Below are 57671 nucleotides of genomic sequence, written 5' to 3'. Positions count from 1 at the left end.
GTGTGATTCATGGAAGTATGCAGTGTGATCTCCGGCAACTCATCAGCCCTTTTAGAACTAAAAAATAAAACCACTCAAAAAGAGTGGTTTTTATAATGAACCAAAGGTTGTGAGTTGGTTCATAATAGTCCGCTGTAGGGTGTGAGCTACAGCAGATCTATTTCCGTTTTATGTTTCAGTCTTATTTACAGCTTTACGATTCTAGCAGGAATACCTTGTCGAACCGCAGCGCCTGTTGTCCAATCGAGCCATGGCGCAGGAATCGGTCTTGAAGGGTCAGCAATTGCTAGATCATTCAAGTTGAGTCCACTTCCCACATGTTGACTAAATTGCATCGGAACACCATCGATCATATGTGCTCTTGCCCCAACATCACGACGACCATAACCATGCTCTATCGCTAAAACACCCGGTTTTACGCCATCGAGAACCATAATTTGCGATTCTTGAGCCCCATTAGGAGATTCTATTCGCACTCGATCCCCATTTTGGACATTGAAGCGAAGTGCATCTTCCTCACTAATCGCGACAAAGTTAGTCGGCTTAATCATCCGTAAACGCAGTGTTGAACCGGAGGTACTACTCACAATATTCGATTTAAATGAGGTTAATGCTAATGGCCACTCCTCTTTTGAGAAGCGCTCATAAACCGAGCTACCATCTGAGAAACGGGGTGGATAGTAGGTCGGCGTTCCACTATAACGCTCCCCATTCGCAAAGTGACGATGAACCCCTACCGTCTCATTCCAGAGCTGTAGCGTCGGCGTCCATTTTTTCGTCATCTCATCCCCTTTCCAACCGGTATCGAAGTCGGCAAAGCGTCCACCACGCGCATAAACATAGGCAACGCGCATCTGCTCTTCTGGCTTCAAGACACGCTCAATCTCACCTTTGATGCGTTTAACACCGGTTAACTCCATCTCTTCACGATTTGACTCCGGTACGGCAGATCCATCAAATGCCATATTTGCCGCCGCACGCAGATAGAAATCTTCCGCATTATGGACGGGGTGACTATTTCCCTCATAATCTTTAATCGCATTCTCACCAAAGCCTGGTAATCCCATCTTTTTCGCCACTTCAATAAAGAAGAGTTCCATCGAAATTGGACGACCCTTTGCATCTTTCTCGACACGTGGCTCCACGATAGGCCATCTTGCAGTAGAGGTCTTAAAGGGAACGCCTGCCCATGCACTACCGAAGCCCCAGCTCTCAAAGTTATGAGTATCGGGAACGATATAATCTGCCATCGCTGTAGTTTCATTGATAAAGGCATCAATCGCCACAAAGAGTGGTAAGACTTTGGGATCTTTTAACTTATCGAGCAGTAATTGTCTAAAACCTGTAATACCATAGACCGGATTAGTCATATTACTGATCCACGCTTTGAGTGGATAAGGATCAGCATTGAGCGCGGAGATCAACATCTCTGTCGCCTGCCCTCCGGCAAAAGGATACCAAGGACGACTCGCCGGGTAAGGATTCTCACCACGCGCTACCTTCTCTTTATACTCAGTTGATGACTCATAAGGGCGCTTCGCGCGACCAATCATAATGCCTTTCGGCTGCACCATACCATCAAATTTTGTAAAATCGTAACGCGGACCCGGAGCATAATCGGCATATTTCCCACCATTAACATGCATTCCGCCCTTATAGTTCATATTGCCGATTAAAACATTGAGCGTTAAGAGTGACCAAGCATTATAGAAACCATTACCACTCATCATGCCACCATGAGTAATAATCGCGGCTTTATGTCCATGACTGGTAAATTTACGCGCCAATCCCTCAATCGTTGAGACCGGCACACCACAAACCTCACTATACTCCGCTAATGTCATCTTATCTGCAGAGCGTTTTAACATCGTAAAGCTTGTTGCAACCTCAACCTCTTCCCCATTTGCAAGTGCTACTTTGCCCGCATAATAGAGTTTACCGCGAAGCGCTTCATCGACATCCTTCAACTCACCCGTTACCGCATCAACCGCTAAGATCGGGCTCGATGCTCGATCGCCCCCCTCAATATCCGCAAGACGTAACATCTGACCATAAAGAGGACTCTTCTCATCAACAATCACAAGATGGGTTGCATTCGAATGACTCACAGCTTTCGCCGCTTCCATTCCTGCAGCTCCTGGCACGGTGAGATAATCTTCGTTATAACGCTTCTGATCGATAATGTAACGAATCATCGCCATCGCCATCGCCGAATCGGTCCCTGGAAGAATAGAGATCCAGGTATTATTCTGCGTTGCGAGCGTATTTGTCATCGGCAAGTTTGGCGCAACAACGGCATAACTAAACTCAGAAGCCTCTTTCGTTCTCGCACCTGCTAAGAGGCGACCTTGACGTTTAAAAGGATTCCCCGATTGTGCCGGCGATGTTCCCATAAAGATTGCAAATTCAACATTCTCAAGATCTGGCTTAGCATGGGCATTTTTTGCCATATCATTCATCAACGCACCTGATCCTAAACGATACGCTAGACCACAATAGGCTCCATGTGCAGTGAAGTTACGCGTACCGAACGATTCATTCGTAAAGCGCTTAACAAAGAATTCACGCCCTTCATTTCCGGCATTTGAGACTAAAAGTTGATTCGCCTTAACTCCAAATTCTGGATTTTGGGGATCGATCAAGGTCTCAAGATCACGAATATCTTTAAGCCCATCTACATGCCCTTCACCAAAGAGATCGCCACCATTGACCACTTCATCGATCAATTGCTCAAAGCTGATGCGCTCCCATTTACCTTCCCCTCGCTTTCCAACACGTTTTAAAGGCCAGAGAACACGATAAGGACTTGAAACAGATTCTCCCATCTGCGCACCACGCGCACAAGCCGTTGAACGATCATTAATGCCCTGATCGCCCCCTAACTTCACCCATGCCTCATCGATCGGCATATCGTAATTGAACTGCTCTTCACTCGATAATGGATGGTAAGGATTTCCGGCGATACGAATCACCTCATTCTTCTCCTTATCGACCCGCACCCGCACGCCACAAACGGTCCAGCATCCAAAACATTGGGTATTGGACATCGCTTGTTGCTTGTTCTGGATAAATTTGCCATCTTCGATATGCCCTTCCACATTGAGTGCATCACCAAAGATCGCATTTTTGGTCGGCTCTGCAGAAGTACCGGTGACAAGACCCTTCACCATATTCTTTGCTGTATTACTATAACCGACCGCAAATGCCGCTAAACCACCAGCTGCCGCAACTCCCTTAACAATGTTACGGCGCTTACGGCGTGCATCATCCTCAACATCGATATCTTGATGAGATTCCACCGCCTCTGTTGCCAGATCCATCTCTTCGATACCTTTTTTCAATTTATCATCACTCATCTTATTACTCCTATGGGTAGCAGCTACTCGATGCTCCCCCACAATTGATTATTTAACAGCTTTAAAGGTTAACCAGCGATCTTGAAGGAGGCTCCACACAACAATAACAAGCGTGAGCCAGAGTCCAAAGGTTGAAAGAATGCCTAAGAATCCGCTAAATCCCCAATCGAGATGGTAAGGATTAATCACCACATTATATTTCGGTAATGTCTGTGATTGCATTAAGATCGCCCAGCGGATCGTCCATGCTAATGAGAGCGAGCCGAGCGCTAGAAGAAGATCGATCCAGCGACAATTGATACGGCGCTTGTTAAAATTCACTAAGGTGTAGATCATCAAAACTAACCAATAGATCAGTAGACTTAAACCGATCGTAAACCAGACAGATCCTTTCTCGGGGAGGGATCTAAAAGCAGCGCCTGCCGGCGTATCACTCATCGCCCAGCCAATTAAAGTGAAGGCAACACCGATCAATCCGACCAATTGAAAGCGACTTAAAATCGCCGTATGATCTTGTCGTTGCGACCATCTTGAGGAGAGTGAATTCCACGCTTTAACACACATCGGTACAGCTTGAAATGCCGTAAAGAAGAGCACCCAAGGTAACCATGGTGTAAACCAGATCGGTTGTGAACGAAGCACATTGATCTCTTTACCGGTATAGAGAAGAATCATAAATGCGGTCACTAATAATCCCATCGAGGTCCATTGCAAACAGAATGAAGGATTGATACTGCCCCAGTGAAGCGCTCTAAACCACTTATAAGTTCCCTCTTTCGTACTATTCTCTCTTAAAAGAAGGAGAAATTGGATAATGAGAAACACGATAAAGAGGGGGACAAAGACAGCTCCGATCCACATCCATGACCAAGGAGCCATCTGGATATAGAAGTTAATAAAACGCCCCGGCTGATGAAGGTCTGCTAAAAGTGCAATAGGTCCGACAATGCCGGCAGTGATCCCAAAGCCCATCACCAATAGTTCAAGCCCTTTAAGCTCACCATGTTTCCACCATCTTAAGATCACGGCAATAAGGGCTGCTGAAGCGGCTAATCCGATAAAGAAGAAATATTGCACTGCCCATGGAAGCCAGGCAATCTCTTGAGGTAATGTCAGTAATTCACGAATCATAATACAATCTCCTGCCATAACATTGCTTGACCTTGAACTTGCGATTGGAATGCTTCATCTAGTCCAATATAGAAGACTTGAGGAATCGTTCCCTGCTCCGGCTTTAAGACCTTGATCTCATCGGCAAACTCCACAAGCATTTTGCTAATTAAGCTATTAGGATCTTTCATATCCCCAATAATTCGCGCGCCACCGACACAAGATTCCACACATGCCGGCAATAACCCTGCTTCTAATCGATGCGCACAGAAGGTGCATTTATCAGCTGTTCCTGTCTCTTCATTGATAAAGCGCGCCTCATAAGGGCAAGCTTGAACGCAGTAAGCACAACCGACACAGATCTTATTATCTACCACAACGATGCCATCTTCGCGTTGAAAAGTGGCTTGAGTTGGGCAAACAGGAACACAAGGAGGATTATCACAATGATTACAGAGTCTAGGTAAAACAACGTTAGTTGCTTGATCCTGCTCATAGCTGATCACCTGATATTGGCGTACCGTTGTTCTAAATTGTCCCGCCGGCATCTGATTTTCTACCGTACAACTCACAGTACAAGCTTGGCAGCCAATACAACGACGAAGATCGACAATCATCCCGTAGCGCTTATTCGGGTCACCCTCACGGCGAGGGGGTACGCGCTTCTCTGCGGCTCGTGCCTCTTTTAACGATACTACAGCAGCTCCGGCAGTTAAAGCGCCTAGCTGCTTAAGTAGATCACGGCGTGTAATATCCATCTAAACTCTCCTTTCATCTCTACTCTAGAATTGAGAGGATGACCTTCCTCTCTATATCCAGTAGTCGATTTGATATGCATTCCCAATTGATTGAATCTGCTACTACTTCGAATAACCGAATAACGTGGGCCATCCCACAAATTTTTTCATGCTCTTATGATCGCGACTTTTGTAAAGCCCCTCTATTGTGGTAAACCACATACCTGCTAATAAATTGATCTAGAGCAAGTCTCTCAAACTCGCTTTTCTGAGATTTTTTTGATCAAAAGAGTCAGATTTCCCACTATATTCAACAACTAAAAGAACAAGTTGCCACATGCCGGCGCGTGATTTTTGGAAAAGAGCGATGGCTATATCCGGCACCTCATCAGCCCTTTTTGTATGATTATTTGATTGCTTCAGCCCATAAGAGAATTTGTTGAGTGGCGGGAGGGAACCATCTCGCTCTTATATCAACTGCATGCCCGCAGAATGGCACCTTCAATGCCGAGAAATCAGATCGACACGATCGATACTTACCAGTAGTAATAAAGACCGCCATCTGCCGGCACGTAATTTTTAGAAATACGTGATAGTAAGATCCGGCTGCGTTCAGCCTCTTTTGTTACAACGAATAAAAAATTTTCAAACTCAGTATCGATATGGATCAGAACGGAGCGATATTTGCCAGTGATTGAGGTCGTCAACTTGCCGGCATGCAATTCATGGAAGCATGCAGTGGTAATCTCCGGCATCTCATCAGCCCTTTTTGTATGATTATTTGATTGCTGAGAATTTCAACAAATAGGCGAATCGCTATAACCTCGTTATAATATGCAAATGAGCAAATTTCTTTGATGTTATTGCTCCGAAATACCGCTTAACCCAATCATCCGTCTATGAAGATGCCGAAATTTCTATTGACTACCCCTAAAGGAGCGCAATTGTTGCCTTTACCTCAATCACTTCGATTTCGACTACTTCCATCAATAATGTTGATGCTGCTTAAAGGATTAATATTGGTGATATTAATGCTCGGCATCATAAACCCTACGGCTCTTGCGACTTCTAAATCAACCGCAGATACAATATCGAACCGACTGCCAGAAGTACCTTATCATTGTTCACCTATGGGCGACCGAACAGATCGCGACCACCGATCCCGCGTAACGATTGGTGTCTTAGCGCCCTACGGTGATGTTGCGGCTGAAAAAGAGTGGTGCCCCTGGATTACGGCGCTCAATCACGAGATGCCCGATCTTCATTTTGTCCTTAAACCACTACAGCTCAATAATATTGAGTCTGAAGTGACAAGTGGCGCGATCGATCTACTACTCTCCCATCAAGGTGTTTTTATGAACCTTCGTTCAAAAGCCTCCATGCGCTGGATGGCGAGCCTTGAAGAGAATATCCACTTAGAAGAGAGCCACGCTAAGATTGGAAGTGCCATCTGGGTAAAGGAAGAGAGCCCGATTCAGACACTCAATGATCTTCGCGGTAAGAGAGTCGATGCGGTCAGTCAAAATGCATTGGGAGGATTTCTCCTCGCTTACCATGAAATGATTCAAAACTCACCAACATTAGCCAAAGAGATCGCCTTTCAATATCGCGGTTACCCAATAGAAGCGCTCTTTGACTATTTGGCAACAGATGAAAATGATGCCATTATTGTTCCCGCCTGCCTCTATGAACGCCTTGAACGTCAAGATATTCTGCCTGAAGGGAGCTTTCGTCTCATCAATCCTAAAGAGATCGATGATTTTACTTGTCAAACCAGTACCAATCTTATGCCGAGTTGGTCGCTAGCAGCCCTCAATGGGATCGATCAAGAGACAGCAAAGCGAATTCAGAGTGCTCTTTTTCAATTTAATGATCCTGATCTCCCCTCCTGGCAACTCCCCTATACGCTAGCGGAGATCAATCAACTAGCGGCTGATATTAAACATTATGAGGAGCGAGAAACTCTCTTTGAGACCCTCTTTCGCTTAGCGATCACCCATAAGATCTGGCTTCTCTTCTTTGCTCTCTTTCTTCTGATCCTTCTCATTAACCACCTATGGCTGAGTTATGCCGCAACTAAACGCCGTAAAGCGCTCGATAATGCTTATAAAACGATGCATGATTATGAGATGATGCTCTCAAAAGCAGATCGTATGAATATTTTAGGCGAGATGGCAAGCGGTATTGGCCATGAACTCAATCAACCCCTCTCTACCATTCGCAATTATGCTGAGGGGAGTATTATGATTCTTAAAAAGAGTGACCAACAGCATCCCCTCTTAACTCCGCTACATAAGATTAATGAGCAGGTCTCACAATGTCACAATATTATTAAGAATCTGCGCTCATGGGCCAAGCCGGAGGAGAATAGTATTCGAGAAGAGGTCAATCTCCGCGCCTTTTTAGAGCAGATTATCGAAATTACCCGACTGCGGATGCATGGTCATATCGATATTCAGGTCGATATCCCCGAGTATTTCAATATTGTGATCACTCCTTCTATTTTGGAGCAGGTTTTAGCCAACTGCTTGATGAATTCCGCACAAGCAGGTGCTACAGTGATCGATATTCGCCTTAAGATCTATCCGCAATATATTAAACTCTTTCTCTTCGATAATGGTCCCGGCTTTACGCAAGCAGAGATCGATGCCCCCTTTGTTCCCTTCCGCACCTCTAAAAAAGATGGTTTGGGTTTAGGCTTAGTGATCTGCCAGCGTCTCATTGAGAGCTTAGATGGTAAATTACGAATCGATAATCGTCGTGATGGCGCAAGGGGCGCCGCCGTGAGATTGATCTTATCGCGAGAACTGACCCCGACCGATCAAAAGGAGCCACAATGAGTACTTTAACTGTCCATATTGTTGATGATGAGCCTGATGTGCGCGAATCGTGCCAATTTCTGGTATCTGCCCTCAACTATCCAACTGCGCTGTGGGAGGATGGTCGTGCCTTTATTGAAGGGGTCGATCTCACCTTACCAGCGATTGCGATTGTCGATCTACGCATGCCCAAGATGTCGGGAGATACGGTTATTACGATGCTAAAAAATCATCAAAGCCCAATAGGCGCCATTATTCTCACCGGCCATGGTGAAGTCTCAACAGCCGTAAAGACGTTAAAAGAGGGTGCTGTCGATTTCTTGGAGAAACCGATCGATCTCGACACCTTAATGAATGCGCTTAAAAATGCCGAGAAGGTGACACTCGCTCGAGCAAAACATAATGAATTACTCTCTCGATATGCGCGTCTTACAGAGCGTGAACAGCAGATTGCCGCCCTTGTCTATGAGGGATTAACGAATAAGGAGATTGCGCAACGAGAATCGATCTCCGTACGAACCGTTGAAGTGCAACGCGCAAGTGCGATGAAAAAGTTAGAGACCGAATCTCTTGCGGAATTTATCTCTACCCTCAATGAGGTCGATAACCTCCTCAAACCGAGTGAGTAGAAGGATCTAGAGATAATCTCCGGCAATAGAGATCGCCACCTGCCGGCGCGTAATTTCTGGAAGTACGCGATAGTGAAATCCGGCAGCGTTCAGCCTCTGTTGTTTGATTGTTTCAAGCAATAAGAGAGTCTGTAAAGCGGCGGGAGAGAACCATCTCGCTCTTATTACGACTGCACGCCCGCAGGTTGGCATCCCTGATGCCACGAATGAGTATCGATAGGGTAATAATGGTTACCGATGATAGTAGATCATCATCTGCCGGCACGTAGGTTCTGGAAGAACGCGATAGTAAGATCCGGCAGCGTTCAGCCTCTGTTGATTGATTGTTTCAAGCAATAAGAGAGTCTGTAGAGCGGCGGGAGAGAACCATCTCGCTCTTATTACGACTGCACGCCCGCAGAATGGCACCTTCAATGCCGAGAAAAAACCTATTAAAAATGACCTATTAAAAAATGATTATTGCCGGCAATAGAGATTGCACATGCCGGCGCGAGATCTCTGGAAGAATGCGATCGTGAAATCCGGCAGCGTTCAGCCTTTTTGTTTGATTATTTCAAGCAATAAGAGAGTCTGTAGAGCGGCGGGAGAGAACCATCTCGCTCTTATTACGACTGCACGCCCGCAGGTTGGCATCTTTGATGCCACGAATGAGTATCGATAGGGTAATAATTGTTACCGATGATAGAAGATCATCATCTGCCGGCATACGATTTCTGAAAGCATGCAGTGGTGATCTCCGGCAACTCAGTAATCTCTTTTGTTGTCATCAATGAAATCAGATAATGTTTTCGGCGATAGAAGATCGCCACCTGCCGGCGCGAAATTGATGGAAGTACGCAATAGTGAGATCCGGCAGCGTTCAGCCTTTTTATTTCAATCAATGATTCTTAAGAAGATTTTAGAGCGGGAACAACCATCTTATTCTTTTCACCACCGCATGTCCGAAGAATGGCATCTTGATGATCAATTGTTTTATCTATTTGAAACAATGAATCAGGAACTGCTATATACTTGAGAGGGCAATTCTGCTACTGTTTATACGGTTTTATTGAGGGAGTATTTCATTGACTGCCACGTCATTGACACAACAAGCGAAAGAAGCGCTAGCGAAATATTTTGGCTATAGTGAGTTTCGTCCTGGCCAACAGCGTCTGATCGATGCCATTTTATCCGGCAAAGATGCCTTAGGTATTATGCCGACAGGCGGTGGTAAATCACTCTGTTATCAGATCCCGGCACTCCTACTTCCTCATGTAACACTGGTGGTCTCCCCACTTATCTCGTTGATGAAAGATCAGGTCGATTCTCTTACCGAAATCGGTATTCCGGCAACCTTTATCAATAGTACGCTCGATGAGGAGACCTTTGTTCAAAGACTTATTGCGATTCGGCAAGGTCGCTATCAATTGATCTATATCGCCCCGGAACGACTCAATAGCCAGCTGATCCGTAATCTCTTCTCCGCCGTTAAAGTGAGCTTTATCGCCGTTGATGAAGCGCATTGCATCTCTAAATGGGGACACGATTTTCGCCCCGCCTATGGAGAGATTATCGATTTTCTCCACCAACTTCCCTATCGCCCTCCTGTTGGCGCCTACACAGCAACAGCAACAACCGATGTGATCGAGGAGATCAAAAATCTTCTACAACTCCAAGATCCCGTAGAATCGATTATCAGCTTCGATCGTAAAAATCTGATCTTTGAGGTCTTAAAGATCTCCAATAAACGCGATTATATCCTTAACTTTATTCGCCGATTTTACCCCAAAGATTCAGGCGTCATCTATTGTGCGACTCGGAAGAATGTAGAGCTACTCACCCAATTTTTACAAGATGCCGGCATCAATGCTTTAGGCTATCACGGGGGCATGAGTAGTGAAGAGCGAGAAAAACATCAAAATGCCTTTATCTATGATGAAGTGGAGATTATTGTTGCCACTAATGCTTTCGGGATGGGGATCGACAAATCAAATGTCCGCTTTGTGATCCACTACAATATGCCCCAAAATATGGAAGCCTACTATCAAGAGGCAGGAAGAGCAGGAAGAGATGGGGAGCCGGCACATTGCCTACTACTCTACTCACCACGCGATATCTCTAACCAGAAATATCTCATTGAGAATAATGAGTTTCTAATCGATCCTGAACGAAAACGGATTCTCTACCAAAATCTGCAATCGCTCATCGACTATTGCCACTCTGAAGAGTGCCTGCGCGCTGAAATTTTACGCTACTTCTCTGAAACCCCCACTTTTGAAAGTTGTGATAATTGCGGCAACTGCACCAATACGACACCGAAGATCAATATCACTATTGAGGCACAAAAGATCCTCTCTTGCGTCTATCGAGTAGAACAAAATTATGGTATTACAACGGTCACACAAGTCTTAAAAGGTTCGAAAAATCGCCAAATTATCGAGCGCGGTTTAGATCAAGTCTCCACCTATGGCATTATGAAAGAGTATCCAGAGCGAACCATTCGGGAGATGATTATGACATTAATCGCTCGAGGCTATCTCTATCAAACACCTGATGCGCGCCCTATTTTACGACTCAAATCGGCGGCTAAAGCGATCTTAAAAGGGGAGAAGCAACTCTTCTACCGCCAAGATCTTATCGCTCATCGCACTGTTACCGATCCCGGCAGCCACTATAAATCCCCCTTCTATGAGCCGCTCAAAGAGCTCCGCCTCTCCCTTGCGCGCGAACGCGATATTCCGGCATATGCGATCTTTACCGACGCTACTTTACGGGAGATCTCAGAAAAGCGCCCTAAAACACCGGGAGAATTTCTCAACATTCGGGGTATCGGCATGAAAAAACTCGACCAATATGGCTCGCTCTTTATCGAAAAGATCAAAGAGTTGGAAGCAGGTGAGAGCTCTGCAAGCTAATCTCTCAGCATACGAATCTAGTTTAGCACTCACTAAAACTTAGCAAACAGCTTCTTTTAAGATATCCCTCTGTCAGTTAGAGATGGTGCGCATAATCGTAGAGGGCAAAACCTTGTAATGCTTCATCAAAGTTTTTACCCACAGCTAGGACCTTAAAGCGCTCCCCCATCTCTTCAGGATGGACGAGTTGCTGCACTTTTTGGGAGAGCTCATACCAGCCGATATCATTCTTATCCCCCTTTTCCGCTAAAGCCTCCTGCTCTGCTTTCACCATCTCTTGCAAGCCATTCCCCATCAAGAAGTAAGCTTGTGCAGTATAGCCTAAGAAGGTTAACCCCATCTCCACAAGAAGCGTTGCAACCTGGGTGAAATTAACATTCGCTGTGAGATCTTGCAGCCCTGGGTAGAGATAGAAATCTTCATGAGCACGATGTTTATAGTGAGCAATCAAGGTGCCAGTCGTGCGCTCTGGGCGATAATATTCTCGCTCGTCATAGCCGTAATCGATAAAGAGCGCAACACCCTTCTCAAGATGCTCAAAGAGCGAGGGCAACCATGATTCAAGCGTAGGACAATACTCTGTCTCCGTCCCCTCTAAGAGGGTATATCCTTTATCAAGCAATGATTGATAAAATTGTCGCAGTGATGCATCAGCAGCTCTCAATTGAGAGACAAAACGGACACTACGACTCTCCTCATCAATTGCAATATCTACATCGATATAGTGGGGCTGACCATCCTCAATTTTAAAGCGCTCAACCGCTAAAGCATCCAATACTTCATTAGCGATAATCACCCCATTCCACGCCTCTTGTGGAGGGGCATCGAGCCATTCAACCTGATCGATATACTCCGGTAAACTCTCTGCAATGAGGGCTCTTTGTCGTGCTTTTAGATCAGGCGAGACCTCTAAAATAAGATAACGCGTTGGCAATTGCTTCGCTGCTTTTAAGGCTAAAAGAAGATCGCGCGCCATTGTGCCATTGCCGGCACCAATCTCTAAAATATCAAAGGTATCGACTTGAGAGTTCTTGGTAGAAGATTGCATCAAGCGCTTAATCTCTTCTACTTGATTTGCCAATGAGCGAGAAAAAAGATCAGAGACAAGTGGCGCGGTAATAAAGTCTCCCGCTTCACCAAAAACAGCTTGAGGACCGGTATAGTAGCCAAGCTTAGGATGATAGAGTGCTAAATTGAAAAAGCGCGAAAATGGCATCGGTCCCTTTTCACGAATTTCAGCAATTATCTCTAATGCCAACTCAGTTGAGAGCGCTAACGCCTCTTCTGACGGAACCGGTAACTCTTCTTCAATCTTTTGATGACTAAAACGTTGCACTCATCTTCTCCTATATGAACTTTTACAAATGGTGACTTTCGACTCTCATTCAGATTTAAAGGTTATTTAAAGGTTATTTAAAGTTACTACTTCAAACTTACTGCTTTAAACATACTACTTTAAACATATTATTTAAGCTTGTTATGTAAATCTGCTGTTTAAAGATTAAAGCGCATCAACTTTACCAAACCCGCGACTATTACGCTCAACCTTCACCATCTGCCCTGGGAAGATATCGACATTTCCAGGAACAATTACAGGAATATGTCCTCGATCTTCTGTCTCAACACTAATTTCAGAATCTCCCGCTTCATTCACCATAATTGAAGCGACTCGCCCCTTACCACGATAGCTTCCTTGTCCATCATTGAGTCCTGCAGCACAACCGGTTACGAGTAAGAGAAAGCTACAAACGAGTACTACTTTTTTCATCATCTTCATCCTTAATTTATGATATTTATTCTGAGTTTCATTCTGGATTTTATTCTAGATTTTACTCTGATTTTCATCCTGATATCTCATCTTCCCCATCATTTCGTCACCGAAATCGGAGTAACGCCAATATAGGTTAATAGATCCGGGGTAATCTTAATATTGACACCCCGCTGACCACCATTGATATAGAAGCTCTCTAACTGAAAAATACTCTCTTCTGCATAGATGGGAAGATCAGCCTTAATCCCAAAGGGAGATGTTCCCCCAAATTGGTAGCCCGTCCATTTATGGGCATATTCATAAGGTGCCGGGCGAATACTCTTTACCCCTAAAATTTTTCGTAACTTTTTAGTATCGATGGTGTGATCGCCATGTTGCAAAACCATATAGCCATGATGCTTCTCATCCATAAAGACGATACTTTTAATCACTTCATAAGCAGGAACACCGAGAAAGTTAGCCATAAATTCGGCCGTTCCCTCAATCTCCCCGGTACATTGAAATAGCTGATATGGCAATTGATGCCGATCTAGATAGAGCGTTGCCGGCGTCTTCACCCGTTCCGATTCTGCTCGTTTCATCGATAACTCCTCTAATCTCTAAAAGAAGAGATCTCTCTTATCAAAGACCCTAAGGTTCGATAAGAGAGATCTATCTGTTCCATTTTACTTATCTGCTAACTGATTTGCTGAATGATTCTCTGAATGATTCGCTGACTTAGTCACCTTGAGGTGCCGGAGCATCTGCTTTAAGTGCGCGATTATTGCGAGGTCCACTATTACGGCGTGGACGACGAACATTACGACGTGGGCGACGTTTCGGTGCTGATGATTGCTCTTCACCATGACGATTGGAGCCCTCTGCCTCGGCAGTAGGTTGTGTGCTCTCTTTTTGAGGTGCTTTTTCAGGGGTATTCTCAGGCGCTTTATCCGCTACTGGTGATTGCCCTTTATGCTCTTCATTGCGCTCATTACGTTCATTACCCTTCTCTCCTTTCTCATCATCTTGACGACGGCGACGCGGCGTTCGACGCGCTGAACGATTATCACGCTCATTACGATCTCCCGTACGGCGATTGTTGCGCGGGGTTCTTCCTCTACGATCACGACGTTTTGGCGCTTCCACCTCCGGTGTAATTAAGAGCTCTTCTGTGATGCTCTCAACCGGAATCTCCTCTTTGATGTAATCTTGAATATCCATCAATGAGTAGACATACTCTTCACAAGCAAAGGTAATTGCGGTACCTTCTGCGCCGGCACGCGCCGTTCTTCCGATACGATGAACATAATCTTCCACATCTTGGGGAAGGTCATAGTTGAAGACATGCGTCACATCAGGAATATGGAGTCCACGTGCAGCAACATCTGTTGCCACCATGATAGAGAGCTCCCCATTTTTAAACTCTTCGAGTAACTTTTCACGGCGATTTTGTGGAATATCTCCTGAGAGAACCGCCGCCTTATAACCATTGGCATTGAGCGATTCAAAGACCTCATCCGCTGCACGCTTGGTATTTACAAAAACAATGGAGCGCTCTGCTTTCTCATGCTTTAAAAGACCAAAGAGGAGCTTGATCTTCTCATCTGATGCAACATGATAGAGCCTTTGGGTAATGCGCGATCCTGTCAACTGTTCTGACTCAACTTTAATCAGTTTCGCATCATTCATATGCTCATAAGCGAGCTCTAAAATACGCTGAGAGAAGGTGGCAGAAAAGAGCATATTTTGACGCTTTTCCACTTTTGGCATCTGCCGGAGAAGGAAGCGAATATCGCTAATAAAACCGAGATCGAACATTCGATCTGCTTCGTCGAGAACAAAGACCTCAACATTACGAAGGTTCAGTTTTTTCTGCTTAAAATAATCTAAAATTCGGCCAACAGTACCGATTACAACATCAGGATCTGCCTCTAATGCCTCATTCTGTGTACCATAAGAAGCACCGCCATAGAGCAATGCATATTTCAGACCGGTATAGCGTCCAAGCATCTCGGCATCGCTATGGATCTGCACTGCCAATTCTCGCGTTGGGGCCATAATAATGGCATAAGGGCCTTTCTTGCCCTCTTCTACCGGCACTGTCATGAGGTGGTTTAAGGTCGCTAATAGGAAAGTTGCAGTTTTCCCTGTCCCTGTTTGCGCTTGGCCGGTGACATCCTTCCCTGCTAATAGATCGGGGAGTGCCTTCTCTTGAATTTCGGTACAGTAGACATAACCGTTATCCTCCAAGCTCTCTTTCAGTGAATCATGTAAATTTAAATCTGCAAACTTCATAGAAGTTAATAGTGGTTTTCCCATAGGTATTGACCTGAGTCCTCAGTTAATCTGTTCTTCAATTAATTATATTAATGACAGTGGTTGAAATTTTTATCACGTTCGAACCTTGTCATTTCCCCATTTTTCGGGTGTAATACCAAGGTATTATCATATTTTATAAAGAAAATTCCAAATCTAATTTTGGATATCTTGATCCATTTCTCAGGGGAGAGTAACAATGAGTAATTTAGTAAATGCAACTGATGCAACCTTTGAAGCGGAAGTTTTAAAAGCAGAACTTCCTGTTCTCGTTGATTTCTGGGCTGATTGGTGTGCGCCATGCCGTATGATTACACCGATCGTTGAAGCCGCTTCAGAAGAGTATGCAGGTAAATTAAAAGTGGTCAAACTTGATGTACAAAACAACCAAGACACCGCTGTTAAATTCCAAATTCGTGGTATTCCTGCATTAATGATCTTCAAAAATGGGGAGATCGTGGGTCAACATGTTGGTGCACTTAACAAAGCACAATTAGCACAATTTATTGATAGCCATCTCTAATAGATGCGTTATTTTGGTAGTGAGAATTCTCTACTCATCTCATGTGAAATGTAAAGAAAGTTCAATATTTCACCAGAAACGATAGCAAAAGATTTAAAAGCCGGTCATAGTGCCGGCTTTTTTGTTGTTTTTTTCAGATCGGTATTCTCAATGCCGAGAATCTTCTAGTAATCGAATGATTGCTCTCTGCCGACGCAAGATTGGTGGTAGTACGTGATAGTAAGACCCGGCAACGTTCAGCCTCTTTTGTTTAATGGATTCAACTCATAAAAGAATCTGTTGAGCCGCGGGAGAGAACCATTTCGCTCTTATTACAACTGCATGCCCGCAAATCGGCATTTTCAATGCCGAGAATATTCTAGTAATCGAATGATATTGACCGGTGAATAAGTTCACCTACTTGCCGGCATGCGATTCATGAAAACACGCAGAGGTAATCTCCGGCAACTCATCAGCTTTTTCTTGTGACAATTGAAATAAGATAATGTTTCCGAGCAATAGAAAATCGCTCTCTGCCGGCGCAAGATTGGTGGTAGTACCCGATAGTAAGACCCGGCAGCGTTCAGCCTCTTTTGTTTAATGGATTCAACCCATAAGAGAATCTGTTGAGCCGCGGGAGAGAACCATCTCGCTCTTATTACAACTGCATGCCCGCAGTTCGGCATCTTCAATGCCGAGGTATCCTATTGAGATATTAAGGATATCTACCGACAATAGAAAGATCATCCTCTGCCGACAATAGAAGATGCCCCTCTGCCGGCGCAAGATTGGTGGTAGTACGCGATAGTAAGACCCGGCAGCGTTCAGCCTCTTTTGTTAATCAAAGCCTCTATAAAGATACTTTTCATTTATCAGTTGTCCTTAAATCACGTATAATAAGCTCCTTTAAACATTTTTTATTACAAGCCTTTTAGTTAAAAGAATCCTTTTGCACCCTCCTCTTCATGATTCTTTATCTTAACAATGCTTGTATCTATTCCCCCTCACTACTGATCTACAAGCTGAAGGATCAATCAACTTATAAGATAGATGGAGTAATTATCTAGATGGAACTTATCAATACACTCAATCACACTATTAAAGATCTTTCCGAGAGAGCCGCTGACCTTCGGAGGTATCTTTGACTTCGATCTCAAACAAGAACGCCTAACTGAAGTCTTAATGGAATTAGAAGATCCCAACATCTGGTCCGAAAATCCAGAAAAAGCACAAAAGTTGGGACAAGAACGCGCAACGCTCGATGACTTTGTCAATGGAATGTTAGCGTTACAAAATGGGCTTGATGATGCCAAAGATCTCGTTGCCTTAGCAAAAGAGGAGAATGATGAAGAGACGCTTTTGATGATTGAGGCCGATCTTCTTGAGTATCAAAAAAAGATTGAGCAATTTGAATTTAAACGCATGTTTAGTGGCGAGATGGATGGTAATAACGCCTTTATCGATATCCAAGCCGGTGCCGGCGGTACCGAAGCGCAAGATTGGGCCTCGATGGTGCTTCGCATGTATCTTCGTTGGGGTGAGCATCATGGCTTTAAGACTGAGCTATTAGAAGCCTCTCCCGGCGATGTTGCCGGCATCAAATCAGCAAGTATCCGTTTTGAGGGCGATCATGCTTTTGGCTGGTTACGCACCGAAACAGGGGTTCATCGCTTAGTGCGAAAGTCACCTTTTGATTCCAATAATAAGCGCCATACCTCATTCTGCTCTGTCTTTGTCTCCCCCGAGATCGATGACAATATTGAGATCGATATTGATCCTTCCGATCTTCGTGTCGATGTCTATCGCGCATCAGGTGCCGGCGGTCAGCACGTTAACGTGACAGAATCAGCGGTTCGTATTACCCATATCCCCACCGGAGTGGTTGCTCAGTGTCAAAATGAACGCTCACAACATCGCAATAAAGATGTCGCAATGCAACAATTACGCTCTAAACTCTATGAGTTAGAGATGCAGAAGAAACGAGATGCCGCAGAAGCACTGCAAGATTCCAAAGCGGATGTGGGCTGGGGAAGTCAGATCCGCTCCTATGTTCTCGATCAAGCGCGCATTAGAGATCTTCGTACCGGCTATGAGGTGGGAAATCCACAACCTGTCCTCGATGGTGATCTTGATGACTTTATCGAAGCGAGCCTGAAAATGGGGCTATAATGTGATTATTCACCATCACGATCGATAGCAACTCCGGCAATTGAGACAAACAGTGTTATAAAGGTGAAACTATGCACCTAATAGCAAACAATTTCAAAAGGAAGATGCTACAATAGCCCCCGGAACGAAAAAGAGAAAGAGCAGTCTTACCCGCTGCTCTCTTTTTTCGCTAATTATTATACTTTTTTATAGTATGTTTAATAAGAAATAATGACGTAACACTCGATCGATGATCGATGATCGATGATCTCTGATCGAAATGAATTCCAATATTCAGACTCCATCAGAAAAATAAGATAAACAAGATCGATAGAATCACTACTAGGAACTGTTAAAACGATGTCAAAAATAGAAAATCATGCTGAGAATCGAGACGAAAATCGAGAAAATTTTACGCCTCAACCGAAGAGATGGTATTACGGCTGGACCATTGTCATTGCCGCGGCACTCTTAACGATGTTTACCGTTGGAATGCGCATGAGTATCGGCCCTTTTGTGATTCCAATGAGTGAAGGATTAGGTATGAGTCGCAGCACTCTTTCAGCAGTGATTGCTTTTGGAATGCTGATCTATGGCTTTGGAATGCCCGTTGCCGGCTTCTGCGTCAATCGTTATGGGACGCGCACAACCTTAATCCTAGGGGCAATTATGGTCTCTATCTCACTCATCTTGACAGTCTATACTCATAATATCTGGATCTTTGCCCTAAGCTATGGCGGACTTCTCTCCTTTGGGCTCGCCTTTACAAGTCCTGTTGCTTTTACCCAATTGATCAGTAGTTGGTTTATTGCCAAAAGAACAATGGCGCTCCTCTTTCTCTCTACCGGTTCGATGGCGGGAATTGCGATATTAACCCCTCTCTTTAGCCAAACTATTCAATCCTTTAGTTGGGAGAGCACCTTAATCGGTTATGCTATTCTCTTTACCATCGCCGCCCTCTTTGTTGCCTTTGCCATTATTCGCGGTACACCACCACAATATGGTGATTTAATAACAGAGAGTGAGATCAAAGCGCATCAAGCGAAGATCGCAGCCCGCAACAAGGTGAAGAAGGGAGAGAGCTATCGCTTGCGTGAAGTCTTCTCAACTCAGCCTTTCTGGTTACTGGTGATCGGCATCTTTGCTTGTGGCTTTAGCATGTCTCTTTTAGGAACCCACGCCGTGCCGATGTTAATCGATCATGGTTTTAGCCGAGATGTGAGTGCTTTTGGTGTCAGCCTGATCGGTCTTGTAGCAATCTTTAGTACCGTGATGCTTGGGAGAATCAGTACCCATGTGGATCATAAATATATGTTAGTGGCGATCTATGCTGTTCGCGGTGTTGCCTTCTTTTTACTGGTGATGGTGTTAGCGCCTTGGCAACTCTATACTGTTGCCATTGTGGGTGGCCTTGTCTGGGCCGGCAATATGGGCATCTCTTCAGGAATGCTTGCCGATATCTATGGCGTTAAATTGGTGGGGATTCTCTATGGTCTCGCTTTTATTGGTCATCAAATTGGCGGGACATTAAGCTCTTGGTTAGGTGGTTGGGCTTATGAGACCTATGGCTCGCACTATATCACCTTCTGGCTAGCAGGATTCTTCCTCATTGTGGCAGCGATCGCTTCCATGATGCTCCCTAAAAAAGCACAATATGAGAGTTCCATCGCGAAAATAGCCCGATAAGATATGAGTAAAGATGCGAGAGAAAGTAGAAGAGAAGATTAATCGGTCTTAAGCTTATGTTAAACTCTCTCCTTCTGATCCTGCTCCATCGTGATACTGCATCACTTTCTAAAATAAGGGTCAGGATAAGTTTCTAATATCTGTAAGGAGAAGTATATGAGCCGAGCTAAAACCCAATTTGTCTGTCGTGATTGTGGTGCCATTGCCCCAAAATGGGCGGGACAATGCTTAGATTGTAAAGCATGGAACTCTATCGAAGAGATGGTGGTGGAAACAACTCCTACGCGCCTCTCGGGTTACTCCGGTACTGCCGGCGCTACAGGCGTGCAGATCTTAACAGATGTACAAAAAGAGAAGTTAACTCGCTTTTCTACCGGTCTTAATGAACTCGATCGTGTCTTAGGAGGTGGCTTAGTCTTTGGCTCTGTTGTTCTAATCGGCGGCGATCCCGGAATTGGTAAATCGACCATTCTCCTTCAAACCTTAATTCATCTCAGTCATCAGGGGAAGAAGGTTCTCTATGTGACGGGGGAAGAATCACCAAGTCAAGTTGCACTACGCGCCGAACGCTTACAGCTCGATGGTTCCAAACTACAACTTCTCTCCGAAACCAATGTAGAGAAGATCCTCCGCGTTGCTGAGCCGATGGATCTTGACGTTATTGTAATCGACTCTATTCAGACCATTTTTACAGAGCTCCTCAACTCAGCCCCCGGTAATGTGGGCCAAGTGCGAGAGAGTACTGCCCTACTTACACGATTTGCAAAGCGAACAGGAACATCGATCTTCCTAGCAGGTCACGTGACAAAAGAGGGAGCAATTGCCGGCCCGAGAGTCTTAGAGCATATGGTCGATTGCGTTCTCTATTTTGAAGGAGAGGTCGATTCCCGCTTCCGTATTATGCGCTCCTACAAAAATCGTTTTGGTCCTCTCCATGAGATTGGTGTCTTTGCTATGACCGAAACAGGCCTTCGCCCTATTAGCAATCCTTCGGCAATCTTTCTCTCACGTCAACCAGATCGAAGTTCCGGAAGTGTCATTATGGTGACCCGAGAAGGTACGCGGCCCCTCCTGATAGAGATTCAATCTTTAGTGGATGATTCCCTCGGCGGCCAACCGCGACGCGTTACTTTAGGTTTAGAGCAGAATCGACTCACCATGCTCCTTGCCGTTCTCCATCGTCATGCCGGCATTGCGATGCTCGATCAAGATGTCTATGTCAACGCGGTAGGCGGTGTTAAAGTGACAGAAACGGCCTCAGACCTTGCGGTCATTGCCGCCGCATTTTCGAGCTTTCGTAACCTCATTCTCCCATCCGATCTTGTCGTTTTTGGAGAGATCGGTCTTGCCGGCGAAGTTCGCCCAGTTCCGCATGGTGAAGAGCGACTGAAAGAGGCAGCCAAGCATGGCTTTAAACGCGCTATCGTTCCAATAGCGAATAAACCGAAGCATCCTATCCCCGATATGGAGGTAATTGGTGTTACGAAGATCAATGAATTGATGGATCATCTCTAAGCGATAAGTGGTCTGAATCAGATAAACAATTCAATCAATTGATTCAATCCCCCCTTTTCTTAACCCTCAACTATGAAGTGGGGTAAAATGGCGTTGTCAGAAACAGATATGATCTGTAGCGCTGATTTAAAATCACTCATAAAGGGAAGATCTCAGATATGACAGCACCATCGACCGTAACGATAGAGCAGCAACAGAGAGAGAATCAACACTTCAATCTCGCCTGGATTCGGGTGATTGCCCTCGCCATTGCTGCCTTTGTCTTCAATACGACAGAATTTATTCCGATCGCACTTCTCACCGATATTGGTGCGAGTTTCAATCTGCCGGCAGAAAAGGTGGGGATTATGATCACCATCTACGCTTGGGTTGTGGCGCTCGCTTCACTCCCCTTGATGCTTCTGGTAAGCAACTTTGAACGAAAACGGCTTCTCACCTTTATCTTTATTGTTTTTGTCATCAGCCATCTGGTGACCTTTATGGCCTCTAGCTTTACCATCTTAATTATTGGACGGGTCGGTGTTGCTCTCTCTCATGCGGTCTTCTGGTCTATTACCGCAGCACTTGCGATTCGTGTTGCCCCTTTAGGTAAAAAATCACAAGCTTTAGGTATTTTAGCGACAGGAACGGCTCTCGCAACCGTTTTAGGTATTCCTCTTGGGCGTATTATTGGGCAGTTGGTAGGATGGCGCTACACCTTTTTAATTATTGGTATTGCCGCTCTAATCACGCTCATTGTGCTCTACATCGTTTTACCCCGCTTACCTAGCCAAAATGCAGGCTCAGCTAAGAGTCTTCCGATTCTCTTTAAACGCCCTGCACTTGTAGGTATATTTATCTTAACGGCGATTGTCGTCACGGCACACTTTACCGCCTATAGCTATATTGAACCCTTTAGTGAAAGTATTGCTAAAATATCCCCCAATAAGATCACCATTTTGCTCTTAATATTTGGTGGCGCCGGCATTTTAGCGAGTATTATCTTTAGTAAACTGAATAATCAACATCCGCTCTCCTTTCTTCCGCTCTCAATTTTAGGGCTCTCAATCTCTCTATTTTTAATCATGCCGAGTACCTATCTGGCCGATGGGCTCCTCTACCTCTCCCTCTTTTGGGGAATCTCCATGACCTGTATCGGCTTAGTACTCCAACTCAAAGTATTAGAGCTCGCCCCAGATGCAACCGATATCGCCATGTCGATCTTCTCCGGAATCTTCAATATTGGGATCGGAGGCGGTGCTCTAGTAGGAACAATAGTAATTAGTAAAATGGGAATTTCGAGCATCTCTTGGGTCGCTTTTGCAATTAGTCTTGTTGCCCTCCTCTTGACGCTCTTCCTCTTTATCCGCTATCGCACAACCTTTATTAAAGCGAGCCAAACAACAACGGATGTCATTATCCACTGATAATGATGATCGATGGTTGATCGATTGATCGATTGATGATTGATGATTGATGATTGATTATCAATATTTGTTAAATTTTTAGATCTGTTAGAGATTATTAATATTCATATAACATTTTCATACAACATGAATGGGAACTTTACTTTAAATGAATGATCATACGCCAACTTTAAAAAGCCGACGCCCTCTCAACTGGGCTTTTATCCCTATCGCACTGATTGTGATTGTTCTCGGCATTATGACTGCCGGCTACTACAATAGTGTGCAAAATCTCGATGAAGAGCAGAAAGCCGCGGCAGCTGAAGTGATCAACCAGTATAAGCGTCGTGCCGATCTGATCACCAATCTTGCTAAAACAGTCAAAGATTATGCCAAACATGAATCGCAAATCTTTACCGATATTGCGACAGCGCGAGCCTCTCTCAATAAGATGGCGGTCTCACCTGCCGATTTAGAAGATCCTGAAAAAAGAGTCGCTTATGAAAAGGCAGAAGCGATGTTAGGAACACAACTCTCGCGACTTCTCATCTTCGTGGAGAATTATCCCGATCTTAAAGCGAGTCAACTCTATCAAAATTTAATGGTTCAACTTGAAGGAACAGAGAATCGGATTGCAGTAGCACGGAATCGTTATATTGATGCTATTCGCAACTACAACACCACCATTCGCCAAGTTCCCTATCTCTTTGTGGCAAAAATCTTCGGCTATCAACCTATTCCGCAATTTAGCGTGGAAGACCCGACGATCGATCAAGCGCCTATTCTTGAGTTTTAGAACTTAAATAGCATTTAAAGAATCCGATTTAAATAATCAGATTTAAAGAGTAAGTTATAGAGAATCTATAGATAGATTGTAGAGGGATGATAGAGTCTCTGGGCTTGAAAGAGGTTGATCGATTATTGAAACGACATTAGGTGAAATGATGAGGATAAGAAGAGATACATTTAACAATCTACGGAAAGTAGGTGAAATAGCAGGGATAGGAGAGCGGCAAACTCAACATGCTCCCGCTCTACTCTTAATGCTTTTACTCTCTTTCATCTTGCTCCTCCCCTTTCAAGCGGTATCGGCGACACCTTCAGCCGATATTAAGACGCAACAATATCGGCAAGAGAAGATACTCCCTCTATTAGATGATGGCGTAATGGATTATGCCGGACTCCTCTCTCCTACTGAAAAAGCTAAGATCAATCGCAAAATATGGGCGCTTGAGAAGAACTCAGGATCGCAACTCGCTGTTCTCATTCTCCCTGATCTTCAAGGTCATGAGATTGTAGAATATGGGGTTACCATTATGGAAGAATGGCAACTTGGGCGAAAAGGGGTTGATGATGGCGTTCTACTTCTCATCGCATTACAAGAGAGAGCGATGCGTATTGAGGTGGGATATGGGCTTGAGGGGGCAATTCCCGATCTTATTGCCGGTCAGATCTTAAATCAATATCTTACACCCGCATTTCGTGCCGGAAAATTTGCCGAAGGGATTGAACTCGCCGTCGATGCCATTATTGCCCAAATTGAGGGAGAGCCACTCCCCTCGCTCAAAGAGGTTCCCTTATCGGCTTCTAGTAATCATGAAGAGCTCGTCGATTGGGATTTAGCGTTCACCATTATTGTGATGGTGGTAATGATCATAGCGCCCTTTCTCCTCCCGATAATACGGCGATTACAGCAACGATCGAGAAGGGTTTCTAATGAGCAGAAAGGAGTTCTCTTTGAAAGTCACGAACCTCATAATTCACCGATTAATCATTCTAGCGATCTGCAGCAAGATTCTCTTAAAACGTGGGCAGATCATTATCGCTCTCAAAATCAGAAGCGCCCATACTCAAGCAGAGAGCCCTCTATCCCATCATCAAAAAGAGAAAGCAGACATACTTCTTCTAAGAAAGTTAAAAAAATCAGTTGGATGGAGGCTTTCTTCCGCTCACTTCCTAGTGCGATCTTCATCGGATTTTTTACCTCTATCGCATTTCATCTTGCGATTGGGATCTTGATAGGACTTCTTCTCCTACTCTTTCAGACTGCGGGCCTTGCGCTAGGTTTTATTCGTGCGCCGATTAAAATTCAAGGCGGTCGTGGTGGCCGAGGCGGCGGAATGGGTGGCGGTTATCGAGGAGGAGGCTCAAGAGGTGGTAGCGGTGGAAGAAGCAGTGGCGGCCGAAGCGGTGGTGGAGGTCGAAGTGGTGGTGGCGGTGCAACAGGGGGTTGGTAAGATTCTCCATCACTCATGAACAAGTTCCGGCAGTGTTCAGCCTCTGTTGTAGATCGATTCATCTCATAAGAGAATCTGTTGAACCGCGGGAGAGAACCATTTCGCTCTTTTTACAACTGCATGCCCGCAGGTCGGCATCTTTAATGCCGAGAAAATATTCTGATAATCGAATAATATTTGCCGGTGATTGAGTTCGCCTACTTGCCGGCATGCGATTCGTGAAAGCACGCAGATGTGATCTCCGGCAATTCATCAGCTTTTTTTGTGATCATTGAAATAAGATAATGTTTCTGGGCGATAAAAGATCGCCCTCTGCCGGCGCATGATTAAGGGAAGAACGCGATAGTAAGATCCGGCAGTGTTCAGCCTCTGTTGTAGATCGATTCATCCCATAAGAGAATCTGTTGAACCGCGGGAGAGAACCATTTCGCTCTTTTCACAACTGCATGCCCGCAGGTCGGCATCAATGATGCCGAGAAATAGTATCGATATGGATCAGAATGGAGCGATATTTGCCGATGATTGAGATCACCTACTTGCCGGCATGCAATTCATGAAAACACGCAGAGGTGATCTCCGGCAATTCATCAGCTTTTTTTGTGATCATTGAAATAAGATAATGTTTCTGGGCGATAAAAGATCACCCTCTGCCGGCGCATGATTAATAGAAGAACGCGATAGTAAGATCCGGCAGCGTTCAGCCTCTGTTGTAGATCGATTCATCCCATAAGAGAATCTATTGAACCGCGGGAGAGAACCATTTCGCTCTTTTTACAACTGCATACCCGCAGGTCGGCATCTTTGATACCGAAGCAATTATGGTTGCGCGCTCCCCTCTTCCGGGAGAGAAACAAAACCGATATTAGCTAATCCCACCTTACTTAAAATCGTCACAATTTTGGCAACTTCTTGGTAAGGAACGGATGAATCGATATGCAACTGAATCATTGGCGCCTTCTCACTGCCCTCTTTAATCGCCGTTAAGCGTAAAAGTGCAGCATCAAAATCGATCGCTTCATCATTGATAAAGAGTTCATTGTCGGCATTAATCGCGATTAAGACCGGTTTTTCTGGATCTTGAACAACCACTTCCTCTTTAAGATCGACCGCTTCCGGTAGTTTCAATTTAACCGATTGCGTCACAAGTGGTGCTGTTAAGATAAAGATCACCAGAAGTACCAACATAATATCGATAAGAGGAACCATGTTGATCTCAGCTCTCGATTCATATCCCTTATCGCGTAAACGTCCAAATGACATATCTCCCCCTATACTTCACTATTTGGTGATGTTGCCATCTCTTGAGCCGTTTTAGATTTCTGCTGCGGTGAACGATCTAAGATCGATAATAGCTCAAATGCGAATGAGTCGAGATTTCCCATCTGCAGACGATTACGACGAACTAACCAGCTATGCGCCATCACAGCGGGAATCGCTACCGCTAGACCAAGACCTGTCATAATCAGTGCTTCCCCCACAGGGCCTGCAACCTTATCGATCGTCCCTGCACCTGTTGAACCGATCTCAATAAGAGCATGATAGATCCCCCAAACAGTTCCAAAAAGCCCAACAAAAGGTGCCGTTGCCGCAATAGTTGCTAAGACCGTGACACCATTTTCAATAGTGAGTTGAATCTTATCGAGCGTTACGCGCAAAATAGAGGTGAGATACTCTTTACGACTACTATTACTCTGAATATTATCGAGCCCTGACTGATAGCGATGTAGCGCCTGAAACCCCTCTTTAGCAAGAAGCTCCTGCGGTGTTGTGGGCTTAGAGGAGATCAATTTCGCAGCTTCATTGAGTGTCTTTGCATGCCAAAAGTCGAACAGAAACTTCTTCCCTTTTACGCGATCTACAACCCCTTGAAAAAACTTCAAAAAGATCACTAACCACGAAAGGATCGACATAATAATAAGGATCACAAAGAGTGTCTTTGTCACAAGATCTCCCTGCTCGATAAAGCTGATAAATCCTAAATTTTCTACCACAGGTTCCATTTTTTTCCTTTCTGTCTTAATGTCATCGATAAAACTGTCATCGATAAAATCTGATCTAATAATCGATCCGTAGGAACGGCAATGTCACTGATCTTCGCATCCTACGCTATCTACCTATCTATTGTTAAACTCTACTGCTTCATTTTGTTACTTATTATAGGGAGCTTTCCCCAACCTTTCATCCTTTTAAGTTTAAGACTCAATCATAGTGAGTTACATCTTAAAGAGATATTGGATTTTTACCTGAATCGGAGTTGCCACTCCATTGATTCGATAAGGCTTTAAACGAATTCCTTGCGCTGCTTTAACAGCTGCTTTATCTAGAAGATCATGGCCCGATGAGCGTGCAACACGAACATTTTGTGCAGCACCATCACTATTGATCGAAACAATAAGATCAACCTGACCCTGCATCTTGCGCTGCCGCGCCGCACGAGGATAGTTGGGCGTCGGCTTACTCAAGACATTGACTTCACTCTCACTATAGACCGCTTTTGCGCTCTGAACGCTCCGCGCACTCTCAGCTGCCTTTTGAGGCTTTTTCACCGCTTTAGGTGCCTCTTTTTTAGGAGCCGGCTTGGGACGATTCTCTACTACTTTTGCCGCTTTTGTTTCAGATCGCTCATTCGTTGCAATTACGGGTGGCGCTTCCTTAATCGGTTCTGGCGTAACAACAGGCTCAGGTTCAACCTTCGGCGCTGGAACCGCTTCGGGCGCTGGATCTGGAATCACCTCCGGTTCAGGCACCTCAGGCTCAGGAGTTGCTTCATTGTTAACCTCTTCGATCACCTCTTCAACCACCTCAGACTCAACCGCTTCCGCCTCAACCGCAGAATCTTCCGCATTTCCATCCGCTTCATCAATAATGCCGGCAAGTTGGATATTGTGCATCGTCAACATTGAAGCATCACCCTCTTGCATCACAATCTGTTGGGAACTACCTGCCGCAGTTAAACCCATGTAGACACCTGCGTGAACCAAGCTGACGCAGAGTAGCGCTACAATTAATGTTATCTTATTGCCATTATTATTCATGTTAACTGTTGTCGTTGAATCAATCATTTCACTATCGATGAGATCAAACTCATCAGCATCTCACTCAGTGTAACGATTAAAATAGTTGAAAAATAGTGCCCTAAAGGATGAGATCAAACTCAACTTAAGCGCATCGGCACCGACCAAAATCGGTGCCGGAAGGTCATCAAAACTTTTCAGCTTAACTAAAACTCATAGTTGAGTTTTAACCAGAGTTTACGCCCCTCTTCTACACGAGCGTAGCGATTTTGATAACCTTTTCCTCGTAAACCATAAGCTTCCGGCTCGTGATAATCGATAAAGTTTTTATTGAAAAGATTATTGACACCAAAGTTAATAGAGAGATCTCGCGCAGGCTTATAACTTGCGCCTACATTAACAAGTGCATAAGAGCGATAGTAGAGCTTCTTATCGAGGGCAAATGTAGTTGCCTTACCTTTTTCATTAACGCCATGGCCCATCTCTAAGCCTCGATACTCTTTGGCACGGAAAGAGGCCTCTGCCCAAAGACTCCATTCTGGTGCAATCTTCCAATCTCCTTTTAAATTGACCATATGACGGGGTGTTTTGCTAAAAGGAATACGACGTCCGGCATCATCACGATAGCGGCTCTGAGTATAGGTATAGTTTGCACTTAAAGCTAAGTTTTCTAATATTTGATAACGTGAACCTAGTTCAACACCATATAGTTTTGCATCATCTAAATTTTGATATTGGCTAATCTTACTCGCATCTGGCCAATCATTATTTAACTTCTTGCAACGAGCACTATGATCATTTTTACAGATCTCTACTGTATCGATCTTATCCTTAAATCGCGTATAGAAGGCTGTCGCATTGAAGTTAAAGTCATCTAAATTGGTATAAGAAAAGCCGAGCTCTGCAGAGGTTGAGGTTTCAGGTTTTAATTCTGGATTCCCTAAAATAGGGGCTGTTCCTTGCCCTGTAACCATAACAACATCATCATGCATTTGCTGAAGATCAGGTGCTCTAAAAGCACGGCTAACACCTCCCTTCACCTGCCAATTGTCATCAATATTCCAGACAAGATAAGCACGAGGACTAAAATGGCTACCAAAATCCTCATTCTTGTCGTAACGAAGACCAAAAGTGGCAATCAGATCATCATTAATCATCCACTCATCTTCCGCAAAGAGCGCCCATTGATACTGCTTAACATCTAAAGGTGATTCAACTAGGTTGTCTTTCAATGCTTGATGGCGATACTGCATTCCGGCACTGATAAAATGATCTCCTAAAGCAAACATCCACTTATTATCGAAGATAATATTGCTGTATTTAATATCGCGCGGCAAACCATCATGAGGTTTTGGTGGTTTCGAAATAGGATTTAAACGCCCGATTGTTTTTGTTTGATCCCAAAGGAGCCCTGATTCCATGACAACAGAATCTAAATCAATTCTATGGGTAAGGCCAACGCGATCTCGTGTAAAACGAAGATGATCGGAATACCCACCTCCCGCTTTTCCCGGCTTCACATCTTTATGAAGTGTCCCTAACTGCCCTTCACTATTATCGTAACGCTGTACCCCACGATCGTAACTGAGGACAAATTCTTGATTCTCTGGTGTAAAACTTAAACGCGCACCATAATTGAAATTTCGACGCTCACCAAAGCCCCCTAATTTATAGAGAGGCGTATATTCATCTTCCGCAGACTGATAAGTCCCTTTGGCATTTCGTTGTGTCTGGAAACTCCCCATTAAAGCTAAGCCTAAAAGATCAGTCTTAATCGGTCCACCAAGATAGAAAGAGGTTGTATTACCACCAGGATATTGACTATCTGTAGGTTCTTCTATTGCAACGCTGACCTGTCCGCCCCATTTATCGGGAACTTTCTTTGTGATTACATTCACAACACCACCTAATGCATCGGAGCCATAGAGCGTCGACATCGGGCCTCTCACTACCTCAATGCGTTCAATTGCAGAACTCGGAGGAATAAAAGCTGAGTCTACATCGCCAAAACCATTGGGGCGCGCACCCGATGTATTTTGACTCAAACGCTGCCCATCGATCATCATCAAGGTATATTTACTCTCTAAACCTCGAATACCAATATCAACGCCACCCGTTTTACCACCACGGGTGATATTCACCCCTTCAATATCTCTCAACACATCCCCGATATTATTAAAAGGTTTTTCATTAATAACATCTTGACCAATCACAGAGATCGATGCCGGTGCATCTTTCACTTCTTGCGCAAAACCTGAAGCTGTGACAACTAATGACCCGAGATCGACCGCACTAGCTAACTCCGACTGATCGATCTTGCTCTGTTCGAGAGGGATTTCATCAGCTTGTGCTGTCCATAGAAGTGTTGAGGTTGCCGCCATAACAAGTGCAAGACGCAACCGTTGGGAGAGTATATTTCGACGCATGAATATCAATTCCTTATTAATTCATAAGATAAAACAGAATAAAACCACTAAACCTAATCATAAATTTCATAAAATTTTGTGTGAAAAGACGATTGAGCTCTTAGATCCTCTAAATCACTATATGATGTTAATCATTATCATTATGATTACTATCAGCGAGTGCAACCTTTTCACTAATAGGAATTATTATCATTCTATTTCGCATTGTCAATGGCAATGATAACTATTTTCAATTGCATCTAATAACTGATTAAGATTCAGACAAGATATGCGCTCTTTTTTTACATTTATCGATGATGCGTTATGATGTAGGGGCTTGAAGTTACTCCTATTTCTATCGAATGAGCCTTTTTCAAGTAGAAACACCCTTATAAGTGCTCAATTAATAACCAACAATCATGACCCCCTATCATGGGTCTCCCTTCTGTAGAGCTAAAATTTATGCGGACAATTACCACATTCTCTTCTCTCTATCTCGCAACACTCTTCATGCTCTTTGCGAATGGTCTATTGACGACCTATTTAGCACTCGATCTTGAAGCACGTGGCATCACCGATATCTTAATCAGTAGCCTCACCTCAGCCTACTATGCTGGCTTAGTCATTGGTGCAAAATTGGGGCATAAACTGATTGCGCGTGTAGGGCATATCCGTAGTTATGTCGCTAGTGCTGGTGTGACGGCGGCAACGGTTATTCTTATTGGTCTACTTGACTACATTGAGTTTTGGCTCGCCGCACGCTTTATTATGGGGCTGATGATGATGGTGCAATATATGGTGATTGAGAGTTGGCTCAATGATCAGGCAGAACCGACACAGAGAGGAATCGTCTTTGGGATCTATATGGCGGTCAGCTCCTTAGGGGTTCTTCTCGGGCAAGTTGCGCTCACAGTGATTGAACCGATCGATATTCGTATTTTGATGATTGTTTCGATGTTCTTTTCGCTCTGCCTTGTTCCTTTAGCGGTCACACGTGCTATTCACCCGACACCGCTGAAAGCTGCACCCCTCAATATGGGTTACTTTATAAAGACACTGCCACAAGTGCTGATTATCACGCTCTTTGCCGGCATGATGGTGGGTTCTTTCTATGGATTAGGGCCCATTTTTGCAACGCGTTTAGGACTTGATACGCAAGAGGCAGGAAGTTATATGGCAATCGCTATTGCCGCATCACTCATTATTCAGTGGCCATTAGGACTTCTCTCTGACCGGATGAATCGCCTTCTTCTGATCACAATTGTGGCGATTCTACTTTTAACGCTCTCGATTTTGATCAATCTCCCTTGGATCACTAATCTCTATATCGGTCTTATTAGCTTCTTTGCTATCGCTCTACAATTTACCCTCTATCCTCTCTCCGTTGCAATTGCCAATGATAATATTGATGAGGATAAGCGGGTCTCTCTGAGTGCTATTTTGTTGATGCTTTTTGGCGTCGGCGCTGCTATCGGTCCTTTGATCTCGGGCTATCTGATGGAGCGTTATGATGCAAGAGGACTCTATCTCTTTACCCTTGCTATAGCGATTGCCATCATCTGGATGAATCTTCTCAAGGCGAGTCGTCGTCTCAAAACCGATGTGGAAGATTCCCTTCCCCACGTTATTCTCCCCGATGGACATCTCTCCCCTATTGCGGCAGCAACTTTAGACCCACGTATCGATGAAGATGCCGTTATTGAGGCGATGCATAACGAAGAGGCTGAAGAGATTAAGGAAGCTTTAAGAGAGGAGATTGAGGCGGCTGAAATTGAGAAGAAGAAGTCGAAAATCGAACGCAATGCTCTACTCCCCTTCGGTGAATATAGTTACGCTGCCTTCCTACAAGAGTATGGCGCACCTGTAACACCTAAAGAGAAAGATGAATAGCGATCGCCCTCTGTCGGCATACGATTTCTGCAAACATGCTGTGGTGATCTCCGGCAACTCAACAATCTCTTTTGTTGTCATCAATGAAATCAGATAATGTTTTCAGCGATAGAAGATCGCCCTCTGCCGGCGCGTAGTTTCTGGAAGAGCGTAATAGTAAGATCCGGCAGCGTTCAGCCTCTGTTGTTTGATTCCTTCAAGCAATAAGAAAATCTGTTGAACGGCGGGAACCTACCATCTCGCTCTTATTACGACTGCATGCCCGCAGGTTGGCATCCTTGATGCCAGAAATGAGTATCAATTGGGTAATAATTGTTACCGATAATAAAAGATCATCATCTGCCGGCATACGATTTCTGCAAGCATGCAGTGGTGATCTCCGGCAACTCAACAACCTCTTTTGTTGTCATCAATGAAATCAGATAATGTTTTCAGCGATAGAAGATCGCCCTCTGCCGGCGCGTAGTTTCTGGAAGAGCGTAATAGTAAGATCCGGCAGCGTTCAGCCTCTGTTGTTTGATTGCTTCAAGCAATAAGAAAATCTATTGAAAGGCGGGAACCTACCATCTCGCTCTTATTACGACTGCATGCCCGCAGGTTGGCACCTTCGAGGCCGTATCTACGGCTCTTTGTAGAAATTATCCCGAGCATGTTTAGCGCGAGCAAAAACCTTGTGCAATAGTTCACGATCTTCATCTTCTAATGCATGGCGTAGAGCATCGATCTTCTTCTGATAAGCAACTAAGACTTCTAAGATCGATTCTCTATTTTGCAGACAGATATCTGCCCAAAGATCGGGATCAGATGCTGAGATACGAGTAAAATCTCTAAACCCCCCCGCAGCAAATCGGAAGATCTCGGCACGATCATCAAGATTCGCTAAAGTATCCACCGTTGCATAAGCTAATAGATGCGGAATATGAGAGGTAGCGGCTAAAACCTGATCATGATGCTTAACGCCCATCTCTTCCGTCATCGATCCCGCTGCTTTCCACATATCATGAATTGTTCTAACAGCATCGTGACTATTCTCTAAATGGGGAATCACCAATGTCCGGCGATTATCGAAGAGAGAGTCAAAAGAGTTCTCAACACCATGCTTCTCTGTACCAGCAATAGGATGCGCCGGCACAAATCGCTCTGGAAGATAACCGAGTTCCGCCTCAATACTCGCTAATACCGATCCTTTTGTTGAACCGACATCGCTTACGACGGCACTCTCTTTAAGATGAGGCGTAATCTCTTTCATGATCTTCCCCATCGCTGTAATCGGCGTTGCGAGGATGATAATATCGGCATCTTTTGTCGCTTCAACAGGATCAGTATAGATCTCATCTGCAACCCCTAACTCATAAGCACGCTGTAATGCTGCTTCATCACGATCATAAGCAATAATCTTACCGACAGAGTTACTACGCTTTAACGCGCGTGCAAGTGAACCACCAATGAGACCAATCCCCATGATGGTAATTCGCTCTTTAAAAAAAGGCTGAGAGAGTTCTATCTTCATACTGTCCTACTTTCCAAAAAATCATCAAGAAATCAACAAACTCTATGAGTCTACTCGATTTCTTTCAATATTACATCCTCACTTTACTCGGTAGATTGAGAATCCACCCCGTTTAGCGCTTATTATCTTATCAAAACTCATCTTATCAAAATCCGATCAGGATAAGATTAGAATAAGATTAGAATCCGATTAGCGTCCGATTACGGCGCCGTTTATAGGCGCTGCTTCTCAATGGTTGAGAGAAGTGAGTCAAAAGCTGTCACAAACTGTTCAACACCCGCTGTTTCGAGCGATTGGCAGATCTCTTCAAGATCGATATCGAAATCTTTCAATTCAGCTAGGCGAATCTTTGCCATCTCAAGATCACTCTCAAGTTGCGGATAAGGTGTCACACTCTCTTCTAAAAATGCATTATAGGTCTTAGGCGGCATCGTATTGACCGTCTCTTTCCCCATCAAATGATGCACATACATTGTCTCTTGATAGCTCGGATCTTTTACACCTGTTGAAGCCCAAAGGAGTCTTTGAGGCTGCATTCCCGCTTTTAAGAGTGATTTAACGCGTTCATGCGTCATCTCTGTTAAGAAGTGTTGGTAAGCCATCTTCGCATTATCGATGGCAATATGTCCTTTTAAATGGGGTGCTCTAGTAGCAATTTCACCATCGATAATGGCATCAATACGGGAGATGAAGAAACTCGCAACAGAGGCGATTTGTAAAATGGGAAGCCCTACTTTCACACGCGCTTCTAAGCCTTTAAGGAAAGCGTCTAATACCTCACTATAACGCTTAACAGAGAAGATCAAAGTGACATTGACGTTGATCCCTTCGGCAATAAGAGCCTCAATCGCAATAAGACCCGCTTTTGTTGCCGGCACTTTAATCATTAAGTTAGGACGATCGATCTCTTCCCAGAGCGCTTTTGCTTCAATAATTGTGCCATTAGCATCATTTGCAAGGTCGGGAGAAACTTCTAAGCTAACATAACCATCTCTATAGCGCGTCTCTTCATAGGTTGGGAGAAAAAGATCACAAGCGGATTGGATATCCTCGATCGCTAATTTAAAGAAGAGTTCACGTGCTGAAAGCTCATGATTGGCAGGATCTTGAATCGTTGGAAGATAAGCTTCACCGCCGGCAATTGCTTTTTCAAAAATAGCAGGATTAGAGGTCACCCCTAGTAATCCCTCCTTTTTGATCATTCTTGCAAGCTCACCATCGTGACCTAACATCTTACGCTCAATATTATCAAACCATACACTTTGGCCTACAGCCGCTGCTTTACGAATATTTCCCATAACTGAATATGCCCTTATTGATCTACTTATTGACCTACTTAACGACTAACTTCTCACGACTAAAATTGTAATCCGTTACTCAACTACTTACTACTCAATTGATTGCCATTTACACTCTCTTGAAACAGCTTATGAGCTTCTGAAGCTCTTATTTAATCACGACTATTTAACAACAGCTATCTTCCCTACTAATATTCCTACTATTTATACAAATCAAACAACAGAAGCAGAGCGCTGCCGGATCTTACTAGCGCGCTCTGCCAAGAACTACGCGCCGGCAGATGATGATCTTCTATCACCGGCAACTACCATTACCCTCTCGATACTTATTATCGGCATCAGGGATACCGACTTGCGGGCATGCAGTTGATATAAGAGCGAAATCGTTCCCTCCCGCCGTTCAACAGATTTTCTTATTGCTTGAAACAATCAAACAACAGAAGCTGAACGTTGCCGGATCTTACTATCGCGCTCTGCCAAGAACTACGTGCCGGCAGATGATGATCTTCTATCACCGGCAACGATCATTACCCTATCGATACTTATTATCGATATCAGGGATGCCGACTTGCGGGCATGCAGTTGATATAAAAACGAAATCGTTCCCTCCCGCCGTTCAACAGCTTCGCTTATTGCTTGAAACAATCAAACAACAGAAGCAGAACGTTGCCAGATCTTACTAGCGCGCTCTTCCAGAAAATACGTGCCGGCAGGGTTTTATTGAAACAGTATTACGGTTGAATTCGACTTGGTTGATAGAATCTTCCGCGCATTCGCTTCATCGTTCCTTTGGGAAGCCAAATATCGTAATGACTTGGAATCTCCGCTCGATTGGTCTCTATATTACGTAACCATGCAGGATTGAGCTCAATTAAGGTCGTCTCCGAAATGCCTGTCTCTTTTGCTAAATCACGCAAGAACATTGGCGTTAAAAGCTCAATCCCCTCAATACTACTCTTAGGATAACGGTAACGGAATCCTGGGAAGTAATGCCCCGGATCTTCAGCAATCTTCTTCGCTGCCAAAAATTCGGCATAGAAATTGCGAGAAGCAAATTTAAAAGCACCCTCACTATAATTAAATATCACTAAACCGATATCATTCCCATAACGCTCCTGCGCTCGCATCGAATGCCCCACTCCCGCATTGTAAGCCGTTAATGCTAATGGCCAATAAGGAACTAAATTGTAGTTATAAGCCATCAATTTAACAGCCCCTTTTGCCGCATGACGAGGATCATAACGAGAGTCGATCACATTCGCTCGCATCGGCATAAAGCTTCGCGCCGTTGACGGCATAAATTGCCACATCCCCGCAGCGCCCACTTTCGATCTTGCCCCCATATTAAAGGAGGACTCTACATGCGGAAGATAAGCAATCTCCTCCGGCAATCCGGCATCTCTAAAGAGCTTTTTAAAGTAGACAATATAGGGCTCACTTCGCTCTAAGCCTCGGCGAAACTCCGATTTTAAACCTCGCTGTCCCCGTAATCGATCCGCAGCACCGTAAAGCGCCTCTTTTCCACCCGCTTTTAGAAGCATCTTTTTAATCCGCTCCTGATTTTTACTCAATTTCACCGGCGTGTTGAGCGATGCTTCGATCGCTAAAAGATCATCACGAATCAACTCTGAGATGGTATCCCACATCATGCGATCCCCTTGTCTGATCGGCGCTAACTCATAGACTACATCAAGGTAACGATTATCATGAAACGCGACAAGATTATTATCCCAACGCGCATAGACATGCACCCAAAAATTGACCATCGGCTCCAGTGCTTTTGGCTCATCAAAGCCATTTTTGATGCGAGGACCACCGGCACAACTGGCAATAAAGAGTATCAATGCAAAGAGAAAGGTGAGTCGTTTAAAACGGCTAAAAAGTGGGGATAGAAACATCTTAAAATTGCCCTATAAAGCGTAGAAAGGGGAGTAGAGAGATAGCATTACAAAAGAGAAGAAACGATAGGTTAACGATACCTATCGCTTCTAATCTTCAAACAAAGTTGAACCTCGATTATTAGATCTCAACAATTAACGTTAGATAATCGCTTTTGCACGCTCAATTGCTGCTAAGACCTGTTTCGGTGCGGTACCACCGTAATGATTACGTGCCGCAACAGAACCCTCTAAGGTGAGATATTCAAAGACATCTTCATCGATTAGATCGGAGAATTGCTGTAATTCTGCAAGCGTCATCTCTGAGAGATCTCGCTCTGTCTCAACACCTAAACGGACGGCATTTCCAACGACCTCATGCGCATTTCTAAAAGGCATCCCTTTACGAACAAGATAATCAGCTAAATCGGTCGCTGTTGAGAAACCTAATTTTGTCCGCTCATACATATTCTCTTTTTTACTAGAGATCGCCGGGATCATATCGGCAAAAGCACGAACAGAACCTAAAACAGTATCAACGATATCAAAGAGAGGCTCTTTATCTTCCTGATTATCTTTGTTGTAAGCTAAAGGCTGGCTCTTCATAAGTGTTAAAAGCGAGAAGAGATGACCATAAACACGCCCTGTTTTTCCTCTCACTAATTCAGGAACATCTGGATTTTTCTTCTGCGGCATAATGGATGAACCGGTACAGAAGCGATCTGGAAGGTTGATAAAATCAAATGCCGGCGTTGCCCAAAGGACTAACTCTTCTGAGAAGCGAGAGAGATGCATCGCTAAGATAGAAGCTACTGCTGCAAACTCAATAGCAAAATCACGATCAGAAACGGAATCGAGCGAGTTTTCAGAAGGCGCACTAAAGCCTAACAATTTTGCCGAGAGATGACGATCGATCGGATAGGTCGTTCCTGCTAAGGCCGCTGCCCCTAAGGGTGAGATATTAAGACGCTTACGACAATCTTGGAAACGCTCACGATCTCGCTTAATCATCTCAAACCAAGCCATCAAGTGGTGACCAAAGGTGATCGGTTGCGCGACTTGAAGATGGGTAAATCCTGGCATAATGGTGTCATACTCACGCTCGGCAACAGCAAGAATTCCCTCTTGAAGACGTTTTAACTCAAGATCGATATGATCGAGTTCTTTACGTAACCAGAGACGAATATCGGTTGCGACCTGATCATTACGTGATCTTCCGGTGTGAAGTCGTTTGCCGGCAATCCCAATCTTTTCTGTTAAGCTCGACTCCACATTCATATGGACATCTTCAAGCTCAATCGACCAGGGGAAATCTCCCGCTTCGATCTCTGCTTTAACTGCAGCAAGCCCCTCTTTGATCAGATTGAAATCCTCCTCTGATAAGATGCCTTGCGTATAGAGCATCTCTGCATGAGCGAGTGATCCGGCAATATCTTCGGCATACATTCTCTGATCAAAATCGACTGATCCTGTAAAGGCTTGAACAAATGCATCGGTACTCTCAGAGAAACGTCCGCCCCACTGTTTATTCACTTTATTCGACATTATCTTTTCCTTCTTCTAACTCTTCATAGAGAGGAAGCACCACTTCAACGCGTGTACCGATCTGCTCTTTACCTGAATAGATGGCAATCTTTCCGCTATGCTCCTCTACAATCTTCTTCACAACTGATAAACCTAATCCGGTTCCCTTCTCTTTTGTTGAGACATACGGCTCAAACATTCGATTAATTAAGGATTCATCAATACCGCTCCCATTATCGCTAACGGTTAAGCGTAGATGAGCTTCATCAAGCTTGGAGATCTCAACATAGACCTTTCCTAATAATTGATCCTTCTCCTCCTGACAGGCTTCAATCGCATTCTTAATCAGGTTATGGAGAAGTTGCCTTAAACGAATCTCATCCCCATTAACATAGAGGATCTGTGCCGGTTTTTGTAAAATAACCTCAACACCTCGAACATAATCACTATAGAGGAAAGTAACCTCCTCTGTTAAAGCATTTAGATCGATCTTTTTCAGATGAAGCTTCGGCGCTCTTGCATATTGGCTAAAAGCATTAACCATCTTCTTCATCGCATTAACTTGCGTAATAATTGTCTGGGTCGATTTTTCAAGGAGGAAGCGATCATCAACCTCCAATTTCCCTTGTAACTTAAAGGCTAATCGCTCAGCAGAGAGCTGTATCGGCGTTAAAGGATTCTTAATCTCATGCGCAAGTCGCCTCGCCACCTCACCCCAAGCCGCTTCCCGCTCTGAATTGATCAATTGGGTAATATCATCAAAAACAATAGCATAACCGCTAGGCAGACTGCGGTTCTCTAAGGGTTCTGAGACACGTACAGAGAGTATCTGCGCAATCCCCTTCTCAACACGCATCACCTCTAATCGATCATTCTCCCCACGCTCTCGCTTCTCAAGATAGTTTTGTAGCGGCATAAAGAAGAAGTGAAGCGATTCATCAATTGTTTCAGGCGCTGAGAGTGAGAGCTTCTGCAATAAAATACGATTGGTCTTTAAAATCGAGAGTGCTGCCTCATTAAAGGTACGAATATTCCCATCATTATCGAGGACTAAAACGCCCGAGGAGAGATTCGCTAATACCGCCTCAAGATAGGATCGCTGTGCAACTAAGAGCCGCTGTGAAGCTTTCTCCGCCTCATTGGCTTGACGCAACTTAATAATCATCTCATTGAATGATTCTGTTAAAAATCCGATCTCATCATTCGATTTAACAACAATCTCCCGATCGAAATTCCCCTCTGAAACCGCTTTTGATGCGAGCGAAAGCCTACGAATCGGATTGACTAATCGTCTTGTGGCAAAGTAAGATCCCCCTAACGCTAAGAGAATCGCTAATAGTGAAACAAGCGTTAAGATGGCAATTAACTGCCCCTTGAGGGATTCTTGCAAGGTCTTATATTGCTTATAGCTCTCTACCGATGCTTGGGTCGATAACCCTAATTGCGTATAACGTTGCGGGATCTCATAGATTGCTTGTACGACACGAGGGGTATCGGAATCGACTCGAATAATAACGCGCACCTGTAATTCATCATCCCCGACCGGCTCGAGCCAGACATAATCCATATCATTAAAGACACTCATCAAGACGATATCGTTGGGAAGCTCCGGAAGATTGACGGTAGTATTACTCGAACTTGTAGCTAAAATCCGTCCACGATGATCAAATACGGTAAGATCGAGCGCATTGGCATCAAAACGAAGATTCTCTAACTCATAAGCAAGATCGAGCGAGTTGAGATCTCCCACCCGCTGACCGATCGATTGAGTGATCTCCAAAGCATCTAATCGGCGCGTCTCCAAAGCAGATTGCGCCAATGTTAATGCATCATCAAAACCTTGATCGAGCGACTCATCAAACCAGCTATCGATTCCTCTTTGAATCATAATGCCGGCAAAGAGAAAGAGAATCACAATAGGCACAACCGATAAGCCGGAGAAGAAGATCATCATCCGCGCATTAAGTCTTGCGCCTAAACGCTTTTTCCGCACCCCTTGCAATAGCTGGATCAGAAAGTAGACCACAAGCGACATCAAAGAGAGAAAGCAGATAACACCGGCAATAATAATCCAAGTATAATAGCGAGAATAGAGAACGGCCGACTCAATAGAGCGCACCATCACCCCCAAAATAATCACTAATAGAAGTGATAGTAGTAGAAAGAGGGTAAAAGCATGCTTTCGAATAAGACTCATCACTTGATTAACTCCCACTGAAACCAATCGGAGCTTAACCACCAATTAGAAGAGAGATAGGCAGGAATACGAAGAGGTGTTGGCAATGCTTCAATATCGAGCCATAACTTTGCCCTTCCCACATATGCTGCTAGATCAATCCCTTCACTACTCTTCATACTGATAATAATCTCCGCCGGCGTTGAGATCGATAGCAGCGCTAAACTTAAGATAGGATAACTATGCTGTTTTTTTGTCTCTAAATCTCGCACCACAAATTGCTTTGAAAGCCCATGATAGAAGAGGAGATAGCGCACCTCTTTCTGATAACGTTGCTGTGTAAAAAAACCTCTCTTCTCAAGCCGAATATCATAGACAAAGGTGAGAGGAATCCCATTGAGAAGCATCTGCTCTTGCTCATCGCTCATAATAATCTGACTCTTCACCTTCAAAAGTAGATCGATCGCTTCTAATTGACCACTATTGAGAAGTTCCTGATCCCGAATTCGATCCATCTTTCTGCCGGAGTAGTAATATTCATTTTTGATGCTTTCAATACTTAATGAAGAGGCGCGCTGCAATGTTGTTGCAAAAAGTGGTGTGGAGATTAGAAACATTATCAAGAAAAGAAGGGGCAATAAGCGTGAGCACCCCAGCGTTAAAAGACGCTGAGAGCGATTTCCGAATAATATACGGTCTGTACAGTTCATAATCCGTTGCACCGCGATCTTTCCCTCTCCATACTCTTACACTATAACTGACTACTGCTTCTCTAAGAGAGCATAGTAGAAGCCATCTAAACTCTCTTCTGACTTAAAGAAGCGAGGCAAAATCTGAACACCCACATCACGTTGCTCACCAAAGGGGAGTGATAGAGCTCTCTCTTTCGCCTCAGGATGATTTTTTAAGAAGTGACGAATCTGCTGCTCATTCTCATCTTTGAGGATAGAGCAAGTTGCATAAAGAAGGCGTCCTCCTGTTTTTAAAAGAGTCCATGCATGTTCAAGAATCTCCCCTTGTAGCACTCTTAACTTTTCAATATCTGAAGCTTTGCGAAGACGCTTAATATCGGGATGGCGATGCATAATGCCGGTTGCAGAGCAAGGAACATCGAGCAAGATAGCATCAAAACGTTGCGCAGGGCTGTAATCTTGACAAGCGATTGCTTCAATCTCAACAAACTCTGGAATCGCTCCCATCACGCGCTCAATATTCTCTTTCACACGAAGTAAACGTTCTGCGGAACTATCGAGCGCCACTAAACCCTTCATTTGAGGCATCGACTCTAAAAGCGCTGTTGTTTTGCCCCCGGGAGCTGAACAGGCATCAAGGAGATACTCTCCACTTTGAGGTGTTAAAAGTTGTGCTGCAAGTTGTGCCGAAGCGTCTTGAACACTCACCTCTCCCTCCCAAAACCCTGGGAGCTGATCAACGCTCACCGGTTGATCTAAGACGATAGCACTCTCAACAAATTGATGTGCAACCGCCTCAATACCACTATTGGCAAGTTTCTCTAAATATTGCTCGCGACTTCCCTTTGTTAAATTGACGCGTAAAATCATCTCAGGATGGAGTTGATAGAAGGTTCCAATCTCTTCTAAAGCCACTTTTCCCCATTGATTCTCAATTCGTTTAGCAAACCATTGAGGGAGATTACTACGCCCTGCCACACTCTTTGCCGGTGGGAGCTTACCACGCTGGATATTGCGCAAAATCGCATTGGTTAATCCCGCAGCCCAAGGCTTATCCATCGCTTTAATCAAATTCACCCAATTATTAAGGATCGCATGCTCAGCAGTTGCCATCTCTGTGAGCTCATAAGCCGCTAAGATCTGGGCTACCTTAACTTCGATCTCTGAATTTTTAATCGGTTTCGACAACATTTGTGAAAGCCGATCCTCAAGTGCGTCATATTGTCTCAAGGCGCCAAAGAGGAGATGCTGTGTAAAGCGGCGATCATTCTCATTGAGTCGCTCACTGCATCTTGGTAGTGCATCGGTCAGCGACTCTCCCTCTAGTACGGAGCAGAGTGTCTCTACTGCGACAAAACGGGGATCTTTCATTAATTTGGGATATAGCGCTTCATTGATGGCCATTTATTGTGCTACCTTCTGATCGATTTCATTACCTTTAATGAAGAGCGCGCTCTCCATTCTTCTTTTACCTGCAATCTGCAGCTCTAATACTTCTAATAGATGACCATCGCCAGCAGTGACATAGAGCGACTCATCTTCAACATGGAATGTTCCCGGTTTTGAATCACTCTTTCGATCGGTCTCTAAGACACGATAGAGCTTAAGGAGCGCGCCCTCCAACTCCGTAAAAGCGCCGGGAAATGGATTAAATGCATGAATCTTACGCGCAATTGTCGCACAATTTTCATGCCAATCGATTCTCGCTTCCCCTTTACTAATCTTCTCTGCATAGGTAATACCCGTTTCCGGCTGTGGCGTTGGTTTACGCTCACCGGCAATCACTTCAGGAATCGTCGCTAATAGGAGCGATGCCCCCATATCTTTAAGATGATCATGGAGTTCACCTGTTGTCATATATGGGGTAATCGTAACTCGCTCCTCTCCCCAGACAGCGCCGGTATCTAAACCAACATCCATCTGCATAATCGCCACACCACTCTCCTGATCTCCTGCCTCAATCGCACGATGAATCGGTGCGGCACCACGCCATCTCGGTAAGAGTGAAGCATGAATATTGAGGCAACCATACTTTGGCATCTCTAAGATCGCTTTTGGCAAAATCAGTCCATAAGCAACAACAATCATCAGATCAGCATTGAGGGAGGCAAATTCCGCTTGCGCCTCAGGATCTCGTAATGAGAGAGGCTGATAGACAGGAATATCATGAGCAACTGCAACCTCTTTTACGGGCGTAAATTGCACTTTTTTTCCTCTTCCTCGCGGACGATCAGGTTGTGTATAGACCGCAACAACCTCATGTTCTGAATCGATCAATGCCTCTAACGTAGGCACTGAAAACTCCGGCGAGCCTGCAAAGATAACTCTTAAACCCATTACTTTTCCCTTTCTCCTAAACCATAATCGCTCTATCACCTATCTCTACTACTTAGATACCTATTGTACCTGTTGTACCTATCATTCATGCTTCTCTAGCTCACGCTCTTTGAGAACTTTTTCCAACTTTTTCAAAATACGTTGCTGTTTTAAACGTGAGAGATAATCGATAAAGAGAATCCCTTCTAGATGATCATACTCATGTTGAATGCAGCGTCCTAAAAGACCATCTGCTTCAAGCTCAAAGAAATCACCATTAACATCTTGTGCGCGAACTCTGACCGCAACAGGACGAATCACCGGGCCACTATAGAGTGTTGGAAGTGAGAGGCATCCCTCTTCTGCGGCATCGGTCTCTTCCGATACTTCTAAAATTTCAGGATTGATAAAGACTTTAGGATCATTGCGCTCTTCAGAGCAATCCGCAACGAAGACTCGCTTTAAGACATTAACCTGATTGGCCGCCAAACCGACCCCTTTTTCGTCATACATCGTCTCTAGCATATCCTCAACAAATTGCTTCAACTCGGCACCAAAAGTGGTGACCGGCGCAGCCTTTTCACGCAAGGTAGGATGAGGTACTGTAATTACATCTAAGATTGCCATAAAACTCTCTCTTCTTTGATCTATCTTCTAAAATCATATCGCTATAAAAGAGGGCATTTTACACTAAATCGGGAGCGCTCGGTAGCTTTCCAAAAAATTTACTCTACGGCATAATTCCGCCTCCCTTTCTCTCTCAATCGACCAAAATGTTAACTACTTTATTATTGTCTCAAATCGATAAAGTCTCTCGACATCGTGGTTACTTTTTCAGCAATCTAAAGCATATAGATCAAGCCGAGTGCATCTTGTTCTCCCATAAAAGGGAATCCATGCTATAACAGGAATTTAACCTAAATCAGATACTCAAGGGTAGATAGGGATGATCGATAGGGATACTCGATAGAGTTAATTGAGAAAAATAATTGAGAGGCTATTACTGCGACATTATCAAATTGTTACCTTAACTTTTGCTATCACATTCTCAAAAAAGATAAAAAGTTTTCAGCTCTTTTTTTGGGTTTTTGCAATTTATAGGGTATTAATTAGAGAGGTATGAAAAATATTATCTATTCGATCTATTCAATCGATTCATTGATAAATGAAATGCTCGATATGCGTCATTCGATCATTTTTTTTCAAAGATAAAATCGATAATTGAATGAGTGATAAAAAATCGTGATAAAAAATTAAAACTAAAATAAATAACGTTGGATTATGGCAGAAATGGTTAAGTTCTCCCGAGTACTTAACCATTTCAACTTAAAGCCCTCCCCTCACCTACCTTTATCAGGTGTTGTGAAATAAGAGTAGGCTTAGACCCTCACTACTCTTATGAGAGCTGAAAGAGCGATGATCCAATCAATAACAACAATATGTTCACCGAACATTGAAAGCTTAGGAGTCAAACAGTTATGTATGCTTTAGTCATCAATTGCGGAAGTTCCTCACTTAAGTTTGCGTTGATTCATGCAAAAGAGCGCAATACCGTTATTAGCGGGGGCGCAGAGCAGCTCGATACGCCCGATGCCACCTTAACGATTAAATACCATGGGGAGAAGATTAAGAATAAACTTGAAGATCCCACTCACCTAGGTGCATTTAAAGAGACCTTCCAATTTCTCCAAAAAGAGGGTTATGCCGACAAGATCAAAGCTGTTGGCCATCGTGTTGTCCATGGGGGAGAGTATTTCCAAGAGTCCGTTGAAATTACCCCTGAAGTGATTGAGATCATCAAAAAATGTGCGCCATTAGCACCGATTCATAACCCGGCGAACTTAACAGGGATTTTGGCCGCAAAAGAGGTTCTCCCGGAACTACCACAGATTGCTGTATTTGATACCGCCTTTCATCAAACTATGCCTGAAGAGGCATATCTCTACGGCCTTCCACTTGAAATCTACGAAAAATATAATATTCGTCGCTATGGATTCCATGGAAGTAGCCACCGTTATATTACAGAACGCACCTCCCGCATTCTCGATATCCCCCTCGAAAAGCTCAATATTATCAGCTGTCACCTCGGCAATGGTGCCTCTATTGCGGCGATTCGTGGAGGGAAATCGGTCGATACCAGTATGGGATTGACACCGCTTGAAGGGTTAATGATGGGAACTCGTTCCGGGTCGCTCGATCCTGGCCTTATCCCCTACCTTGTTGAATGTTTAGATTACGATATCTATGAGATGGATAATCTTCTCAACTTCGATAGTGGGCTTCTTGGTATCTCCGGCGTTTCCAATGATTGCCGTACTTTAGAAGCTAAGGCAAAAGAGGGGCATAAACGTTGCCGCTTAGCTCTTGATATGTTCGGTTATCGCGTTGCCAAAACAATCTCAGAATATCTCCCTGCACTACAGCGCCTCGATGCTATTGTTTTCACAGGCGGAATTGGTGAAAACTCAGCCTATGTTCGCGAGCTAATTATGAGCCAATTAGCATTCTTAGGTTATCGCTTTAGCAATCCTTCTAACAGCTACTGTACCGGCGGAAAAGAGGGAGTTATCGCCACAAGTTCCAACTTCGGTAAAGCTTTAGTTGTCTGTACGGATGAAGAGGGAATGATTGTTCAAGATACCTTAGAAATCATTGCAAAAAAAGAGAAACAGGCATCATAAATCGACCAAGAACGATTCAGACCGATCAAGAGGAATATTGTATCTATGAAAACATTATTTGTCGCACCTACCGGTGATATTAAGAGCTTAACCTCAATTTCACTAGCATTAGTTGAAGCGCTACGCAAGGCGGGGTTAAGTGTTGGATTTGTTCGCCCTATTGGTGAAGATAATAATCGCTCCGAACAGCTCTACCGAGAGCTCTTCAATGATGAATCACCCTCCCCCATTTTGGAAGGAGAGGTGAATAATGCAATTCGCAATGGCAGCTATGATGATCTTTTAGAAGCTGTTGTCGGCAGAGCAACAGAAGCCGCTAAAGGGCACGATATTGTTGTCGTTGAGGGCTTAACCTATCACAACACACGCCCCTATACGCACGATCTTAATGCTGATATCGCTCGCACACTCTGTGCGGGTGTCGTCTTTGCTGGAAACTCCCTAGCCAATACGCCCGAAGAGGTTGCAGCCCACTTTGACCTTAATGCCTATATCTATAGTGAATCCCATATCTGGCTTGCCGGTTATATTATTAACCATGTCAAAGATCCTAAAGCGATCGAAAAGACGGTCACTTTCTGCCAGACCGATTTCTGCCGTTCACTCGACACTCTCGGCATTGTGCCTGAAAATGAGTCATTAAAGGATGATCTTGCTGCGATTCGTTTTATTGCACAACACCTTAATGTTGAACGTTTAGTGAAAGAGCTGAAAACGCAAGGAACAGATCGTATGCCACCATCTGCCTTCCGCTACAAATTGATTCAGAGCGCGCAAAAAGCAGATCGCCGGATTGTACTGCCTGAGGGAGATGAACCCCGTACACTTCGTGCCGCTGCAATCTGTGCTGAACGAGGCATTGCACGCTGCGTACTTCTTGGTGATGTTGCGGCAATTGATGAGGTTGCCAAAGCACATAATATCCATCTGCCTGATCATGGAATTGAGATCATCGATCCCAAAACATTGGTAGAGAGATATGTTCCCGGCTTTGTTGAACGCCGTCAACATAAAGGGGCAACTGAAGAGAGTGCTCGAGAAGCACTGAAAGATAGTGTCGTAGTTGGAACGATGATGCTTGCAGAAGGGGATGTCGATGGCTTAGTTTCGGGGGCTGTGCATACAACTGCCGATACCATTCGCCCAGCATTTCAACTAATTGGCACTGATAAAAACTCAAAACTAGTCTCAAGCATCTTCTTTATGTTAATGAAGGATCAGGTACATGTTTATGGCGATTGTGCAGTAAATCCCAATCCCACCTCAGAGCAATTAGCCGATATCGCTATTCAATCAGCTGAATCGGCGAAAATCTTTGGCATTGAGCCACGTGTTGCGATGCTCTCCTACTCAACGGGCACATCAGGTGCCGGAGAAGAGGTCGAAAAAGTAGCAAAAGCGACCAAGATTGCTAAAGAGAAAGCTCCCGACCTTCTGATCGATGGCCCACTACAATTTGATGCGGCAAGTGTCTTAAGTGTTGGCCAACAGAAAGCCCCCAATAGCCCTGTTGCCGGACGTGCAACGGTCTTTATCTTCCCCGACCTCAATACCGGCAATATCACCTATAAGGCGGTTCAACGCAGTGCCAATGTCGTCTGCATCGGCCCGATGTTGCAAGGTTTAGCAAAACCGGTCAATGATCTTTCTCGAGGCGCACTTGTTGACGATATTGTCTACACCATTGCGATTACGGCATTACAATCAACACCCGAAGCTTAAAGATCAGAATAAAGCGCAATTCCGGCGCATCTTCAAGAGATTGATTCTAGATTTGCGTTAGAGTTTGATATAATAGCGAGCTACCTAAAACCGGTAGCTCTCTCTTTATCTATTCGCTTTATCTGTATACTTTATCGCTTTGCGCTATCTCTTCATCTTATCTCTTTAACAAAACTGATCTGAAGAGACCGGCCAGTAGATAAAAGTTGATAGAGCGTCGATAAGAGGTCGATAAAAGATCAATAGAAGATCGCTAAAGAGCCCGTAGCGAGTAGAGAAGAATAGATTAGTTCATTGAAGCAACAAATATTGATAAATTGAGGAATGCTGTGCCTGTCATACGCCGATCACAAAAAGAACCATTTTCTGCAAAACAGATGTACGATTTAGTCAATGATGTGGAATCATATCCTACCTTTCTTCCTTGGTGTAAAGGATCTCGCATCCTTAAATCGACACCAACTATGATGGAAGCCTCTATCTTGACTGCGAAAGGTCCGCTTAACAAGTGGTTTACTACACGCAACACTTTGGTAGAGAGTGAGAAAATCACCCTCAATCTAGTGGATGGCCCATTTAAGCATCTTCGGGGAGAGTGGCGTTTTAACGACCTTCCTGATGGTGGATCAGAGATTCATCTCATGATCGATTTCGATTTCTCTTTTGGTCCTGCAAGATTACTTTTAACTCCAATCTTTGAAAATATTGCCGGCAGTATGGTTGCCGCCTTTAGTGCTCAAGCAAAGGTGCGTTATGGAAAACTTCTCAGCTAATCCCCCCCATAATCGCGAGACAATCAAGCGCTATAACCGTACTAATGATCAATTTATAACGGTTGAATTTATCTTAGCGCTTCCCGATCGTCAGCCTACTGAAAAACAGAAGTTTCAAGAAGGAATCACCTTAAAAGATGCTCTTCCCTTCTTTGCACTCTATCATGAAGCCTGTAAGGTGATTGATTCTCCCCAATTTGGGATCTTTGGCATTAAAGTCGATCAAGATCATCCCCTTAAGGAGGGCGATCGAATTGAAGTTTATCGCCCCTTGATTATCGATCCCAAGCGAGCGCGACAAATTCGTGCCGCACGAGATCCTCGCTTCAAAAGAAAAGGGGATAGTTAAATCCCCTCTCTTAAATCCCTCACATTTAAAACTTAGCTTCAAGCATTTTCCTCAAGGTACCCCTCTTCTTCCAAGCGCTCTCTTTTAAAAGCTCCCTTCGCTTCCCTCTATCTCTTTAATCACTTCCCTTAAACTCAAATTGCCGCCATGCCTCATAGATCGCAATCGCAACAGAGTTGGAGAGATTAAGGCTTCTCCCGGCATTCTCCACCATAGGAAGGCGTAGACGTTGCTCACCAGGGAGTGAAAAGATCAATGCTTCGGGCAATCCGCGCGTTTCAGGTCCAAAAATCAGCGCATCTCCCGGCTCAAATTTTGCTTCAAAGAAATTTCTACTTCCCTTTGTTGTCATAGCATAGAGTCTATTAGGCGATACTGCCTCAAGGCACGCTTCTAAAGAGGGCCAAACGCTCATCGTTGCCCACTCCGCATAATCGAGCCCAGCACGACGAAGCGCTTTCTCCTCTAACGAAAACCCAAGCGGTTCAATGAGATGTAGCTCAGCACCACTATTAGCACAGAGTCGAATAATATTTCCGGTATTAGGCGGAATCTCTGGCTCATAGAGAATTATCGATAACTTCTGATTCATCTTCTAATATTATCCTTTATGTTGTTATCCTGTATGGTTTCATCCTTTATGGTTTCATCCTTTATGGTTTTATCCTTTATGGCGGATAAAAAAGAACCTAGAGGGATCTCGCTATCGACCACACTCTAGGCTCTTTCTATATTCTTATATCTTCTATTGTTAGCCGCTATTGTTAACTGATACTCTTAACTTTGACTATTCGTCACTACCCTTCTCTTCTTGCATTGCTTTTGCAGCATTAACAAAAGCGATAAAGAGCGGATGCCCATCTCTAGGCGTCGATTTAAACTCAGGATGAGATTGTGTTCCAACAAACCAAGGATGATCTTTCAGCTCAATAAAATCGATCAATCCACGATCATTAGTACGACCTGAAACAATAAAGTTACCATCTTGCAATTGATCGAGATAATCAAGATTAACACCATAGCGATGACGATGACGTTCATTCACATCAGCGCGCCCATAAGCTTCATATGCTTTTGTCCCTTCAATCAAAGTTGCAGGTTGCGCACCCACCGTCATATAGCCTTTGAACTCATCTGTTTCGCTATCGCGCTGTGGATCTAACATCTTAATAACAGGATATTCAGAAGTAGGATCAACTTCGCTCGTATTTGCGCCATCAAGCCCTAACACATTACGTGCATACTCAACAACCGCTAACTGCATGCCTAAACAGAGCCCTAAGAAGGGGATATTATTCTCACGGACATATTGAATCGCGCGAATCTTCCCTTCCATTCCACGCTCACCAAAGCCACCAGGAATTAAGACAGCATCCATACCGGCAAATGCCGCAGATAGCTCCGTCTCATCCATATCTTCTAAAGAGGCCGCCTCTACATAGTGAAGCTTAATCTTTGTCTTTGTCTGAATTCCCGCATGAAATAGTGCTTCATTGATCGATTTATAGGTATCGGTCAATTCTGTATATTTACCAACGATCAAAATATTTGCCACACTATCAGCAGTAGCGATATTTTCTAATACCTGATCCCACTCAGAGAGATCGGCCTCTTTCGCTTGAATATTAAATTGCTCAAGCACGATACGATCAAGACCCTGATCATGAAGAATACCGGGGATTTTATAGATTGAATCAGAATCAACACAGGAGATAACTGCTTCTTGGGCAACAGAGGTAAAGAGTGCAATTTTGCGACGCTCTTCTGCTGGAATCGGCTCTTCTGTACGGCAGATCAAGATGTCAGGCTGAATACCGATCGAACGCAACTCTTTTACCGAGTGTTGTGTCGGCTTTGTCTTCAACTCACCCGATGCACGTAAAAATGGTACTAAAGTTAAATGAAGGAAGAGCGCATTACGAGGTCCTACCTCTGTGCGAATTTGACGAATTGCTTCTAAAAATGGGAGAGATTCAATATCGCCAACCGTGCCACCAATCTCGATAAGTGCAATATCAGCACCTTGTGCGACATTGTAGATACGATGCTTAATTTCATCGGTAATATGAGGAATCACTTGAACGGTATTACCATGATACTCACCTGCTCGTTCACGCTCGATAACTGTTTTATAAACACGTCCCGCACTGACGCTATTGCGACGGCTCGCCGTCATACGGATAAAACGCTCATAATGACCTAAATCGAGATCTGTCTCCGCGCCATCATCGGTCACAAAGACTTCGCCATGTTGAAATGGGCTCATCGTGCCGGGATCGACATTGATATAAGGATCCAACTTCATCATTGTAACCTTAAGTCCCCTAGCTTCTAAAATGGCACCTAAAGAAGCTGCCGCAATACCCTTGCCTAAAGATGAAACAACGCCACCTGTGACAAATATAAAATGTGTCATGAACCCACCCTGAAATTGATGTGAATAAAAAGTCTATCAGGGATCATATTTTAACTCATTTTCGAAAAAAGTTCGATAAATAATTATCGTGCAACGATCGTCTAATTAACGCACAAATAACGCACAAGCATTGATTCATTCACAATCATCCCTCAAGAGAAGTGACGGACACTTTTCAGTCAAAATGGGCGCTCTTTCCTATGGGATAAGTAAGATTTTTTATTGAAAGTTGAGTATAATTAGGGCTTCTATTTTCGAGTGCTTTAAAGGTTAATGAAATATTATGTCAAAGATGAATAAACAATGCGCAAACGCTATTCGTGCGCTCAGCATGGATGCTGTACAAAAAGCAAATTCCGGTCATCCCGGCGCACCGATGGGGATGGCAGAGATGGCGACAGCTCTCTGGGGCCTTAATCTCTCACATAACCCCAACAATCCCCACTGGATCAACCGCGACCGCTTTATCCTCTCTAATGGGCATGCATCAATGCTGCTTTATTCTCTTTTACACTTAACAGGTTATGCGCTCTCGATCGATGATCTCAAAGATTTCCGTCAACTCAATGCTAAAACAGCAGGCCATCCTGAATATGGTTTTGCAGATGGGATCGAAACAACGACAGGGCCTTTAGGTCAAGGTATTGCCAATGCTGTCGGTATGGCGCTTGCAGAAAAGATGATGGCGGGAACTTATAATACAGATCAACATACCATTATCGATCACTACACCTATGCATTCTTAGGTGATGGCTGCATGATGGAGGGGATCTCTCATGAAGCTTGCTCTCTTGCCGGTACCTTAAAACTCAACAAATTGATCGCACTCTATGATGATAATGGCATCTCGATCGATGGAGATATTCGTGGTTGGTTTACCGACAATACTAAAGAGCGCTTCTTAAGCTACGGCTGGAATGTGATCGGTCAAATTGATGGTCACGATATTGCAGCTGTTGATGCGGCGATCAAAGAGGCGAAAAAATCAGACAAACCAACACTCATTATCTGTAAAACTCTAATCGGTAAAGGTTCTCCCAATAAAGAGGGATCAGAAGCGACCCATGGTGCTCCTTTAGGTGCTGAAGAGATTGCGGCAACTAAAGCAAGCCTTGGTTGGAACTATGGTCCTTTTGAAGTTCCAGAAGAGATCTATCAAGCTTGGGATGCTCGCGATACTGGCGATAAAATAGAAGAGGAGTGGAATAACCGCTTCGATGCTTATGTTGCGGATCATCCAGAAAAAGCAGATGAACTTCTTCGTCGCATTGCCGGTGAACTTCCCGACAACTTTGAAGAGACTTTCGCAGCGGCACTGAAAAGCGTTAATGAGAAAGAAGCAGATATCGCAACACGTGTAGCGAGCAAAAATGCACTCGATCTTTTAGCGACTGATCTTGCAGAGATTGTGGGCGGATCTGCTGACCTTACCCCATCGAACAATACCTTCTTCAAAGGAAGCCGTGATCTCGATATCACTACAGGTGAAGGCAACTATATCCGCTTTGGTGTTCGTGAATTTGGGATGGCGGCTATTATGAATGGTTTAGCACTCTATGGCGGTTTTATCCCTTATGGTGCAACTTTCCTCGTCTTCTCCGATTATGCTCGTAATGCGATCCGCATGAGCGCACTCATGGAGCAACGTGTGATCTATATCATGACCCACGATTCCATCGGTCTTGGTGAAGATGGTCCGACCCATCAACCTATCGAGCATGTTGAATCTTTACGCCTTATTCCTAACCTCTATGTATGGCGTCCTTGTGATGCGGTTGAAACATTAGTTGCTTGGACAGATGGTCTCAAAGCTGAAGGTCACCCCACATTACTCGCCCTATCCCGCCAAAACCTTCCCCACCAAACCCGCGATGCCGAGAGCTTAAAAAATATTGAGCGTGGTGGTTATACTCTTCTTGAGAATGATCATGCCGAGATCACACTTCTTGCAACAGGTTCTGAAGTAGAGTTGGCGATGGAAGCTGCGAAAGAGCTTAATGCTCGTGTTGTTTCAATGCCGTGTGTGGAGCTCTTTAGAGAGCAAGATGAAGCTTATAAACAGGCTGTTTTAGGCGATAAGAAGATCCTTGCCATTGAAGCAGGTGTCACTCGTGGCTGGTATGAGTTTGCAGATGCTGTGATAGGAATCGATACTTTCGGGGCATCGGCTCCAGCCAAAGATCTCTTCCCACACTTTGGCTTCACAGTAGATCATGTGATCCAAAAAGCGCAGATGCTCTTAGCAAAAGCGTAGAAGAGTCATCAAAATGGTAAATTAGTGAGATAGTTAGTGAGATCATTGATGAGTTAGTAAAGTAGTTAAGAAATCTCATTAAACTACCACTTACGAAAAATCGAGAGAAAGCCACCGGAAATCATCTTGTGGCTTTCTTTATACCTGTTAACATCACTTCTCCCCCTTTATTTCACAGCACTCCTGCTTGCAAACTGATATGGAATCTTGAGTCATAGCGTAAAAGTGGCATAATTGAATCGAATGAAGTACCACTAACAATGAGTGCCTCTACTTCGATCAAAATTTCGCTCAAATGAGTAGAAGTTTTAAGCGTTTGCAATAATATAGTGTTAGAATGATCAACTATTCATTTTTATAGTTGTATTTTTATAGTTGCATTTTTGTAGTTACATTGTTGTAGTTATACTTTTGCAATTATATTTCTGCAATTACATTTTTATATTCATAATTTTTTTAATTTCGAATCATATAAATCATATTTAATGGGAGCATTTATGAAGCGTTTACTGATTGCTTTAACTGCCTTAGTTTCTCCAGCATTTGCACAAGCTCAAGAGCAAAGCATTTTTCCAACCCTAATTCTGTTTGGGGGAATGTTTGTTGTGATGTATTTCTTAATGATCCGTCCACAACAAAAGCGTGCAAAAGCACATCGCGAATTGATCAACTCACTTAAAGTGGGTGATGAGATCCTTTTAAGCTCAGGTTTTGTTGCAAGAATTCGTGCGCTTGATGAGAACTATGTGAGTGCAGAGATCGCTCCTAATGTTGTTATCAAAGCACAACGTCAAGCGATCAACTCACTTCTTCCAAAAGGAACTTATCGTGAGAAGCTTGATGCAACTCCTGAAAAAGTAGAAAAAACAGAAAAAGCAGAAAAAGCTGAATAATTTTAGAATCGATATTCAGATCGATCAATATGACAATAGATCGCCTTTCTGGCGCCGGCGCCTCTACTCTGTAGAGGCGTTTAGGCTTTTTGATTCACACACTAAAAGTAACCCAATATTATGCTAAATCGATATCCGCTTTGGAAAAATATTCTGATTTTTGGGGTCATTGTTCTCTGTACTATCTTAGCGCTCCCCAACCTCTTTGGGGAAGATCCATCTATTCAAATCTCCCCCACACGAGATACCCAGATCAACTCTGAATTGGTCGCTCGCGTGGATACTGTTTTGAAAGAGAACCACTTCGATGTTAAACGTATCGAAGAATCCCAAGATCAAATTCTTATTCGTTTTAAAGATACGGAAGAACAATTAAAGGCGAAAGATCTCCTTGATGGTGTTCTTCAAGATCAATATTTAACTGCGCTCAATCTCGCTCCCGACATGCCGGAGTGGCTCTCCTCACTTGGGTTACAACCGATGTATCTAGGTCTTGACCTGCGCGGTGGTGTTCACTTCCTCCTCGAAATTGATATGGAGGGGTTAATTACCCAATTGACCAATACCTATGCCGAGAGCATCCGGAGCCATCTTGCAGATAAGGGGCTCACGCCGCTGATCGATATTACAGATCCTCAAACAATCACCATCAGTTTTGGGAATGCTAATGAAGCCAATCGTGCGCGCCAACTACTCTCAACCAATCAAGCCTTCTTAGAGCTCTCCTTTGATAGTAGTGGCAATCGCGTCATCGCTAAAATTAGCAATAAAGAGATCAATGAACGAAAAGCAAGTGCAGTAGTCCAAAATATCACCACGCTTCGAAATCGTGTCAATGAGTTAGGAGTTGCCGAGCCTATTATTCAGCAACAAGGGCTTGATCGTATTGTTGTTCAACTCCCCGGGATTCAAGATACCACTCGCGCTAAAGAGATTTTAGGAACAACTGCGACATTAGAATTCCGTATTGTTGATGATCGCTCCGCTACTGAAGCATATAAAGCGTTAGAGACGGGTCGTGCGCCATTAGGAACAAAGCTCTATCTCACTCGTGATGGAGTTCCCTACCTCTTAAAACGCCAAGTGATCTTAACGGGAGACTCTATCGTTAAGGCAACAGCAGGACTCAATCATGAGACTAACTTGCCGGAAGTCTATATCACGCTCGATTCGAAAGGCGCTGACCGCTTTGCTGAGGGTACAAAAGCCAATGTGAAAAAACCGATGGCGACCGTCTTTATCGAAAATAAGTTACAGACAACTTTTGATAAAGATGGTAATGAGATTCGTAAAAGTATCACAACAGAAGAGATTGCCAACGTCGCAACGATTCAACAGCAGCTCTTCTCCAACTTCTCGATCTCAGGTATCAACTCACTTCAAGAAGCAAACAATCTTGCGATTACCTTAAGTTCAGGGGCATTAGCTGCACCCATCCATATCATTGAAGAGAGAACGATTGGACCGAGCGCCGGTAAAGAGAATATTCAACGCGGTGTTGATGCATCACTCTATGGACTCTTGATGGTAATGGTCTTTATGATCTTACGCTATCGTGGTTTTGGGGTGGTAGCGAACGTTGCGTTACTCGCAAACCTTGTTCTGATCTTAGCGGTTCTTTCACTGCTTCAAGCAACTTTAACGCTCCCGGGGATTGCCGGTATTGTCCTCTCATTAGGGATGAGTGTTGATGCCAACGTCTTGATCAATGAACGGATTCGAGAAGATCTGCGAAAAGGCAGCACACCGCAACAGGCGATCAACAATGGGTTTGGTAAAGCATTCGGCACAATTATGGATGCCAACTTAACGAGCCTCTTCTCAGCTATCGCCCTCTTCTTTATTGGTTCAGGCCCTATTAAAGGCTTTGCTGTTACTCTCTCTGTAGGGATTATCACCTCTGTCTTTACTGCCGTTTACTTCAATAGAGCGATTATCAATCTTCTCTACGGAAGTCGTCGCACCATCAAGAAACTCTCTATCGGCGGTCGCGAGCGCCTTCATATCTTCTCAGGAGAGACCACCTACAACTTTATGCGCTATGCTAAGCTTTGGATTGGCGCTTGTATCGTGGTCTGTATCCTTGCAGTAGGAATCTCTGTCACGAAAGGCTTCAAATTGGGGCTCGACTTTACAGGGGGAACGGAGATTGAGGCGGTCTATGAAAAACCGGTAGAGATCGATGCTGTTCGTGAGCAGTTAGAGGCGATCGGCTTTGATTCTGTCGTGGCACAACATTTCGGTTCAGCACGTAATGTCTTAATCAACATTCCTACGACCGATGATATTGAAGAGTCCACCACAATCACAGAGGATCTAACACTCGCCTTAACACTTCCTGATAATCCAATGACGATTCAAAAGATCGACTATATTGGCGCCAAAGTGGGGAGCGAATTAGTATCTGATGGGGTAATGGCATCAGCACTTGCGATCTTCCTAATCCTTGTTTATATCTGGTTTAGATTTGAGTGGAAGCTCTCTATGGGGACAATTCTCTCCACAGTCCATGATGGTCTCTTTGTGGTTGCGGCATTCTCTATCTTAGGATTAGAGTTTGATCTGACCTCTCTTGCGGCGATCTTGGCGGTGATCGGTTACTCCGTCAATGACACGGTTGTTATCTTAGACCGTATCCGTGAGAACTTTAGACTCAATCGTACCGATACCCCTAAAGAGATTATCAATGCCTCGATCAATCAGACACTCTCGAGAACGGTAATGACATCACTGACCACCTTCTTAGCAGTCTTAGCACTCTATCTCTTTGGTGGCGAAGTGATTCACTCCTTCTCGC

47 protein-coding genes (1 of these 47 only partly in view) are annotated in these 57671 nt (G+C 44.2%); 18 read left to right on the top strand and 29 right to left on the bottom strand.

What is annotated here, in order from left to right; all coding sequences use genetic code 11:
* Positions 1-185: 185 nt before the first annotated feature.
* The 4 genes from AC0SAP_RS07640 to AC0SAP_RS07625 all read right to left on the bottom strand — a co-directional run bounded on the left by AC0SAP_RS07640 (position 186) and on the right by AC0SAP_RS07625 (position 5958).
* Positions 186-3320 (bottom strand): molybdopterin dinucleotide binding domain-containing protein, encoded by a 3135-nt coding sequence (locus AC0SAP_RS07640; RefSeq protein ID WP_473383750.1) that lies wholly within the window; start codon positions 3318-3320, stop codon positions 186-188.
* A gap of 84 nt (positions 3321-3404) precedes the next feature.
* On the bottom strand, positions 3405-4487 hold the full coding sequence (nrfD, locus tag AC0SAP_RS07635) for an NrfD/PsrC family molybdoenzyme membrane anchor subunit (protein WP_473383737.1): 1083 nt from the start codon (positions 4485-4487) through the stop codon (positions 3405-3407).
* Entirely contained in the window at positions 4484-5224 is a 741-nt protein-coding gene (gene ttrB / locus AC0SAP_RS07630; protein ID WP_109202293.1) for a tetrathionate reductase subunit TtrB, read from the bottom strand. The genes nrfD and ttrB overlap by 4 nt, the downstream gene beginning before the upstream one ends.
* A gap of 515 nt (positions 5225-5739) precedes the next feature.
* Entirely contained in the window at positions 5740-5958 is a 219-nt protein-coding gene (locus AC0SAP_RS07625; RefSeq protein ID WP_473383735.1) for a hypothetical protein, read from the bottom strand.
* A 276-nt stretch (positions 5959-6234) separates the two neighbouring features.
* On the opposite strand from AC0SAP_RS07625, the gene AC0SAP_RS07620 reads away from it, so the two are divergent.
* Both AC0SAP_RS07620 and AC0SAP_RS07615 read left to right on the top strand, forming a co-directional pair.
* Positions 6235-8043: a sensor histidine kinase gene (locus tag AC0SAP_RS07620; protein WP_473383749.1), complete on the top strand. Its 1809-nt coding sequence runs from the start codon at positions 6235-6237 to the stop codon at positions 8041-8043.
* The gene (locus AC0SAP_RS07615) at positions 8040-8651 is read left to right on the top strand and encodes a response regulator transcription factor (protein ID WP_109202296.1); all 612 of its coding nucleotides are present in this window, start codon (positions 8040-8042) and stop codon (positions 8649-8651) included. Before AC0SAP_RS07620 ends, AC0SAP_RS07615 begins: the two co-directional genes overlap by 4 nt.
* 6 nt (positions 8652-8657) lie before the next feature.
* Here the strand turns inward: AC0SAP_RS07615 and AC0SAP_RS07610 are convergent, their stop codons facing one another.
* The 3 genes from AC0SAP_RS07610 to AC0SAP_RS07600 all read right to left on the bottom strand — a co-directional run bounded on the left by AC0SAP_RS07610 (position 8658) and on the right by AC0SAP_RS07600 (position 9532).
* Positions 8658-8843, bottom strand: coding sequence for a hypothetical protein (locus AC0SAP_RS07610; RefSeq protein ID WP_473383734.1), 186 nt, complete (start codon positions 8841-8843; stop codon positions 8658-8660).
* Positions 8844-9204: 361 nt separating this feature from the next.
* A complete protein-coding gene (locus AC0SAP_RS07605; protein ID WP_473383733.1) occupies positions 9205-9357 on the bottom strand; it encodes a hypothetical protein in 153 nt (50 codons plus the stop codon).
* Complete coding sequence (locus AC0SAP_RS07600; protein WP_473383731.1) at positions 9344-9532, bottom strand: hypothetical protein; 189 nt, start codon at positions 9530-9532, stop codon at positions 9344-9346. The genes AC0SAP_RS07605 and AC0SAP_RS07600 overlap by 14 nt, the downstream gene beginning before the upstream one ends.
* Positions 9533-9715: 183 nt before the next feature.
* Here AC0SAP_RS07600 and recQ point away from each other — a divergent pair, with 183 nt between their 5' ends.
* A complete protein-coding gene (gene recQ, locus AC0SAP_RS07595) occupies positions 9716-11545 on the top strand; it encodes a DNA helicase RecQ (protein ID WP_473383730.1) in 1830 nt (609 codons plus the stop codon).
* A gap of 76 nt (positions 11546-11621) precedes the next feature.
* On the opposite strand, the gene AC0SAP_RS07590 is transcribed toward recQ, so the two are convergent.
* The 4 genes from AC0SAP_RS07590 to AC0SAP_RS07575 all read right to left on the bottom strand — a co-directional run bounded on the left by AC0SAP_RS07590 (position 11622) and on the right by AC0SAP_RS07575 (position 15614).
* The gene (locus tag AC0SAP_RS07590) at positions 11622-12881 is read right to left on the bottom strand and encodes a class I SAM-dependent methyltransferase (RefSeq protein ID WP_473383729.1); all 1260 of its coding nucleotides are present in this window, start codon (positions 12879-12881) and stop codon (positions 11622-11624) included.
* A 165-nt stretch (positions 12882-13046) separates the two neighbouring features.
* Positions 13047-13316 (bottom strand): hypothetical protein, encoded by a 270-nt coding sequence (locus tag AC0SAP_RS07585; RefSeq protein WP_133243704.1) that lies wholly within the window; start codon positions 13314-13316, stop codon positions 13047-13049.
* A 95-nt stretch (positions 13317-13411) separates the two neighbouring features.
* The gene (locus AC0SAP_RS07580; RefSeq protein ID WP_286481798.1) at positions 13412-13897 is read right to left on the bottom strand and encodes an aminoacyl-tRNA deacylase; all 486 of its coding nucleotides are present in this window, start codon (positions 13895-13897) and stop codon (positions 13412-13414) included.
* Positions 13898-14033: 136 nt separating this feature from the next.
* Positions 14034-15614, bottom strand: a complete 1581-nt coding sequence (locus AC0SAP_RS07575) for a DEAD/DEAH box helicase (protein WP_473383727.1) — start codon at positions 15612-15614, stop codon at positions 14034-14036.
* Positions 15615-15810: 196 nt separating this feature from the next.
* Between AC0SAP_RS07575 and trxA the strand changes: the two genes are divergently transcribed.
* Positions 15811-16134 (top strand): thioredoxin, encoded by a 324-nt coding sequence (trxA, locus tag AC0SAP_RS07570; protein WP_109236718.1) that lies wholly within the window; start codon positions 15811-15813, stop codon positions 16132-16134.
* A gap of 585 nt (positions 16135-16719) precedes the next feature.
* Here the strand turns inward: trxA and AC0SAP_RS07565 are convergent.
* Complete coding sequence (locus AC0SAP_RS07565) at positions 16720-16848, bottom strand: hypothetical protein (protein ID WP_473383726.1); 129 nt, start codon at positions 16846-16848, stop codon at positions 16720-16722.
* Between the two features lie 332 nt (positions 16849-17180).
* On the opposite strand from AC0SAP_RS07565, the gene prfB reads away from it, so the two are divergent.
* From prfB to AC0SAP_RS07535, 6 genes are all read left to right on the top strand, one after another.
* A protein-coding gene (prfB, locus tag AC0SAP_RS07560; RefSeq protein WP_109236717.1) for a peptide chain release factor 2 occupies positions 17181-18282 on the top strand; the annotation gives its coding sequence in 2 pieces (ribosomal slippage) (positions 17181-17255 and positions 17257-18282; 1101 coding nt in all).
* A 339-nt stretch (positions 18283-18621) separates the two neighbouring features.
* Positions 18622-19947, top strand: coding sequence for an MFS transporter (locus AC0SAP_RS07555; RefSeq protein WP_473383724.1), 1326 nt, complete (start codon positions 18622-18624; stop codon positions 19945-19947).
* Positions 19948-20103: 156 nt separating this feature from the next.
* Positions 20104-21462 (top strand): DNA repair protein RadA, encoded by a 1359-nt coding sequence (radA, locus tag AC0SAP_RS07550; protein WP_473383723.1) that lies wholly within the window; start codon positions 20104-20106, stop codon positions 21460-21462.
* Between the two features lie 158 nt (positions 21463-21620).
* On the top strand, positions 21621-22868 hold the full coding sequence (locus AC0SAP_RS07545; RefSeq protein ID WP_473383721.1) for a sugar transporter: 1248 nt from the start codon (positions 21621-21623) through the stop codon (positions 22866-22868).
* Positions 22869-23016: 148 nt separating this feature from the next.
* Complete coding sequence (locus AC0SAP_RS07540; RefSeq protein WP_473383720.1) at positions 23017-23643, top strand: LemA family protein; 627 nt, start codon at positions 23017-23019, stop codon at positions 23641-23643.
* 145 nt (positions 23644-23788) lie between these two features.
* Positions 23789-25084 carry a TPM domain-containing protein gene (locus tag AC0SAP_RS07535; RefSeq protein ID WP_473383719.1) on the top strand — a complete coding sequence of 432 codons (1296 nt, stop codon included), beginning with the start codon at positions 23789-23791 and terminating at the stop codon, positions 25082-25084.
* A gap of 58 nt (positions 25085-25142) precedes the next feature.
* On the opposite strand, the gene AC0SAP_RS07530 is transcribed toward AC0SAP_RS07535, so the two are convergent.
* From AC0SAP_RS07530 to AC0SAP_RS07510, 5 genes are all read right to left on the bottom strand, one after another.
* Complete coding sequence (locus AC0SAP_RS07530; protein ID WP_473383717.1) at positions 25143-25337, bottom strand: hypothetical protein; 195 nt, start codon at positions 25335-25337, stop codon at positions 25143-25145.
* A 563-nt stretch (positions 25338-25900) separates the two neighbouring features.
* A complete protein-coding gene (locus AC0SAP_RS07525) occupies positions 25901-26344 on the bottom strand; it encodes an ExbD/TolR family protein (RefSeq protein ID WP_109236710.1) in 444 nt (147 codons plus the stop codon).
* Between the two features lie 8 nt (positions 26345-26352).
* The gene (locus tag AC0SAP_RS07520; RefSeq protein WP_473383716.1) at positions 26353-27084 is read right to left on the bottom strand and encodes a MotA/TolQ/ExbB proton channel family protein; all 732 of its coding nucleotides are present in this window, start codon (positions 27082-27084) and stop codon (positions 26353-26355) included.
* Positions 27085-27297: 213 nt separating this feature from the next.
* A complete protein-coding gene (locus tag AC0SAP_RS07515) occupies positions 27298-28146 on the bottom strand; it encodes an energy transducer TonB (RefSeq protein ID WP_473383714.1) in 849 nt (282 codons plus the stop codon).
* A 158-nt stretch (positions 28147-28304) separates the two neighbouring features.
* A complete protein-coding gene (locus AC0SAP_RS07510) occupies positions 28305-30524 on the bottom strand; it encodes a TonB-dependent receptor domain-containing protein (RefSeq protein WP_473383713.1) in 2220 nt (739 codons plus the stop codon).
* Positions 30525-30965: 441 nt separating this feature from the next.
* Between AC0SAP_RS07510 and AC0SAP_RS07505 the strand changes: the two genes are divergently transcribed.
* Positions 30966-32393, top strand: coding sequence for an MFS transporter (locus AC0SAP_RS07505; protein WP_473383711.1), 1428 nt, complete (start codon positions 30966-30968; stop codon positions 32391-32393).
* Between the two features lie 196 nt (positions 32394-32589).
* On the opposite strand, the gene AC0SAP_RS07500 is transcribed toward AC0SAP_RS07505, so the two are convergent.
* From AC0SAP_RS07500 to def, 10 genes are all read right to left on the bottom strand, one after another.
* Positions 32590-32784, bottom strand: coding sequence for a hypothetical protein (locus tag AC0SAP_RS07500; protein ID WP_473383710.1), 195 nt, complete (start codon positions 32782-32784; stop codon positions 32590-32592).
* A 228-nt stretch (positions 32785-33012) separates the two neighbouring features.
* Positions 33013-33903, bottom strand: coding sequence for a prephenate dehydrogenase (locus AC0SAP_RS07495; protein WP_473383709.1), 891 nt, complete (start codon positions 33901-33903; stop codon positions 33013-33015).
* 212 nt (positions 33904-34115) lie between these two features.
* Complete coding sequence (gene tal / locus AC0SAP_RS07490) at positions 34116-35201, bottom strand: transaldolase (RefSeq protein ID WP_473383708.1); 1086 nt, start codon at positions 35199-35201, stop codon at positions 34116-34118.
* A gap of 731 nt (positions 35202-35932) precedes the next feature.
* Positions 35933-37099 carry a transglycosylase SLT domain-containing protein gene (locus tag AC0SAP_RS07485; protein ID WP_473383706.1) on the bottom strand — a complete coding sequence of 389 codons (1167 nt, stop codon included), beginning with the start codon at positions 37097-37099 and terminating at the stop codon, positions 35933-35935.
* A 141-nt stretch (positions 37100-37240) separates the two neighbouring features.
* Complete coding sequence (gene argH, locus AC0SAP_RS07480; RefSeq protein WP_286481818.1) at positions 37241-38623, bottom strand: argininosuccinate lyase; 1383 nt, start codon at positions 38621-38623, stop codon at positions 37241-37243.
* Entirely contained in the window at positions 38613-40799 is a 2187-nt protein-coding gene (locus AC0SAP_RS07475) for a sensor histidine kinase (RefSeq protein WP_473383705.1), read from the bottom strand. Before AC0SAP_RS07475 ends, argH begins: the two co-directional genes overlap by 11 nt.
* Positions 40799-41500, bottom strand: coding sequence for a DUF4390 domain-containing protein (locus AC0SAP_RS07470; RefSeq protein WP_473383704.1), 702 nt, complete (start codon positions 41498-41500; stop codon positions 40799-40801). Before AC0SAP_RS07470 ends, AC0SAP_RS07475 begins: the two co-directional genes overlap by 1 nt.
* Positions 41501-41539: 39 nt before the next feature.
* The gene (rsmB, locus tag AC0SAP_RS07465; protein ID WP_473383702.1) at positions 41540-42874 is read right to left on the bottom strand and encodes a 16S rRNA (cytosine(967)-C(5))-methyltransferase RsmB; all 1335 of its coding nucleotides are present in this window, start codon (positions 42872-42874) and stop codon (positions 41540-41542) included.
* The gene (fmt, locus tag AC0SAP_RS07460; protein ID WP_473383701.1) at positions 42875-43807 is read right to left on the bottom strand and encodes a methionyl-tRNA formyltransferase; all 933 of its coding nucleotides are present in this window, start codon (positions 43805-43807) and stop codon (positions 42875-42877) included.
* Positions 43808-43888: 81 nt separating this feature from the next.
* A complete protein-coding gene (def, locus tag AC0SAP_RS07455) occupies positions 43889-44413 on the bottom strand; it encodes a peptide deformylase (protein ID WP_473383700.1) in 525 nt (174 codons plus the stop codon).
* 851 nt (positions 44414-45264) lie between these two features.
* Here def and AC0SAP_RS07450 point away from each other — a divergent pair.
* The 4 genes from AC0SAP_RS07450 (at position 45265) to AC0SAP_RS07435 (ending at position 49311) form a co-directional block, all read left to right on the top strand.
* The gene (locus AC0SAP_RS07450) at positions 45265-46467 is read left to right on the top strand and encodes an acetate/propionate family kinase (protein WP_286481825.1); all 1203 of its coding nucleotides are present in this window, start codon (positions 45265-45267) and stop codon (positions 46465-46467) included.
* Between the two features lie 45 nt (positions 46468-46512).
* Positions 46513-48189 carry a phosphate acetyltransferase gene (pta, locus tag AC0SAP_RS07445; RefSeq protein WP_473383698.1) on the top strand — a complete coding sequence of 559 codons (1677 nt, stop codon included), beginning with the start codon at positions 46513-46515 and terminating at the stop codon, positions 48187-48189.
* 329 nt (positions 48190-48518) lie between these two features.
* Positions 48519-48962 carry a type II toxin-antitoxin system RatA family toxin gene (locus AC0SAP_RS07440; protein ID WP_094567748.1) on the top strand — a complete coding sequence of 148 codons (444 nt, stop codon included), beginning with the start codon at positions 48519-48521 and terminating at the stop codon, positions 48960-48962.
* Positions 48943-49311: an RnfH family protein gene (locus AC0SAP_RS07435; RefSeq protein WP_473383696.1), complete on the top strand. Its 369-nt coding sequence runs from the start codon at positions 48943-48945 to the stop codon at positions 49309-49311. The genes AC0SAP_RS07440 and AC0SAP_RS07435 overlap by 20 nt, the downstream gene beginning before the upstream one ends.
* Positions 49312-49426: 115 nt before the next feature.
* On the opposite strand, the gene AC0SAP_RS07430 is transcribed toward AC0SAP_RS07435, so the two are convergent.
* Entirely contained in the window at positions 49427-49903 is a 477-nt protein-coding gene (locus tag AC0SAP_RS07430; protein WP_094567750.1) for a tRNA (cytidine(34)-2'-O)-methyltransferase, read from the bottom strand.
* 195 nt (positions 49904-50098) lie between these two features.
* Entirely contained in the window at positions 50099-51727 is a 1629-nt protein-coding gene (locus AC0SAP_RS07425; RefSeq protein WP_473383695.1) for a CTP synthase, read from the bottom strand.
* A 283-nt stretch (positions 51728-52010) separates the two neighbouring features.
* On the opposite strand from AC0SAP_RS07425, the gene tkt reads away from it, so the two are divergent.
* From tkt to secD, 3 genes are all read left to right on the top strand, one after another.
* Positions 52011-53981 (top strand): transketolase, encoded by a 1971-nt coding sequence (tkt, locus tag AC0SAP_RS07420; RefSeq protein WP_473383693.1) that lies wholly within the window; start codon positions 52011-52013, stop codon positions 53979-53981.
* Positions 53982-54478: 497 nt separating this feature from the next.
* Positions 54479-54874 carry a preprotein translocase subunit YajC gene (gene yajC, locus AC0SAP_RS07415; protein ID WP_286481830.1) on the top strand — a complete coding sequence of 132 codons (396 nt, stop codon included), beginning with the start codon at positions 54479-54481 and terminating at the stop codon, positions 54872-54874.
* A 120-nt stretch (positions 54875-54994) separates the two neighbouring features.
* Positions 54995-57671, top strand: partial view of a protein translocase subunit SecD gene (gene secD / locus AC0SAP_RS07410; RefSeq protein WP_473383692.1) — the 5' portion only. 173 nt of this gene lie beyond the right edge of the window; the window shows 2677 of its 2850 coding nt (coding positions 1-2677); its start codon is at positions 54995-54997; its stop codon lies off the right edge, out of view.

It is taken from the genome of Ignatzschineria sp. PL_is040, assembly GCF_055813795.1.
The sequence above is the reverse complement of the archived record's forward strand: the minus strand, read 5'-3'. Positions and strand labels throughout refer to the sequence as shown.

What these genes read in the sequence shown, in the direction of transcription:
- AC0SAP_RS07435 (WP_473383696.1), top strand. Translation starts at nt 48,943, where the DNA reads ATGGAAAACTTCTCAGCTAATCCCCCCCATAATCGCGAGACAATCAAG.
- AC0SAP_RS07510 (WP_473383713.1), bottom strand. Translation starts at nt 30,524, where the DNA reads ATGCGTCGAAATATACTCTCCCAACGGTTGCGTCTTGCACTTGTTATG.
- tal (WP_473383708.1), bottom strand. Translation starts at nt 35,201, where the DNA reads ATGGGAAATATTCGTAAAGCAGCGGCTGTAGGCCAAAGTGTATGGTTT.
- AC0SAP_RS07585 (WP_133243704.1), bottom strand. Translation starts at nt 13,316, where the DNA reads ATGATGAAAAAAGTAGTACTCGTTTGTAGCTTTCTCTTACTCGTAACC.
- AC0SAP_RS07425 (WP_473383695.1), bottom strand. Translation starts at nt 51,727, where the DNA reads ATGACACATTTTATATTTGTCACAGGTGGCGTTGTTTCATCTTTAGGC.
- AC0SAP_RS07625 (WP_473383735.1), bottom strand. Translation starts at nt 5,958, where the DNA reads ATGCCGGAGATTACCACTGCATGCTTCCATGAATTGCATGCCGGCAAG.
- AC0SAP_RS07530 (WP_473383717.1), bottom strand. Translation starts at nt 25,337, where the DNA reads ATGAATTGCCGGAGATCACATCTGCGTGCTTTCACGAATCGCATGCCG.
- rsmB (WP_473383702.1), bottom strand. Translation starts at nt 42,874, where the DNA reads ATGGCCATCAATGAAGCGCTATATCCCAAATTAATGAAAGATCCCCGT.
- AC0SAP_RS07515 (WP_473383714.1), bottom strand. Translation starts at nt 28,146, where the DNA reads ATGATTGATTCAACGACAACAGTTAACATGAATAATAATGGCAATAAG.
- AC0SAP_RS07450 (WP_286481825.1), top strand. Translation starts at nt 45,265, where the DNA reads ATGTATGCTTTAGTCATCAATTGCGGAAGTTCCTCACTTAAGTTTGCG.
- AC0SAP_RS07485 (WP_473383706.1), bottom strand. Translation starts at nt 37,099, where the DNA reads ATGTTTCTATCCCCACTTTTTAGCCGTTTTAAACGACTCACCTTTCTC.
- AC0SAP_RS07475 (WP_473383705.1), bottom strand. Translation starts at nt 40,799, where the DNA reads ATGAGTCTTATTCGAAAGCATGCTTTTACCCTCTTTCTACTACTATCA.
- AC0SAP_RS07615 (WP_109202296.1), top strand. Translation starts at nt 8,040, where the DNA reads ATGAGTACTTTAACTGTCCATATTGTTGATGATGAGCCTGATGTGCGC.
- AC0SAP_RS07610 (WP_473383734.1), bottom strand. Translation starts at nt 8,843, where the DNA reads ATGCCAACCTGCGGGCGTGCAGTCGTAATAAGAGCGAGATGGTTCTCT.
- AC0SAP_RS07580 (WP_286481798.1), bottom strand. Translation starts at nt 13,897, where the DNA reads ATGAAACGAGCAGAATCGGAACGGGTGAAGACGCCGGCAACGCTCTAT.
- ttrB (WP_109202293.1), bottom strand. Translation starts at nt 5,224, where the DNA reads ATGGATATTACACGCCGTGATCTACTTAAGCAGCTAGGCGCTTTAACT.
- AC0SAP_RS07525 (WP_109236710.1), bottom strand. Translation starts at nt 26,344, where the DNA reads ATGTCATTTGGACGTTTACGCGATAAGGGATATGAATCGAGAGCTGAG.
- yajC (WP_286481830.1), top strand. Translation starts at nt 54,479, where the DNA reads ATGAAGCGTTTACTGATTGCTTTAACTGCCTTAGTTTCTCCAGCATTT.
- AC0SAP_RS07620 (WP_473383749.1), top strand. Translation starts at nt 6,235, where the DNA reads ATGCTCGGCATCATAAACCCTACGGCTCTTGCGACTTCTAAATCAACC.
- AC0SAP_RS07640 (WP_473383750.1), bottom strand. Translation starts at nt 3,320, where the DNA reads ATGGATCTGGCAACAGAGGCGGTGGAATCTCATCAAGATATCGATGTT.
- AC0SAP_RS07605 (WP_473383733.1), bottom strand. Translation starts at nt 9,357, where the DNA reads ATGCCGGCAGATGATGATCTTCTATCATCGGTAACAATTATTACCCTA.
- AC0SAP_RS07505 (WP_473383711.1), top strand. Translation starts at nt 30,966, where the DNA reads ATGCGGACAATTACCACATTCTCTTCTCTCTATCTCGCAACACTCTTC.
- trxA (WP_109236718.1), top strand. Translation starts at nt 15,811, where the DNA reads ATGAGTAATTTAGTAAATGCAACTGATGCAACCTTTGAAGCGGAAGTT.
- nrfD (WP_473383737.1), bottom strand. Translation starts at nt 4,487, where the DNA reads ATGATTCGTGAATTACTGACATTACCTCAAGAGATTGCCTGGCTTCCA.
- AC0SAP_RS07575 (WP_473383727.1), bottom strand. Translation starts at nt 15,614, where the DNA reads ATGGGAAAACCACTATTAACTTCTATGAAGTTTGCAGATTTAAATTTA.
- AC0SAP_RS07545 (WP_473383721.1), top strand. Translation starts at nt 21,621, where the DNA reads ATGACAGCACCATCGACCGTAACGATAGAGCAGCAACAGAGAGAGAAT.
- AC0SAP_RS07520 (WP_473383716.1), bottom strand. Translation starts at nt 27,084, where the DNA reads ATGGAACCTGTGGTAGAAAATTTAGGATTTATCAGCTTTATCGAGCAG.
- argH (WP_286481818.1), bottom strand. Translation starts at nt 38,623, where the DNA reads ATGTCGAATAAAGTGAATAAACAGTGGGGCGGACGTTTCTCTGAGAGT.
- fmt (WP_473383701.1), bottom strand. Translation starts at nt 43,807, where the DNA reads ATGGGTTTAAGAGTTATCTTTGCAGGCTCGCCGGAGTTTTCAGTGCCT.
- def (WP_473383700.1), bottom strand. Translation starts at nt 44,413, where the DNA reads ATGGCAATCTTAGATGTAATTACAGTACCTCATCCTACCTTGCGTGAA.
- tkt (WP_473383693.1), top strand. Translation starts at nt 52,011, where the DNA reads ATGTCAAAGATGAATAAACAATGCGCAAACGCTATTCGTGCGCTCAGC.
- radA (WP_473383723.1), top strand. Translation starts at nt 20,104, where the DNA reads ATGAGCCGAGCTAAAACCCAATTTGTCTGTCGTGATTGTGGTGCCATT.
- AC0SAP_RS07535 (WP_473383719.1), top strand. Translation starts at nt 23,789, where the DNA reads ATGATGAGGATAAGAAGAGATACATTTAACAATCTACGGAAAGTAGGT.
- AC0SAP_RS07495 (WP_473383709.1), bottom strand. Translation starts at nt 33,903, where the DNA reads ATGAAGATAGAACTCTCTCAGCCTTTTTTTAAAGAGCGAATTACCATC.
- AC0SAP_RS07540 (WP_473383720.1), top strand. Translation starts at nt 23,017, where the DNA reads ATGAATGATCATACGCCAACTTTAAAAAGCCGACGCCCTCTCAACTGG.
- pta (WP_473383698.1), top strand. Translation starts at nt 46,513, where the DNA reads ATGAAAACATTATTTGTCGCACCTACCGGTGATATTAAGAGCTTAACC.
- AC0SAP_RS07430 (WP_094567750.1), bottom strand. Translation starts at nt 49,903, where the DNA reads ATGAATCAGAAGTTATCGATAATTCTCTATGAGCCAGAGATTCCGCCT.
- AC0SAP_RS07555 (WP_473383724.1), top strand. Translation starts at nt 18,622, where the DNA reads ATGTCAAAAATAGAAAATCATGCTGAGAATCGAGACGAAAATCGAGAA.